This is a genomic window from Neobacillus sp., assembly GCF_031988165.1.
Lineage (GTDB): Bacteria > Bacillota > Bacilli > Bacillales > Cytobacillaceae > Neobacillus > Neobacillus rhizosphaerae.
In genome coordinates, this window is record NZ_DALZYO010000013.1 from 1 (window position 1) to 57,671 (window position 57,671).

Genomic DNA, 57,671 nt, shown 5'->3' on the forward strand with positions numbered 1-57,671 from the left:
AGAGAATGAAAATGGTTAGGAAGTGTCAATACTGATACTGACCTTAATCCAGTCACCCCTAATCCATATGCTTATTAATAATTTCATTTTTCTATTCTTGAAGAAACATATTTTCATGATAGTTGAAGTATATAGCAGTACAAACTATCACTAAATCATGTAATGCTTTCCATTAATAATGTTTGTAGCTTTTTTGCCATACAATACTTTCTTTGGATTGATAATGATGATTAAAACTGCTACTACTAAATAAAAAATTGCGTTATACATGATTAAATCGATTAAGATTCCGTTTATTAAGCCAATATAAAAATTAAAGAATTGATGGATGATGATTGGGATGATTAAATTCTGATTTAAATTATAAAATGCTGCCATGATAATCGTAGTAGATACGATTGAAATCATAAAGAATAGAATATATTTTATCAAATCCATGCCCATAAACCCTGTAGTAAACCATATGGGTAGATGCCACATACCCCACCAAAATCCTATGATTATCGAAGCTTTTAATGGCGAATGCTTCTTTTGAAGCTCAACTTGAGCAAAACCTCTCCAGCCTAATTCTTCACCTAGTGGCCCTGACAGAAGGTTTTTTAAGAAGTAATAGAACAGCATTCCCCATGAAGAAATAGTAAAAATAGAGTCTACTTCACTATTATTCAATACGAGAAACAAAATCAGCATAAATATGAAGGCTTGAATCGTACTTACAGAAAGGATCGCAGAAAATTTAAGTTTAGTCTTGAATTTATTTTTAACAAAATGTATAAAACTCTGCCCAGGATAGATTTTTTTAAATAGTATTGCAAAAGCAAAGGTTGAAGACCAAGCTGATATACAGCGCACGACATCAAAAACCCATGTAGGAAATCCCAACATCTTTATGGCCCCTACAAGACAAAAAAGTGGCAAAAAAATGATATTAGTTAGTAGAATAAAACTTGTTACTGGCTTTTTTAGCTTCTTTTCTCTACTCATACAGATCCCCCGCTTCAAACTAAATATTTCGTCAATATCATAACGCTCATATTTACGAATACCTTCAGCATAGACTTATGGGTTACTCACAGGTCAATACATGTCTGCATTATTTTCCCCGCATGAATGAGCAATAAGACCACCAGTTATAACAGTATGTGCAGGTTTTAGTTGTGTTCCTCTATCCTGTGGAAGATGAAGCACCCCCACTGATTAAATTTTCACTTTATAGGTACATAAATTTCTAAAAAAATACGTTCAAGTCCATCTTCATAAGTGGTAAGTAATAGATTTATATAAACAAGCCCCAAAAGTTCATACCCTTTTTCTTTTGCTACTTTTCTTAAACTAGCTTCCACTTTATGGTCAGTATTTTTTCCGCCCGTTGACCATCTTCCATCTTCAACAACTGTATAAATACATTTTGGATGAGATAGAATTTCACCTTCTATTGCTTTATCACAATCTTCTACTTTTCTTACAATGATAAATTTATCTTCAAGAATACCTTCTTTATTGAAACGTATGACTCTTCTTAAAGATGTGAGAATCACTGCTTTTTTTAAACTGTCTGTGCTTTCTTTTAGAGTGTCATATTCATCATATGCAGTAAAATGCTCTATTTCTCCTTTTATTTCTAAAGGCTTCATTTCTTTTACTGCGTATACACCTAGAAAATGTTTAATTTTTTCGCAATCTTCTTTTACGACCTGAAGCTTTTTTAACAGTAGTTTTTTATATTCTAATATATCTAAAACCTCTTGTTCTTTCTCTTCTAATAATGATTGTATTCCCTCTATACTCTTACCTTTTCTTAATTCTTGTATTTTTTTTATTTCAATATCTATTTCTCTATAGAAATTTACTGTTGTTATATCATATATATCAAAATGATTATATTTTCTATACCCATTCTCACTATTTTGCTTAGGCTTTACTAAATCCTTTTCCTCATAAAATTTTAAGGTATCTCTAGATACATTTAAAAATTTAGCTACTTGTCCAACTGTGTACATTATACTCTCCTTTATCATTACTACATATTCTTTATGATATTTCATATTTTCAGTACGTCGAAAATAATAATATAGGTTTTATTATAATAACCCTAAGTTAGGTATCACATCTTTTACATTCATACCTACATTCCTCCATCCTGTCCATTCTTTAAATTATCGAATACTGCAATATTCTTACAATTATTATTCCAAGAAATAATAGAAGGTGATACGAATTTCCAAATTTATATCATCTTCTTGAATGTTTTAATCAAACTTTATTACAAATTATCAATCTTTATATTAAATAATCGAACTTTGTTTTAAACAATCAATCTTTTCTATAAAGCTACAGTTGAAGTAATGCTACCTGTTAGATCAACTACAATTCTTCACATACGTCAAGCTAGTTCAAAACAATTGTCAATTGGTCTTATTTTTCTTTCTATAATTTATCTGTTCCTTGGTTGTTTTCATTACAAATTTCTTCAGCAATTTCTTGGATACGATTTAGATTAATACCATCTCTTTGTACAACGGCTAATGGATGGTCAGTTGGTTCGAGCTCAATATAAGGTTTGTATCCCACTTCTCTGGTATGAACCATTGTTTTATGATTTACTGTATCTGGATAACAAGGAAGTGAGGTAGATAACCAACCGAACATTGGCTCCAGCTTATTTTCTCTTCCTTCTGTTTCCCAATACTCAATTGTTTCTTCGAAGTTTGTTTCACTTAAAGAAACCCATACCTCCCAAATAAACGGTCCTTCACCATCTAAAACAGGAATTTCAATACATCCTTTAATAAAAAAGTGTTCATCATCAATCACACACAAGTCATCGTTCATTTCAACTCGATTTTCTCGTTCTTCTTCTGGCATATAGTAAAAATAAACAGGAGCGTCGCTCCCATAACTCATAGGAAGTTCTTCGTGAAATTCTCCACAACATCTACAAATATAACCTTTTTTATACTCCATAATTTTACTCCTAACCATCTGTTTACCAATTTAAAAATTGGTGTTTCGACCATTTTATCGTAAATAAATTATCATTGAACCTTTAGCCCGATAAAAAATAGGGCTGCCGCAAGAATCCTTGTTTAACGAAAGCCCCATATAGTTCAAGAAGATGTTTCCTCTGTGGCATACATTATTAGCCCCAACCAAAACCCAGTTTGCCTTCATTTAATTTACTTTCATTCCATTCTAAAATTCCTTCTCCTTCGTCAATCCCTTGTTCTTCAATTTCTATTTTATAAAAATCAATAATCCTATTACGCTTTTCCTGGTCTTGCGGTAAATCTACAATCAGAGACGTTGCATATGGTCCCCCTTCATCTTCTATTCGTTCTGGTTCATCTAGAATATCTATAACATTTACCTTTAGTGCACCCAGTTCATAGAGTTTTTCAACAAATTTGATTGAATTAGCAGTTTCACCAAACCTATCAGATGCTAATGCTGATGGATTGTTGTTACTTTTAAGCCATTCTAAGGCTTCAAATGTTTTCATTAAAATCACTCCTAAATTTCATTGTTGATATAGGTAAATACGGACTCCTTCATATCACCAAGTTATAACTTACAAAAAGCAATATTCTACACAGATTATGGAAAATCCTTCTTCTGCTAATCTGTCCTTTAGCACAATAAAAGCCGCCAAGAATGGCAGCTTAATCTTTATGTTCTTGCACTCCGTTAGAACAACTAAATGAAAAAATTTACTCCTTTTTAAGAAATAAAATTGTCAATAATGAATGATGGAATCACTTGAAGCACAAATAAACTGGATCGGTGTAATGATTGCTCATTCACAAGAAAGACCGCGCCTAGCAAATAACGAGCATAAAGAATTCTAAATGCACTTTTACAATCAGATATCCTTTTAGCGCAACATCTAATGGAAGAGCACATCGAAACAATTAAGCAAATGACATTGAAGAATTTTAGATAAAATATTTACTAATATATATAAACAATTCATAAATTTAAAAAGACCGAACATTCTTTCACATGTTCGGTCCAGCAATAGACGGTTCCCTTAAAGCGATTGACTTAGATGGAAATAATCCATCCGAGCCTCTAACTCATGGGGGGATTATTTTTTTGTTATGAACTGACAGAATTGCTATGATTAAACTAGCAAATGATATTGGAAATGCCACTAAAATTTCAATTATCCCACTTTATTCAGTTGCAAAACTCTTACCATTGTAATAATAATCTGATTCCCTAAATGTACTAAAGGCTACTTCTACCTCTGGAATCTCGCGGGAATGAACATGTTTCGTGACAATGTTAGCAAATTGATCTTGAACTTCCTGCCCCCGTTCAAACCATTTCACTTCAATAAACGGATATCCGGGTACCTCATTACGATCAAAAACAAAAGTAGAGTTAACAACTTCCAGTGTAAAATTGTCCGTTCCACATGCACAAAGATCAGCTAATTCTTGTACTAACGGCTTACTAATGGTTTTAACTTGCTCAACTGAAATTCCTCTTATAAATAAATGTGGCACTCAAATCGCCCCCAATTCTTTTAATCAAACTTGCGAGTAGAATACAGATCTTTCGGAATCAAAGCTTATGGATAAAGGTACTTATCCCTTAAACTCCTAGAGGGTCTTCGATTCCAGTCGAAATCCTTCGACGACGACCTCTTCATCTACCTCCAACAATAGGCACCGTTTTCCTTCGTACGTGATATATTTTAAATTTTTCAGGTCTTTCGGGTTGATGGTTACATTTGCCACCTTGGTACTAATTTTTATATTTTTAGGAATTAAACTACTTGCTTTGAATTCATGTTTTTCGTCCGCTACAACGCTTTTAAAGGCATGCTCCACTTTGGCAGTTTCAACATTTTCGACGCCACTGACCGTTAAGATACGTTCGATGTCGCGATGATCCAACGTAGGGGGTTCACTGTCTTCCTTTTCCTGATTCTCCTGGACAACTCGATCGATTTCCTCATAAACATTCGAAATGACCGCGGAGTCCACTTCTTCCCCTATTACTTCTTTTAAAATGAAGTCAAAGCAGTCCTTATCTTCCTGAGGAGTAATGATGTCTTCACAATCGAGAACCTTTTCAATAAAGGTGAAATCCGGTTGATTTACTTTCCCAGCACAATAGAGAATATGGTTTACATCTGCAGCATTGTCGTTAAAAGCCGGGAACAGAAAACCAGACATAGGAGAGTCTAAATTAATAATGGGATCAACGACATGATAGGACTTAAATTCTTTTTCGATATAATCAAACAACAAGGCTTTTTTCGGCAGATCGGTTTTATTGAGGCTGCAAAGGATAAACTCATTGGAATAAACCTCATCATCCCCGCCTTCTTCGGATTCTTGGCCCCTCTTCTTAGTCGGTTTTCGATATTCTCCTCGGATAAATGTCACCACTGTATCAAATTCATAAACAGCATGAGCAAATATTTTTCCGACGATGTCCAGCATGTTATCTTGCCAATCAGCCGAGTCCGCTCGTAATCCTTCGAAAAGGATCCCTTGTGTACTATAATCCACATCCCGCCTGAATTTCAGTTCAAACAGTTTGGCATCGAGATGGCCGGTCAACACCTTTTTAAAGTTGGCCAAAAATAATTCTTGTGCTTCGTGATCTAACAATGGAAACGGCTGACAGACTTGATGATAAATCTCGGCTGATTCCTTCTGCACATAAACATTGAAGATTTCTCGAATATTCATCAAATGATTGTCTAATTTAAATTGCTTACGGATATTAGCGATGTCTTTTTTGTTCATTTGTTTCAACTCCCATCCCTGATTATACTGTTTAGATGGGAAAATCTCTATTTTTAATTTTTTGATTTTCAGGAATGGGAGGATGAAAGTTTGCATGTCATCTTTTATAAAAATTCTTTTCTGAAAGATTGTTGCTTATGTTGATTCGAAAATATACGTGTCGGATTCACAAATAAAGTGTAATTGTTCCCCATAATGTAGGCTTTATTGAGGCGAATTTATCTAAAAAACAACAATGTTTACGAAAACAACCTTAATAAAATAAGTTGTGGCCAGATTTTACTATTAACCTATATGATGAATATTTTTTCAAAAAGAAAGTAGAAATTCGTACCTGCAAAGTATTATTATTTTCTAGTTCTATTTTTCGTACTTTATCCGAAGGGGTCTAACAAAATAAAAATCTAAAATGAAGCATAAAAATTTGTTTTATATAAGTACTTTCCTGCATATTGCAAATACTAGAAGTGTCGAATATACACTACGGTTCTTTCATGGGGAGCTATTAAAAGATAAGAACAGAGTAAACATCCTTCCGCTTATTGAATATATCAAGGAGGTATATCATTTGGAAAACGAAAATTTTGATCCTTTTCAAAATCAAACAAACGCAATCTTAAAGAACAAAGGAAATGAACAGGTGCTTGAAATCAGTTCTACTGGATATGGACTGGAATCAGTTTCTAACGACAATTCGAAAAAACCCCGATCCAATCAAAGTGAGAACCATTAGTTGAATGCTTGGCACTTTATTAATAATAGTTTCTAATTGTATCTCAGATATTGCAAATGAGACCGGAATTTGATGTCCGGCCTCTTCTAGATTCACTTTCGTATCTATAATATAGAAATAACAAGTAAACGGAAGCACTGACCACAATATAAATAGAACTGGAACACAAAGAGAAAGGGGTTCAAGCATGTCTTATACTTATACCTATAACTTATACAGTTCGGATCAATTGGGATTAACAAAATCCTATCATATTCAAACCGATTTGCCGCCGCATAAATTTAGGGCCATCATGATGGAATTTAGGCGTGGAGGAGAAAAAGATCCGAATGTCTTTGTGAAATACATGAGTGAACAATTCCAAGATAGCTTTCACTTATTTGAGTATGATGATGTTGTGCAATATGATGCCGACCAAGAAAATTCTGCGATCCTTGCCAACCTTTTAGATCAACATGATCAAACTATTTAAAAGAGAGGGAACAGGCTACTTTCTTTTTTGAATGAATCTAAATACTAAAATAATTTATCCAAAATAAGGATTTTACCTCTCCCCCTGATTTAATCCAATCTAGCTGCTAATCGGATAAAACACGATCACTAAACTTCAAAAAAGTAGTAAAAAGAAAAAAGGCACTATGAAATGATAGTACCTTGGCAATTTTATGAAAAATGACTGAGCAGATCAATCACCAACGAAAATACTATCTTTTCTTAGCATTCCTCTACGTTTTTTATTTATTACACGCAGTTGGGGTCTTAAATTCATTAAAAGATTTCTTTTATAAAAGTAAAATTCTTAAGAAGTTCATTTTCATTGATCGATATACTATTCGTTAGATCTTTCGTTCGCAATACAAACTCTTTAACCCCGATAAATTCTGATTCAACAATCAAGTAAAACTGTGTTCCTCTTTTATATCCATTAAACTGCCTTTTTAGTCTATATACCTTCATTGAATAACCTCTAGTAATGAATTAAAATGATTATTTGTTTGTGCAATTCTTTAAATAAGTCTTACAAACTCTAATAACTTTCTAACTCTTCGTCAGTAGCAGCAATAGCAATAGCTTTTTTTTTACCAAATGAAAACAGTTATTATCAGTAACTATATAGTTCCAATAGTAATTCAATCAGCTGTGAATATAAACATCTTGATGGTTTTACCACAATAATAGCATTTCCCGCTATAAAAGTAGGAAAAGAATTTGATAAAACTGATTAACCGATGACCGCTTCGAAACATTTTCAACTTTTAAGAACAGGTTCGTTGTGTCTCCGTTTTCATTAAACTTTTCTAGATTAAGCAAGATGGTAGTTCGTCAAATAATTAAACACCCGTTGGAACCGCTGCATAAAGGAAAAATAGGCTGGGTTTATTCATAGGAGCTCCTTACGGTTGTCACAATCCAAGCATTTTCATATTTCTTCATCCGTAGATTTCCCAATCAGGCTATTTCCCGCAACATTTCTTAAATTTTTTGGCCCTCGACCTGTCCGAATATAACCGGGATTCAGATAACACCGTTCGGAATTTCATGAACGGTGTTATCTGTGTTGTTTAATATCATAATACTTACTGATCGCTTCTATCAATTGATTAACAATAAAGTTGTTTACCACCATCAACCTTCATGATAAAGCATCTGACCGTTTGGTATCCTTATTTAATATTCCACCTTATAACAAGTCCTAAATGGGTAAGCCCTCCTCCAAAGCCATAGAGCAATAAAGTATCTCCATATTGAACTTTCTCTTCTTCTATTCCGAGATTTAGTGCTAATGGAATGGAAGCAGAAGAGGTATTCCCAAAATACTTCATACTAATTAGTGTTTTTTCTATGGAAAATCCTGATTTTTCACATATTGATTCAACCATCCTTAGATTTGCGCTATGTGGGATAAACCAGTTAATATCCTCAATGTTTAATTCTGTCTTGAGTAATAATTCTTGGATCCCTATTGGTAATGTACGGGATGCCCATTTGTATACTTCCCTGCCATTCTGAACAATCTTTCCAGTTGTATTTAAAGGTTTATCGTCTATAGTCGTTGCAAAGGTTGTTCTATATACATGCAGACCGCCTTCTCCATTCGTTCCCATATGGCTAGCCAAGAAACTAGGATTTTCCTTATCATATTCAACTAGTATTGCACCCGCACCATCTCCAAATAGAATACAGGTTGTTCTATCTTTATAATCAGTTACTTTTGATAAAGTCTCGGTTGCAACAACTAAAATCTTTTTATGTGCCTCGGAAGTAATTAAATTGTTTGCTAAGTGTAAAGCATATGTGAAACCTGCACAGGTAGCATTTAAGTCAAAAGCTGCTGTACAAGGGATATTAAAGTGATTCTGAATTTGACATGCCACACTAGGGAACGCATAGTCAGGAGTTGTTGTTGCTACTATAATGCAATCCACGTCCTGTAAATCTTTATGATATTTTTCAACTAGATTTGCTATAGCTTTAAAAGCTAAATGGGAAGCATATTCTTCTTCTCCTGCAATTCTCCTTTCTTTTATGCCAGTCCTCTGGACAATCCATTCATCATTTGTATCTACCATCTTTTCTAGATCTTCATTTAACAATCTCTTTTGAGGAACATAGGTACCAATAGCTGTAATACGTGCTTTAGATTTAATCATTAGATTACACCTCATTTTTTCTTTTTATTATATCACCTAGTATTAGCACCTAGTATAAATTATTTTGAAAAAATAAATGAATATGCCAGGTACCATCCAATCTTATGAATAGTACCTGGCACACAATTTGATGTAATATTCAGTTTCAACTTTTATTTAGTCGAATGTATAGTTGTTTTTGGAAAAAATAATTCGCCCAAATCGTTTATCGAGCGGTCTCACTTTTCTTTCATCCTAAACTGCTCTAAACAATTTTTACAAATACAAGTTTTTCTCAATTCATCAGGTGGTACAAGATCAAAAATTTCTTTTGGAAAGTCTTCTTCGCTACACCAGCATATTCCTAATGATTTATCTTGAGAATTACAACAATTATTGCTGCTATTACAGAGTGGACATCTCTCTGTTTCATTTATTCCTAGAGCCATAATCAATCACCTTTTTTATTTTCTAATTTTCCGCTATATTCCTAGTGGAAGGCACCGTTTTTTGATCTTATTTTTATTATGCAATAATCCAAATGTATAAGCACGGCTTTTATTAAAAAAAATATAGAATTCAAAAGGAGAAATATACATTAAAGGAGAAAATATTTATTAATGTTTTTGGAAGGAGATAATAAAATGAGTGAAAGATTATTAAGAGTAGGAACTACTTATATTCCAGTTTCAAATGTAGAACTTTCTTCTGAATGGTATGTAAATAAATTGGGAGAAGAGTTAGGATATAAAGACGAGGACAAAGCAATTCTTAATTTTGCAAACCAAAGTATTTTCCTTGTTAAATCTAAAGAAAATCAAAGCTCAAATTTTTATGATATTTATGGTGAGGAACGTTTTTCAATTACATTCGAAGTTAATGGATTAAATTCTTTAGAAGCGATACATAAAGATTTTATCGATAACCAGGTAAGAGTTGGAGAGATTGAAAACAGAGGACACTCTGGAAGGAACTTTGTTTTCTATGATTTAAACGGGAATAAATTTGATGTGTGGAGTGAATTAAGTCCCATTTTCAAAGAAAAGTACCATATCTCTCAATAGAACTTCTTTGACTAACTAGCACTATAACTTAATATCGAATAACTTTAATTAGCAGATAATAAACTAGTAATTATTCATAACTTGTTTATTTTTCGCTAGTTGCTAGGCAAAAAACATACGACCAAAAGGAACTTTGGATGGTGCCAACGAACAGACCTCTAACACTTGTATAAAAAAGAACGTTATTACGACTATATACTTTTTTTAACATCTTCTCTTATCGATTCAATTATTTCATCAGATAAATTTGCTGGAAAAGAGGTACCTTCCTCGAACACCCAGGAATTGATGATTTCAAGGTCGGCTTTTTTAAAAGTAATGCTATAGTTTTTATTTTTGTAAGTAAATTCCGCTGTCACATATTCGTCGACTGCAAAATCATCAATAATCATGTTTGTCATTTCATATGGCTTCACGGGGATGTCTCCTTTTTATCTGCCTTCATTATGTATAGCATTAACTTAAAATGATAGTTTATTCATTTTTATTAACCGGTTAAGACATTAACCCAAAGTTGAAGGACTCACTACTTTTCCCGTTAAAAAAATAACAGAGTGCGAAATATTAGTTTCCCGCACTCTAATCTTCGGCAGCCCAGAAAACCTTTTTCCTTTTAAAGAGAGCTACCGAATGGTTTCATCTTCTATTTCCACTAATAATTATTCATTTATAAATACTTCAATGTCTTCTACAGATCGGATAATATCTTTTGAAAGAACTTAAGGTGAACCAAAGGGGCGTACAAAAGAAATTTTGGGTCAACCAAGGATCAAACAGTATTCTCTTTAGTGTCAATACTTTGTTTTTTTTCCTCATTTCCCCCAATAATTTGGAAGAGCGTGAAAATAGCGTATCCTAATAAAATAATACCAGGACCAATAAGTAGGAGTGCGGAGCCATTTTTTGATTGGGCAAAATCGATGATGTATCCTACGTAAGGAATAGTATATCCAGAATATTTCGCAAGCACATCCTCTGATGGGACTGGAACTAAATCAGCTGTTTTGTTGTTATCACCTTTTGTTTCGTATAAAACATTTTTATCATTAGTAGTAACCCCAATTATGCGATGAGTAACTAATATTTTTTCATTTGTTTGAAATGTAATGATATCACCTTTTTTCAGTGTCCCGCTTTCATCGGAGTTTAGGGATTTTATCGCAATGACAGATCCGGTTAAAAAGGTCGGTTCCATTGATCCGGAGAGAACCGTTTTTAACTGGTATCCAAAAATCTGAGTTTCTCCTTTTGATAGTTTTGAGGATATGACCAGAAATGTCATTATGATTACATTAACAACTAATATTATCGTAATAATTCTTTCAATAATTTTTACTGTTTTCTTCAACCTTCTTCACCTTCCTGATCAATTCTCTTAATCCTGTTTATTCCATAATAAAACTTCCTAACTTGTTCCTCTTGACTAGTCTTCTAAAAAACCGTAACCTCTCTTCTATTTATTTCCAATTCTTTAAAAAAACAACATTCATAATTCCTACAACAATTTTTACTTTATTAAGTATAAAGTAGTTCTATATATAGAACACTTAATTAAATTATATAATAAATTAACCAAGAAGTATACGTTTGAAACCACATTTTTTAGTGATATTTATTCAATATTAGGACTCTATGTATCCTTTCGGTTCGTCGATTGGTTTTTACCTCGATTTCACTTTATTTTCAACAACCTTGAATTTTATAATTTTCCAAACCACTAAAAAAACGACAGCATATCTGCTGCCGTTTCCGAACTTATTATATTCGCTATTTTTTATTTTTCCCAATCACAACAAAGCTTGATAGGTCAGCTGTTTTGAAGTCGATGGATCCTGACAAATATGTGCTGTTTAATGCTTTTAATGAACCATTACCTTTATTAAACTCGTTAACTTCTACTTTCTTGAAGCCTTTCGCTGTAGAAGCATTAACAGGTAAACGGACATCTACCGCATCTTCAAGTGCTGTCACATAAGTCCAATTTCTTCCTTTTTCAGTTTTGAAAGCGAATTGATAAATATCTGTTATCGCTTCATCTGTAGAAGAAACTGGTACTACTGTACTGTTATCAAGACTAATTTCCAAGTATACCCTATCAGATGCAGTATTGCTTAATTGTGAGAGTACTTTTGTGGGAAGCATCATTTGAACGCCACCTGAAACAAAGGCCACTGATTTTTTAGATTGTATTAAATCTGTCAAAATCGATGGGGACAATTCTACTTTTACCTTATTTTTAGATTTTGAGAATGTTGGACTTGCAAGCACAACTACACTAGAAGTGTTTTTAATTTGTTGGGCAATATCTTGGTCAGTGACAACCATTTTAGCTACTTGCGGGTCTTCCTTCACTGTAACTGTTACTTCTTTAACAGCGGAGTTTTGTGCGATATCTGAAATATTAAACTTCAATTTGTATTCTCCAGCTTTTAATCCTGCAATTGGAATTGCAAATGAGCCATCTTGCGCTAAAGTAACTGGTTTCGTTTCTAATACTTTGCCATCTTTGTCTTTTAGTTCATACGTAGTCGTTAATTTGTCGTTAACATTATAATTTTCCCCAAATACCGATTCAACTACATCTTTGAAATCAATGAATTTATCCTTAATTGAGCCTTTAAACTCAAAAGCGGATTCTTCAATGATATCTCCTGTAGCTGGGAGGACAAATTCAGGAGCTTTCGTTTTAACATAAATTGGACCAAGCCAATCTGCTGCAACAACTGCTGTTTGAGCTGAGTTTAATGTTGTTAAATCAATGGTATATACACCATCAGGTACATTCACCTTTTTACTTGTTCCCCATTCAGTGATACTTCCATTAAACGCAACCGTTTTTGCTCCTGTTGTTGTTGAACTAGAAGCCACTAAATATCCTAAATATCCATCTCCATAGAACCCACCATCCTGATGGGCAGCATCCCAAAGTTCTATATAAGTTGTAAATTGACGATCATAAAACTCATAACGAACGGTTGTACTATCTAATTTCCCATCACCATTTGGAGAAATAACCTTGCTGTCAATGGAGTAGCTCTTAATCCCTGCTGGTGGAGTAAAGTTTGCTGCAAATGGTAATATTAACTTTGTTTTCCCATTGGTAAGGTGAATATAACCTAACATTTCATTACCCGTTGTCCCTGCACCTTTTGGAACATTTAACGTTACTCTTAAGGCTTTCTCACCTGAACCATCTAAAGTAAATGTTGACTGATCTACAGTAACAGTTGCTCCAGCCAATGCACCCGTAGCTGCTTTCGTTACTTGGACATTAACTGTGTAATCACTTGCGTTACCGGTTAGATTCTTTACTTTAATATCTCTAGTGACACTTGAAGCATTGTTAGCGTTCGTTGCAACATTGCCGAAAGTGACGGTCCCTTTAATATTGTCGTATGTTTTTGAAGAAAAAGTTGTCTTGTCAATCGCGTAGGCTAATGCCTCTGTTGTAACTGCTTGAACGGGTTGAACACGTCCTGCTCCTTGGGCAAATACATCATATTTTGATACATCTAATTGTTTTGAAGTATTGGAGAGTGCTACTTTAATATCAAATGGAGTCCAATCTGGATGCTCTGACTTAAGTAACGCTGCAATACCTGTGATGTGTGGAGTAGCCATACTTGTTCCAGTAAATCGCTCGTAGGCTTCAGTGTAATCTGCATTAGGGTAGTCCTTTTTATACGCTGGAATAGATGACATGATATCCGTTCCAGGTGCAGAAACGTCAGGTTTAAGATCGAAATTCGGGTTAGACGGTCCACGTGAACTTGAGCTATTAATTTCGTCCCCAGCAGTAAGTCCAGACGTGAAATTATTGAAAGTAACGGTTGCTTTTTTCGTTTGTAAGGCTGTTCTTAAGGCATTTCCATCTGTAGTCGACATATCAAATGTTGGGAGGAAGGAGAAGGAATCGCCTAAGAATACCCCTGTAGGTCCATTCCCGTTTGCCCCGCCGTTATTTTGAATGATCGTCGCAATCGCACCGGCTTTTTTAGCAGCAGCAATCTTATCGACAAATGCAATACCACCACCACGAGAAACGAATGCTACTTTTCCTTTTACATTTAATCCAGCATAATCAGCATCCACGCCAAAATTTGGTACAGAAACAACATCATAAGTACCTGTTAAAGTTGCAGCTGGGTCAACTCCAAACTTCCATCCCATTAAATTAAGATTATAAGATGCAGGAGATGAACCTTCTAGGGTTATATTCACTTGACCCTTCATCGTTGTTTCAGGAATGGTTGAGTTACCAACCGAAATAGCAAAAGCTGCTGTTGATGGACTTCCAATTGTCCCCCGGTTTGGACCATTGTTACCTGTTGCAACAACTGCTGTTACTCCTGCCAATGCTGCATTATTAATCGCAATAGCATCTGATAAAGTTGCGCTATTGCTTGCACTACCTAAGGATAAGTTAATAATATCCATATGTTCTTGAACTGCTTTTTCAATTCCTGCGATAATTCCAGAATTAGAGCCACTCCCATACGCTCCTAATACACGATAGGCATATAGTTCTACTTTCGGTGCAATTCCTTTAATTCCATAAGGATTTTTACCTTGAGCAGCAATGGTACCTGCTACGTGAGTACCGTGTTCAGTATAGAAGGGATTGCCAGTTGTTGGATCAACTTCTGGTTTATTTGCTGGTCGATCAACCGGTGTGGTTTCGTATGGATCATTATTTGCTCGATTGCGAGTATATTCGGTAGCTTTAGATTGATCGATAAAATTGTATCCGCCTTTATAAACACCTTCAAATTCTGGATGGTAATAGTCAATACCGGTGTCAAGTACGGCTACTTTTACATTTTTCCCTTCATAGCCCATTGACCAGACTTGTGGAATACCAAGGAATGGATTACTACTACCTATCGCTTGAGTTGCAGTAGCTTCTTTTGAAGGTTCACCTAAAGCATGAACCTCTGTATCTGGCTCAATACTTACAACACCTTCCACTTTCAAAAGTTTCTTTAATTCTTTTGCCGTTAACTTAAGTGACATCCCATTAAATACTTCACTATAAGTAAAGCCTTTTTTATGTTTAATGCCTTTATTTCCTAACTGCTTTTCAAATTTATCTTGCTGAGATTTTATGTTCTTTTTAACATTTTCCCTATCCGAAGCAGTGAATGATTTTCCCTGGACCTTTTTGATTCCTTTTTCAAGTGCAACAGGGTGTTCTGATAATTGGACAATAACGTCTACCTCTTTATCACCATCAATATTTTTTAAATCTGGTGATAATGTTGGCTCTTGATTTAATAATGACTCTTGCTGGGCGATCAGATTCTTCATTTGAAAAATGCTTTCATTGCTCGTTTGCGATCCTTTTGGATTCAATCCATTTTCAGCAGAAGCAAAAATAGGTGTTAATAATGAAAAAACAAGTGTAAAAATTAGTAAACTACTAAAAACCTTTCCAGACTTTTTTCTCTTCAATACAATTCACCTCTCCAGCCCTTTTTTCGTAATAAAAGCACCATTGGAACTTAATAACGAACAAAAATAGTCTTTTTCTCCCTTCTCTCAATTTCTAGACACTACAAAATGTCCAATTTTAATATTATCAAAAAAATTAAAATATTCAATAATCAAATTGATAATATTTTAGAAATGATTATTTTTAGTTAATAATCAACAATATCAGGATTCACTGACGATTTTCACAATAAAACAAAACTTTTAATAGACCCAAAACAAAATAATTAGAAATATACAGATTAAAAAAGTGGGTTAAGACCCACTCTTCTTTCTTTGATTTATTCTTTATCTTTCTTTTCCTGCTGGCTGAGTTGCTTCAAATGTCCATTTAAGGCTTAGAGAATCTCCTTGGAATTGATTTTGATCTTCTCCGTTATCAACAAATTGAAATTGAACGAAAAGCTTATCTTTGTCACCCTTTTTTAGGCCACCTATTTCTTCAAGATGTTCATGGAATATTCTGTTTTCAACTGCATCTGGTGTCATGGTTTGTAAGTCATGTAGCGTTGTCTGATACACTACTTGATCCTCAGGTAACCATGTGCCTAAAACGGCTTTATCTTGATTAAATAAGAAGTTAACGCGGATAAATTTCCCAAGGTCCTCGATATTAGGTGGTGCACCATCTTTATTAGTAACGGTATATTCAGTTTTTAAAAGCACCTTTGCTATATCTACAGTGCCATTATTCTTAAGTGTGAAAGATTTAGTGATAAAATCTCCAGGTATCAAATTTTTAATATTTACAATGCTTGATGGGTTTACACTAAGGTCTAGCGTACCCATTTCAAACGTACTGGTTGTTACTTCTTTGTCATTAAAAAAGGAATATGTACCTCCACTAATTAATGCCAATCCTAGTGCACCTGTTGCTGCTACTAACCCTAACTTCTTTTTAACTTTCATTTTCTTCCTCCTCATTTCCCCGATTTATTAAGGGGTAAAAATTTTTATATGAATTCCCTATTAGGAAATTCAACCAATTTCTTAAATCTAGTAGATGTAATTTAAGTTCAAATCGTTCAATATTAAGAACGATTTCTGTGAAAAAAATAAATAAATTTTTGAATTTTCGTTCTTTTTAAAGAATTAACTAAGTTGAGTATAGGACAAAATACCGATATTGAAAAATCCAAAAATTCGGCGCATTTCCCCAATTGAGAGCGTTTTCATTGCTTTTTGTCGTATATTCTCTTGTTTTCTTAATATTTCGTATTTTATAAAGAACTTTTCGTTCTTTATAATACCAATAATAAAACTAGATTTCTTTTTTCTCTATGGATCCAATGTCTAGCAATTTTAAAATCATCAATCTTAGTTTGCATAATATTATTATAGTATAGTTTGATTTATGGGAAATATTACACTATTAAGTGTCATTTTATTTTTAAGCAAAAGTAGTATGTTATAACTTTCCTATTTTACATCGCACTATATACTAGAAACTAAAAATACCTAATGTTATTAATCAGATAAACCACCATTTGATAGAAAACACGCAAATCGGTTAAGGGGGTGTATGAGGGGGGAAAAAAGGAAGATGAAACGATTGAAGCGAATAATAAAATCAAGGAGCAGTTTTATGGAAATGACAAAACAGACAATTCTCATCCTTTTCATGTAGACATAAACAATAAAAAGGAAAAAGGAGCCTATTTTGTATTCAATTGCATAAAATAGGCTCTACATTTTTAACGGTTTTATTTGAGTTTACGGATTCAAACTCACTATTTGTACATAAATTATTCACGTTATTACCGATTTGTTTCCTTGTTTGGCTTGTAATTTCAACTGTTCTATTAACTCTCAAATCATTTAGGCAATAGAAGAATGTTATGGAAGGATAACTATTCTCTTCTTTTTTTTAATATCTATTATTCATTCATAAATGCTTCAATTTCTTCAACAGATCGGATAATATCTTTTGAAAGAACTTCATGACCTTCTTCTGTAACTAAAATATCATCTTCAATCCGGATTCCGATTCCTTCTTCTTCGATATACAAACCTGGCTCAACCGTTAACACCATTCCAGGTTGTAGAATTAAATCCTTATAGCTACCAACATCATGTGTATCTAGACCAAGAAAGTGGCTGACTCCATGATAGTAATAATTTCCGATTTCACTTTCATCCTTAATCAATCCAACTTTGATGCACTCTCCGGATAGAACTTTCTTGGTATGCTCATTCAGTTTTGCATATGGAACACCCGGTTTTATCAGTGCTGTCGTTTCCCTTAATGCTTTTAAAACAATATTGTAATAGGTTTTTTGTTTCTCAGTAAATTTACCATTAACAGGAAATGTAAAGCTTATATCAGCATTGTAATAGTTATATTGTGCTCCTAAATCAAGAAGGACAAGGCTTCCCTCCTCAATGGCAGCATCATTTTTATCATAATGTAGAATCGTACCGTTTTTTCCACTTGCTACAATCGTAGGAAAAGCATAATCCTTTACACCTTCTGAGGTAAGAATAAAATCAAAATAGGCTTCAAGTTGATATTCTTTTTTTGCAGATTTCGCATGGCACATGATATTTTTTATACCTTTATAGGTTATATCAATAGCCTTTTTCATCTCTTCGATTTCTTCAGGTGTTTTAAAAACGCGTAGCTCACAAATGTCCGGATAAACATTTTTCAATTGCAGGAATGGATAATTCGCCTGGAGTTTACTTGCAAATTGTTGGGCTTTCGACGTTATTTGGTCTAACTCTCTTCTCTCTAGATCTAAATATACATTCGTAAACGAGGTGGTAAATAGAGTTCGAGACAACAAGGATTCAAATTGTTCGATAAATTGGATATTCCCTATTCCGGAGATTTCCTCAGCTTCTTCTTTTGAAACTGTCTTTCCGATCCACTTTTCTAATACAGGGTCTGATTTTTCGATAAAAAGTGATTCTTCTACCTTATTATTTATTTTATAGGCTAAAAAAATAATATTGGGTTCGTTCATACCTGTTAAATAATAAAAGTTACGATTTGGTACAAACGTGTAAGCCTCATCTGCAGATTTTTGTGGCGCTTTTCCTGCAAACAAAACAAGCAGTGAACGATCTTCTAACTTCTCATATAAACGATTACGATTATTTGTATAAAAATCCTTAAACATTTTCTTACCTCTCTTCTAAATGAATAAGTTACTAGATTAACTATACTATAATTTGAAAAAATTCAAACTAATTTAATCTTATACAAAAAAACAATCCCACTTTTTTCCTAGAAAAAGTTTGGTTAGACGAGAAAAAAGACAGTGATCGCAAATTATCACTGCCCTTTCAAGTTTATTCTTTTATAAGATTTAAAGAATGGGATTCCTTACTATTCATTTCTTTTTCTAACTGCGCTATCCGATCATCAATAGTGCTGCGGCAGAAAGTACTATTCACTTTTTGTTCCAAACGGTCAAGATAGCTCTCAATGTCCTTGAACTTTGAGTAAGAATGATTCGAGTAGGTGTCAGATTCCAACACTTTGTTCATACCGATGTTAGCTCGTGTAGCATTTTCCCGGCCCATTAATTCCATTCGGCGAAGATGCATATCCTTTAATTTTTGTTTCATTTCTTCATGTTTTCTTTCTAATTCACGTAATTGTTCGGTTACTTGTGCTAGTGAAGCATTTAGGCGCTGGGCACGCTCTGAATATTGTTGCTGCTCAGCTGCTGCAAATTGATAAAGCTCTGCTTCTCCTGCTTTGGAGGCGATTTCCGCCTGGTACTTTCTTTTTTCAGCTACCTCTTTTGCTTGACTATACTCTCTCGTGAATTCATCCTTCAAGTGGGATTGACGTTCCAAAAGCTTGCCAACCTTCTCCGTTTCCTGCTCACATTGGCGGAGATATTGATTAAGTAAACCAATCGGATTTTGTTTTTCCTTTTGATGAAGTGTTTCATTTAAATCAGCAATAATGACCTCTTTTATTCTGGTAAAAATGTTTGTCATGTTTATTTTCTCCTTTTATACTAGTATTTTTTTAAATCATTCCATTGTTTTTCAAAACTAACGAATGGATCCGATTCATTTTTTACTGCCGCCCGTTTGTTAATGTTCCAATTTTTATATACAAGGTAGAGTACATAAGCGGCACCTACTCCAATAAGAGCTGGTAAATGGTGAATGGATGCTGAAAGTACCATTAAGCCGATGATGATTAACCCGATCTTCCATCCTGTTGAGTCGGTCTTTAAAAACTGTTTAAAGATGAAGTATAGAATTACTAGACTAATCAGTAACCCTACCATTGGCCCAATCGTTTTGAGTAAGATGATGGCTGCAAGGCCTCCTGCTAAAAGCAACGCAAATTTTTTCATTTTATTTCCTCCCTTATTTCGCTAATCATTAATATTTCTTTATCTTGATATCATCTTACCTTTTTTCTAATTGTTTCATAATTGCGCTTGAGCTTGATTTTTCTATCGGACCTAAGACGTAGAGGTTGTCGGACTATCAAAGCAAGAGTGTTTTTTTGTCATTTTAACTAACTAAAAAAGCAGAGAAAAAGGAGGTGCCTGGCACGAATTGGATTTATGGATAAAATTCTTATTTGGCTAATACATATTAGAATAGAGAGGAGGATATTTTTTGAATCCAAGTAAACACGATTTTTTAGTAAAACCGCACCTGATTACCCGAGGGTTAAGGCCAGAAAATCAGGAAACACCTATTCATTTTCTGGAAGCTAATGAAACCCCAATTTCACTGACTTATCGAAGAAATCATTTTCCATATCCCCTACTTTCAATTCAGTCGTACTTTCTCACCATCAAAGGCTCTGTAAAAAACCCTGTTACCTTGCATTACAATCAAATTACTTCTATGCCCTCTCGATCCGTGACCACCTTAATGGAATGTTCAGGAAACAAGCGAGCCTATTTCGATCCAAAAGTATTTGGTGAACAATGGACTGAGGGGGCCATAAGTCAAGGAAATTGGAAAGGGGTATCACTCTCCACTCTCCTAACCATCACAGGAGTCAACAACGGAGCACGTGAAATTGTTTTTCAAGGGGAAGATTCAGGTGTTAAGAATGGAAAGCATGTTCAGTTTGAGAGAGGCCTTCCGATCGAAAAAGCCTTAGATCCGAATGTAATTGTCGCCTGGGAGCATAATCAGAAACCGATTAGTCCAAAACACGGTTTTCCGTTTCGATTAATCGTTCCAGGCTGGTATGGTATGGCCTCAGTAAAATGGCTAAAAACCATACATGTAATTAATCATCCTTTTTCCGGTCCTTTCCAGACAGATGATTATGTTTATTATCCTCATAAAGAGCAGAATGAAGGTTCATTTCCTGTGACCACTAACCATATAAATTCCGTCATTCAACAACCGCTTGATCGGCAAAAACTTACACCTGGACAGCATGAAATAACGGGTCTAGCTTGGACTGGCGAAGGTGTTATTACTTCTGTGGAAATTAGTTTAGATAACGGAGCAACTTGGAAAACTGCTATCCTTCAAGACACTCCTCAAAAATACCGATGGGTGAAGTGGTCTTATTCCCATGTTTTCGAAAAAAATCAAGACTACAACATCACGGTTCGTGCCTTCGATTCAATTAGCCAATCACAACCTGATGAAGCTTTTTGGAATAGGAATGGTTACGGCTATAATAAGATTTCACAGATAAACATACAAATTGAATAATAGCTTTCATACCTATGGAGATAGAACCTTTTTCTAGGGTTACTATGAATGAACACCGGTGACTGGTCCGGTGTTTTTTTCTAATTATTAAGGAGAAATTAATAAAATGGTTCATATACAGTAGAATGGAGAAAATACAAGCGTATTGGATAAGGAGGTGTATGAAGGTGAAAAAAGAAGAAAATGAAACAGTAGAGGCAAATCAAAAAATGGATGATTTATTTAATGACTCTGGGTCCAGGAACATGATTGGGGATTCCGAGAATGAAACTGCCAATCACAAAATCCAGGAGCAGTTTTATGGAAATAACAAAACAGTCAATTCTCTACCTTTTCATGTAGACATCAACAATCCACCAATAAAAAAGTAAAAAGGAGCCTTTTTTGTGCTCAATAGCATAAAAAAGGCTTATATCTTGACGATTTTTTTGAATTTCCCTAGGAGTGTTTTTAGGGCTACTACTTTTTCAACCAGTCCGTTAGAATTAAAACTGAAAAGATGTTCTATATATTTTCTACATTATTTCAATTAACCATTTAACAACATGATCAATTTCTTCCTTCGTGGTGTTTCTGCCTAAACTAAATCGAATGGCCCCCATCCCAACTTCTTCAGGAACATCCATCTCTTTTAGAACGGGAGATAATTCAATACTTCCAGCATGACAGGCAGATCCAGTTGAGGCAGCTAAATCAGGGATTGCAACTAACAATTCTTGGCCTATTTTTCTAACAAAACTTACATTCAATGTATTAGGCAACCGTTCCACAGGATGTCCATTCAATATAACCTGTTCTCCGAGCTCATCCTTTAATTGCCTCCAAAAATAGTCGGTCAAATTCTTTATTTTTTGATTTCCTACCTGTTTATGAGCGATTTCACATGCTTCTCCTAATCCTACAGCCAATAATGTATTTTCTGTCCCTGCACGAAGCCCAAACTCATGCCCAGCTCCATGAATGAGTGGTTCCAGTTGGATTCCATCTCTAATATACAATGCACCAATTCCTTTTGGAGCATAGAGTTTGTGCCCCGCGATCGTAAGCATATCTACCTTTAGATCATTCACATTGACAGGGACTTTTCCAAGGGATTGAGATGCATCTGTATGAAAGGCAATCCCATATCTATCAGCTATTTCACCAATCTCATTGATCGGTTGTAACGTACCTACTTCATTATTGGAGTGCATAATCGAAATCAGAATCGTTTCCCTTGTGATTGCCTTTTCTATTTCTTCAGGTGAAACTCTCCCATACCGATCAACGCCGACATAGGTTACCCTTGCCCCGACTTGTTCAAGGAATTTACAAGGATTTATTATAGCTGGATGTTCAATTTTTGAAGTAATGATATGTTTTCCTTTATTTCGATATTTAAAATAGAACCCTTTTAATCCGAGGTTATTTGCCTCACTTCCACCACTAGTAAAAATGATTTCTCTAGGGGAACACCCAATTAACTCGGCAACTTGTTCTCTAGCTTTATGTAATAATCCTTTAACCGGTTTCCCTGACCAATGTAGGGCTGAGGGATTTCCATAATAGTCATTTAATAGAGGTTTCATGACATCTACTACTTCAGGAGCCAAAGGTGTGCTAGCATTGTAATCAAGATAAATTTTTTCCATCACCCATTCATTCCTTTCCACATATTAACCAGAAGGCATTATCCGATTATTAATCATTCGAATTATCTACTATTCTCCTAATAATAGTCCTCTTTTTACCATTTTTTTCATTTTTAGACATATATAAGAATGGCTCTAATATATAATTCCCTTTTTCAAATCAGCAATTAATGCGTTTACCGCGTCTTCTTTTGTTGCCCATGAAGTGACTAGGCGAATAGCAGAGTGATCGGCATCGACCTTTTCCCAAATATGAAAAGAATACTTCCTTTGGAGTTCGGTAATGACCACATTCGATACAATCGGAAAGATTTGGTTTGATGGCGACTTGGTCAGAAACTTAATATTTAGTTTGCTTAATTCTACTCTAAGCATTTCTGCCATCTTATTGGCATGCATGGCCAAATCGAAGAACAGATTGTCCCGGAAAAGTTCAAGAAACTGGATGCCCAAAATTCTCCCTTTTGCAAGAAGAGCACCTCTTTGCTTCAAATGGTATCGAAAATCCTCCTTAAGCGAATCATGGCAAATAACTAAAGCCTCACCTATTAGTGCTCCATTCTTAGTTCCCCCAATATAAAAAGCATCGACCAGTTCTGGGAGATCGCTCAACTTAAGGTTATTTTCTCCCGAACAAAGAGCTGAGCCTAGTCTTGCACCATCCATGAACAAAATAAGATTGTTCTCGTGGCAGAAATCTCTTAATTGTTCCAGTTCGTTCTTCTTATAAATGGATCCTATTTCTGTTGAATTTGAAATGTAAACTAGCTTAGGCTTTACCATGTGCTCATCCGTATGAGCGTCGAGTACTGGAATTAAGAGTGAAGGGGTAAGTTTCCCATCTTCTGCTTCAATAGAGATGATTTTATGTCCTGTGGCTTCGATTGCACCCGTTTCATGCCCAAGAATATGGCCTGTACTAGCAGCCATGGCGGCCTCATGTGGTCTTAAGAAAGCGGCAAGAGCGGTAAGATTCGTTTGTGTTCCGCCTGATAACAAGTGAATATCAATGTCATTCTGCTCTATTCTTTCCTTTAACAGTTCTACCGCTTTTCTGGTATATCGATCTTCCCCATACCCCTCTTCCTGCTCGAAGTTGGATTCTATTAAAGCATTCAATATCCTAGGATGTGCACCTTCACTGTAATCGTTCTTAAAACTGTACATTTGTTTGCCCCCATATTATTTTTTAACATTGTATCATCAATTTCATCGTAACATATCAATTGTCGACTCAAAAAAACAAATTTACCATTTCGATTTTGAATTAATAAAGGGACCATTCAATTTGAGAATGGTGCCTAGCAGGTTTTTTCATGCAGGTGATAAACCTTTTGAGGAGAATCACTATCTAGGAAACAGAAGATGAGAGCCGATGGCTCTCTATTTCTATGTTATGAACCACTAATACTATTCTATTTTTCGTCTACATAGAAATAGAATCTAATAAGAGAAATCATGAGAGATCAACTAAGAGGAACAGAACGATGAAAAACAAATTACGTAACTAACAGGAGCATCACTCTTTTTTGCTCCTCCAACTTTTGCCTTTACCTTTAAAAAGTAGAGGAATCCTGACAAAAGTTTCAAAGGAAACCAATTCTAGTTTACAAGAGGTATCAAGACTTAACCAACAATCTAAAAATTAAAAATTTGGCAGCTACATTTAAAAGGATCAATAAAAAGGAGAAATACAAAAAGACTGCCTCATTGACAGCCCTCTCATTATTAAGATAGCACATCGCTGATTTTAACAATCAAGCTATACTCCGGAAGGGAAAACCTATTATTTTTCAAGCATTAATTTTAAAATAAGTTCATCTGTTTGCCGCGTTCCTTCATTTCCAAGCTTACAGAAGCTTTCAATACTTTTTTCAACATCATCATGAATAAAGCCATCAGTTGATTGAATTTCTTGATGGTTCAGCGCTAGCAAAGCCGATTGAACAGCAACATTTGAACAGGTTGAAACTTTCATGGCACAGCCTGCCTTGGCCCCGTCGCAAATCATTCCGGATACATTGCCGATTGTGTTTTGAATCGCTGCTTTAATTTGCTGTAGACCACCCTCTAGTAAATAAACTATGGCTCCACTCGCCCCCATTCCTGCAGCAGTTACACCGCATAATGCAGATAAGCGGCCAAATTTAGATTTAATATGAATCGTAATCAGATGGCTGAGTGCAACTGCGCGAATCATTTTTTCCTCTGAAACTTGCAATTTCTCCGCAACTGCAACAACAGGAAGTGTGACGGCAATCCCCTGGTTGCCACTCCCGGTATTCGCCATCACTGGAAGTGTAGAACCGGCCATTCTCGCATCTGAACCGGCAGCAGCCAAAGACATGGCTGCAGTGGCCAAATCATCAGATAGAAACCCTTTTTTAATATTGTCTTTAAGCGTTTTGCCAACATTTAGCCCGTAATCCCCGGATAGTCCTTCCAACCCAATGACTTGATTTAACTCAATGCTCTTTTTAATAAGCGATAAATCATTAAGATCCGCCTGCAAAACCCATTCATATATTTCATCAACCGTGAGTGCTTCTAATTGCTCTTCATCGGTTTGGATGCCGATGTTCTCACACCCGCCAAGATAGACCTCTTTGCCATCTACTTCAATGAGAGTGATATTACTATGATTATCAAATATAACCACTCGTGAAGTATGTTTTTCTGTTTGTACAATAACTTCAATATAAAGTCGTTTTGGAGTGTCTGCTTGACTAGCAGTTACTTTCCCCTCCTCAATCAGTTTTAACGCCCTTCGCTCATCTTGCATGGTGAGCCCATTTAATACCTCTAGCTGTTTATTAGGGTCTCCTGCTGTCGCCCCAAGTGCTGCCGCGAACTCAAGACCTTTTGCTGACATCCCCGGAATCCCGACTGATTTAGCATTTTTAATAATATTTCCGCTCACCATTACACTAATTGCTTTTATTCTCCCTAGTGCATAGCTTTTTGCAGTAGCTGCCGCGAGCACAATCGCTACTGGTTCCGTACAGCCAAGTGCAACAACTAATTCTCTTTCTAAAATAGTCAATATTTTATGCTTCGTCATATGTCCTCCACAAGCTTTACTGTAAAACACTTATCTTTGATTTTACCATGTTTGGATGAAAAATGGGGCAATTCACTGTCATTAAACATCACCCTCTTTCTGCTTAGAGAGTGCAGACCCCCTTTCCTAAATCTTATTTTATATATTATCATTTTCATTTTTTCTTCTTGAATCTCGTTATTTAAGTTGATGTTCACAACATCAGAAAGACTTTCTCCAATTTAGGTAAATCTTCCTTTGTGAATATTCCTTTTTCAGACCTTTCTTGGATGTAAAGAAGTATTTCTTCTCAGGTTTTTAGGTTTTTCCCAGCTAATTCTTATAAATCAATTCTTCCTTAAATCTTCCGAATTTAAGTTTGATATTGAGATGCCCCAGATTCTGAAATCTATGCCCAGATATTAAAAATGACTCCGACATAAACCGGAGTCATTTGTTTACATTATTTACTTGAGGCTTGTTAGTCATTCTTACTTTTCTCCTATTTTCCATCCACTACTTCCTTCAATATTTCATATGAACGTTTTTGTTTTTCTGAATCATAGATATAGGACACAGCCATGAGTTCATCTACATGATATTTTTCTTGAAAACTAATCAACTGTTGTCTGACTGTTTCTTTGCTCCCCAACAACGTCACACTTGACATCGTTGTTGCCATTTCTTCTTCCATTGGATTCCAAATCTCATCCATGTTCTCAACAGGTGGAAGTAACGGATTTTTCGAACCACGTACCACATTCAAGAAAAATTGCTGCATTGTGGTCGATAACCATTTAGCCTCTTCATCGGTTTCCGCTGCAATCACATTTAAACATACCATCATATACGGTTTGTCCAAGTATTCAGTTTGCTTGAAGTTGTCACGATAAATCGAAATCGCTTCTTCCATGTATCTTGGAGCAAAATGGGAAGCAAATACATATGGAAGACCTAAACTTGCCGCTAAATAAGCTGAATCTGTGGAAGAACCGAGGATATAAATCGGAATATTCGTGCCAACACCAGGATAGGCTTTTACATAACTTTGCTGATCTTCTGGGCCAAAATATCTAAGCAAGGCCTTAACATCATCAGGAAATGTAAAAACAGAATCACTTTTCGAGCGTCTTAAAGCATTTGCTGTCATCATATCTGTACCGGGAGCACGACCAAGCCCCAGTTCCACACGATTTGGATACATCGTGGCCATAGTTCCGAATTGTTCTGCCACTACTAAAGGGGAATGGTTAGGAAGCATAATCCCACCTGACCCCACGCGAATGGTATTGGTATGTTCTAATGTATGTTGAATTAAAATAGACGTCGCTGAGCTGACCAGTGTTGGAGTATTATGATGTTCCGCAATCCAATATCGTTGATAGCCCATTTTTTCGACCGCTTGCGCAAGATCAACCATGGCGTCTATCGCTTGTTTCGGACCCTGTCCCTGACGGATAGGTGCTAGATTTAAGACAGAGATAGGTATAGTAGTAGTTGCCATTATAAATTTGTCCTTTCATAATGAAATATACTCCTATAGTAACAATAGGCATGCAGGAATTAAATAATAATGCCTGTGGTGAAACATAATCAATCATCCATTCTTCCTTATATTCAATGAAAAAGAGGAGGCCAATTCCCCCTCTTACATAATTGATTTATTTTTTAAGAATAAAAATCGGTTTTCCTAATTCCTACCAAAAGGCTATTTTCTTTTATTACTAGTTGGCTGTTGAATTGCGACATGTTTTGGGCGTTCTGGATATGATCCTTTTTCAGAATCATCAGGACCAGTAAGGGTATTTCTTTGATCTAGAACCTTCCCTGTAAACTCAATAGGATTTTTCTCTGGCATAGTTTTCACCTCTGATTATTAGGATGATTAGCACCTTTTTTTCATTGTTGTTTACTCCTTGTTTGGTTGTTATCCCCATTTAGTATTGTTCATTTTTTTATTTTTATGTTTTACCTATAAGAATCGATATAATAAGAATATACAGTCAATCTTTGAGGGGGACAAAGTGGAGAAAGAATATAAAGATTTTAACCATGAACATCCGGATGAAGAAATGGATTGGGAAGCTTTTTTCAAAGGAGAAGATGCTCAAGAATGGGAAAAAGAAAAAGCGAAAAGAAGAACGCGAAAAAAATTTATCGGTAAAATCGTAGGTTCTCTGATAGTGTTTGCCTTATTAATAAGCGGATTAGGGATGTGGTTTGATGTATTTAATATCCCCGCCATCCAATTTGTTGAAGTGTCAAATAGACTTTCAAAGCAGTCAGAAGTAAGTCAATACAAGAAATCTGTTGTGATCCTTGAATGGGATGGTGTTAAAGGAACAGGCTTTAATGTCGCACCAGACGGATTAATAGTGACAAATGAACATGTTGTTGAAAATACAAACAGAGTGAATGTGCATTTTAGTTCAGGAGATTCTTTTGTAGGGAGGGTAATCGCAAAAAATCCGAAACTTGACCTTGCAATTGTTGATATAAAAGCAAAAGAGCTACCTGTTTTACCGCTCGCTATTGAAAAGGAGTGGGAAAAATGGGAAGACGAGAAAATTCTATTCATCGGGAACCCGTTAGCCTTTACCCAAATAGCAAACGAAGGAAAAATTGTAGGTAAAGTCTTGCTAAAAGATTGGGATGTTCCCGTTATGATGATTGAAGCCCCAATCTATAAAGGTAATAGTGGAAGTCCAGTTATTAATCAAAATGGAGAAGTAATAGGGATTATCTTCGCAACTTTGCAAAATCCTGCAATGGAATCAAAAGAAATTGTTGGTGCTGCTGTGCCTTCCTATTATATAAAGACCATTCTTGATGAGGTGAAAGATTAAGCTCTTAGGCTGTGAAAGCGACAATCGTACTTTTTGTGAAATACATTTATTAAAAATAGACACCAGCCAAAATTTAGAAGGTGTCTATTTTCAATCTAACTTGGGTGCTTTGTGAAAATAATTTGTCGATTTCACTCTGCGAAGTTTGAGTTATTAAGAACATATTAGTTTCTTTATTTCAAATTAAAGGAATAAGGTGAACCATGATAGATTAAATCTCACCATTTTTTTGTTGGCAATTCTTATATATCTTTTGATTTCTGTAGACTTTCTAATAAGGAAATTCCTATATTTTCATCATCATTTCTACCTAATCTATAATTGGCCAAAACTACGGAGGCAACTTTCTTTTCTTTATCAATCCCTAAAAATGAACTAAAGCATCCTGTTCCACCGCCATGCAAAATAACATTATTGTTTTTCTTTAAAACCAACCATCCAAGACCCATATCATACATCTTTTTTCCATTTCCATGTTTTTTATGACAAAGAGACAAATATGGTTTATCTTCGTAAATATTTATTTTTGCATATTTAAGTAAATCACCAGCAGTTGAACTTATTGCACCCGCAGGTGATATAAGATTTTCTTTGTTCCATTTCCAGTTGCCGCAATCATTATTTTTTCTGTCATAACCATGTAAATTATTATTTGATGTTCCTAAATATGTACCGCTTAGTCCAAGCTCATTATGAAGAAAGTCATTCATTGTGTCCCAATATCCCCTGCCTGATACAATCCCCAACCCATACCCAATAAGTGATATACCGAAATTTGAATATTTCCATGAATAATCCACTTCTTTCAATTTATTTTTTTCAATTAGCATTTTCATTTTGTTAAAATCCATATTTAACGGATTATTCTTATTCAAATCACCACCGCCAATAATCAAACCTAAAATTAGGTTAAAATATTCCCGTTTATTTAATGGCAGTCTTGCTGAATATCCAGAAGAGTGAGTAGCAAGACGAAGCAATGTAGGATAATACTCGTCTTCCTTAAGTTCTTCTATATATTTTTGTATTGAATCGTTTATTGACAACTTGTTTTCAAATACATATTTTGATAGCAAAGATACTGTAAAAGTCTTTGTAATAGACCCAATTTCATAATGATATTTTTTTGATGAATCAAGTTCACCGTTTTCATTATAAATTTTTATTACAGAATTATTGTCTGTTAAATAGCCAACAGTTAATTTTAAATGTTTTTTTCCTCTACAGGCCCTTTTAATTAATCGTAATGTTTCATCACTGATTTCAAACATAATGATTGCTCTCCCTTATCCTTCATTTTAAAAATATTTCAAAGGATTGATATATATTCTTCAAGATAAATTAGCCTATCCGATTTATTTTTCATATTTTATTTCCTCCATTAATTGCTTGAATTCTTCGTCTCTCAAACTCCTTCATCACTCTCAATTGTAATTCATTGTTATCTTCATCCATTTTTAAGGTACCCTCTTCTTCAAATCCGTCGTGTTCTTCACCGTCAAAACTATAAAGTTTCTTTAAAAGGTCCCACATTGTTTCCAATTCAACAGCTGATAACTTTTTAAAAAGTTCTTCCAAAAGGAAGATTCCTTTTTCTGCAACAACAAGCAATACCTGTTTTCCGGTTTTAGTAATTTTTACGTTAATCGCACGTTTATCTTTCCTACTAGGAACTATGTTAACATAACCCTTATTTTCTATAATTGTAATTAACTGTTTTACACTCTGTTTTGTGGTACCTAATTTTCTAGCAATATTATTCAAAGTCGTTTCATCTTCAGGTAAATGCGCAATTGCCACCATTGCCATATACTGTCTTGATGTTAAAAGTTCAAGGAACTTGTCACCTTTTACCTGAATTTTATTTGCAAGAGAAAATAAGGTAGCGTAGGTTTGCTGCATTAAAAAAAGTTCTCTGTAAATATCCATATCCAACCTCCAGTTTAGACATTATACTGTCTAAAATAAGAGTATCATATTTTTCATTTTAGTCAATATGCTGTCTATTTTATTTTTTTCTTGAAATAACTGCCCTTTAGTTCAATAAGAAAAAGACTGCCGTTTTTTTTGGCAGCCTATTTTAAGGTAAGCACCAGTTAATTGAAGTTCAAGGATATGTTTTTAAGTATTTATACCTTATTAGTTCGCCACTGGTTAGTTTGAGTGAAAGTTTTCACAATTAACAATTTTCTTTACACTTGTTATTCAACAATCTGGCCCTTTAATTGAACAATACACCTGGAGTTTTAGTATCAAAAGAAAAACCCTATTCATACAGGGTTTTTATCAAACTTTATTATAAATGATCAATCTTTTTTTAAAATTATTGTACTTTGTTATAAATTATCAAACTTTATTTCAAAGCCACATTTGCCACTCCCATAAAAGCTCCTGCAGACAGTGCAATTCTTTTGATACAAAAATTTCCGTTTTTTTCACTTTATAAACTGGAGTAAAAATCCACTCCCTCGGGGTTGGTTGAATACTGATTAGACTCAATGTTATTGGCATTATGCGAAAATAAAGATTGAGAGATAGCTGATACAATTCCTGGCTGGTCTCTAAAGAAAAGCGAACCTCAGCCAAATTCCACTGGAATCAACATCAACCGCTAGGAAGGGAGTCTGCTAGTATATTTCATTAAAGAAGTTTTTCCCCCACATACAATTGACAGAAAAAAATAAACATGTTATATTTATCTCGAAATAGAGATGTTTTAATTCAAGATAAAGTTTCTAGTAAAATTCTATAATTAATGAACTAGTTTGCGTCTTCTAATAAAAGTTTACGAATGATCCTCTCTCTTGAGTAGCGAAACTGTTTAAATGGAATCATATAGACGCACATATTGAGAATATTGGAGGGTATAAAATGAACGGATTAAAAGGTATTCACCATGTCACAGCTATTACGAGTAGTGCAGAAAAGAATTATGAATTTTTCACTTATGTGTTAGGGATGCGCTTAGTAAAGAAAACGGTTAATCAAGATGACATCCAAACTTATCATTTATTTTTTGCTGATGATACAGGCGGCCCTGGTACAGATATGACGTTCTTTGATTTCCCTGGCATTTCTAAAGGAGTACATGGGACAAATGAGATTTCAAAAACTTCTTTTCGCGTACCAAGTGATGCCGCTATTGAGTATTGGGTAAAACGATTTAATCGTTTAGAAGTTAGGCATACGGGAATCAAAGAACATTTTGGCAAAAAGACGCTATCTTTTGTGGATTTCGATGACCATCAATATCAATTGATATCAGATGAAAACAATGAAGGTGTTGCTAGCGGTACACCATGGCAAAAGGGTCCGATCCCATTAGAATATGCAATTTCTGGATTAGGCCCACTCTTTGTTCGAGTGGCGAACTTTGATTATTTTAAAGAAATGATGGAAAAAGTTCTACTATTTAATGAAATCGCTCAAGAAGGATCTTTTCATTTATTTGAAGTAGGTGAAGGCGGAAATGGAGCCCAAGTGGTTGTCGAATACAATGCGATTCTGCCACCATCCCAACAAGGTTTTGGTACCGTACACCATGCTGCCTTCCGTGTAGAAGACCGCACTGTTTTGGAAGAATGGATGAACCGAATAGAAGGCTTCGGATTTGGAACCTCTGGTTTTGTAGACCGCTTCTTTTTTGGGTCCTTATACGTTAGAGTTGCTCCACAAATCTTATTTGAATTTGCCACAGATGGCCCCGGTTTTATGGGAGATGAACCGTATGAAACACTTGGCGAAAAATTATCTTTACCTCCATTTTTAGAAGCAAAACGTAGTCAAATCGAAAAATTTGTTCGCCCTATTGATACAGTTAGAAGTACAAAAGAATTTGTGAAAGAAAATCATTAATTTTCAAAAGTAGCTAAAAAGCTTGTCATTTCAGGGAAAAACATGCAATATCATTACAAAAATCACAGAATCATTTCCTTTCATTCCCAGATAAAGAAAACCAGAGTTTTGCTCCGGTTTTCTTTATTTTTATTATGAATTACCAATTGGACGCTCTCTGGCACTCTAATAAGTTTACTTTTCAAGCTTTTTTCCTTACTAAATCGCACAAAATTCTTGTTTATCTTATATATGAGGTACCAAGTTCAGGATTTATCACCTTTTGTGGTAAAATTAAACTATTACTTTTAATAATAATATGTTTAAAAAGGATGATTAATCTTGAAAAAACGAATTGCTTTATCTTGGAGCGGTGGAAAAGATTGTTGTATAGCATTGGATACTTTAATTCAAAAAGGGTATGAGATTGTTTCCTTAATTACGACTGTACCCAAAGAACTTGGTCGGACATTTGGTCATGGAGAACGAACAGAAATGATTAAATTACAGGGAGAAGCACTCTCCATACCCGTTTATTTTATTGAATGCTCCTATGAAAACTATACAGATCAATTTGTCAAAGCAGTACAAACCTTGAAAAATCAAGATATGATTACAGGAATCGCCTTTGGAGACCTATATTTAGATGAACACCGGGAATGGGGTGAAAAAGTTGCTATCAGTGCAGAGGTTGAGGCAATCTATCCCCTTTGGACGAAAAAGGAGGCTTCCTTACAATTATTGGAAAATTTCGTCGACTCTGGTTATGAAGCAGTCGTTGTTCGTGTACGAGAAGATGTATTAGATGAATCTTGGCTCGGTAGAATCATAGATGAATCATTTTTACATGATGCAAAAAAGACTGCTATTTGTCCAATGGGAGAATCAGGTGAGTATCATACCTTTGTATATGATGGGCCGCTATTTTCAAAAAGGATTCAATTGGATCAGGGAGAATTAATTCAACTTGAAACAACAAAGAAACTAGAATTTAAGAGTTATCGTCTTGTAGCGAGTGGTAAGTAGCGTTTTCATTGTCGATCACTTACCTTTCAATTAGGTAGAAGAAATCTTTTCTCTACCTGATTTTTATTTTCATCCATTAACTCTTTGAATGTTGGTGATCAACACTGTAAATAAAGGCAAATACCTCCGCTACTGCATCGTACAGCTGTTCGGGGATTGCCTCATTTATTTGAAGTTGACTTAGTAACTCAACCAAAGAAGGATCTTCTTGAATGGGAACTTGATGTTTTTTTGCTTTTTCGATAATATTATTGGCTACATTGCCTTTTCCTTTAGCCACTACTTTGGGTGCCATCTGCTTACTTGTTTCATAAGAAAGTGCAACAGCTTGTATTTGTTTAGTCCTATTTTTTTTACTCATATTTTTATATCTACCTCCCGGTAACCATCCTTTAACAAAATAGAGGAATTCATTTGATCTTCGTCTAACTTGTCTTTTTCATAAGGGGGAATAACTTTTATAAAGGACAGATTGTAACCAAGTTCATCTAGTTTTTCTTTTAATGAAGGTTTTAGAGTAGCAATAATGGTTTCAATTTCCTTGGTATCGTTGATGACTGTAATATGAATCAGTTTATTTTGAATTTGCATATCAATCACAGTGTGTTGAATGCTCTGTAGCTCTAAATAAAATAAAATTCGGCAATAATTTGGATCAATTTGTCCGTTACTAGTTTTACGACCGCTCCATTGAAGGGTAACATCAGATTTTTTTTCCCCCAATAGGATTGGTAACTGCATCAATATTTGTAGCATGGGACCATTTGTCTCTTGAGAGATTAATTGCATTCCTGTTAATCTATTTAAAATTGGCTCTAGCTCCCTTCCACTGTTTCCTAGCTCGCTCATCGCCTTTAATAACAGAGGCTTTAGGGAATCTAGTGACTCAAATGATTCCTGTTTAACTTTTGACCATACCTCCACTTCTTTATCATATTCAAGACCTAAAGAGTGAATCATGGATTCTAGCATTTTTTTCACTTCTGTACCAGAGGGTAGCTGTTCGTCAATTGATGAGAAAATTTGATTTATTGAACTATTCTCCAATATATTAGCAATCATTTGTTTTAATGGTTGTGCCGACTTTAATGATTGAAATTTCGGGTCTTCTAAAAACTTACCTAATTGTTCTAATTGACTAGTAAAGGATTTGGATTCCTGAACAGCTACTAGAGATTGAAAGATTTGCTTTGTAAACGGTAAATCCTTTTTTATCATATATTCAATAGCCGTTGTGGCTTTGGGGAAATCCGTTTTCTTATTTATCCAGTTTTGGGTTTCAACGAGATGTTCTTTCGTAATGGGAAGATCTTTTGATAGTAAAAACTGTACGAATTGTAGATTGATTTTCGTTTCAGGAAGTTGAAAGTGTTTTAATAATGAATGTATGGATTGCTGGCTTGTATTTTGTCCAATTCCTTCTACTACTTTTAAGTGAATTTCAGCACCGTCATTAGACTGGACTTCAAACCAATAACTATTTCCAGCCGAAAGTGCTGCCTTTAATTGTGCATATAATTTTACATTTCCTAACTGGATTAATGCCGTATTATTTTGAAAGAATTTCTGCACTTTACCATAAATCAATTGGCCTTGTCTTAAAGAAAACAAAGAATCTTTTGGAAGATTTTCAACATTAAGCAAGGATTGTATCATATGTACTGGATTCATTTTTCTAGCTCCTTAAACTAACTGCCACATTTTTTTATGAATGATATTGAGGATCTATGGTAGAGAAATATGCCTAGCAAGGTGATTTCCTCAAAATGTTGTTTTGTCCCAAACCGCAGATGCAAGGTCTGTTTCCTCTTAATATATATCGGTTTCCTTCAAAATAGCTTTAATCAATAATTACATTTTTTTCTTTCATAAGAATGGACAATAATCTCCTAATAAAAGGATTAGTGATTCCTATGAATATGTGCTATACTTTGTCTACCATTTACTTTACGTTTTTATTAGCTCGCCCTACTCGTTTGCTGAGTGGGGCTCTTTTATATTAATTTTGACAAAAAAAAAGACTCTGCAAGAGAGTCTTTTTATCTATTTTGGTTTTTATTATGCTTTACGAACGTTAGTAGCTTGAGGTCCGCGTTGGCCTTGTTCTACTTCAAAAGTAACTGCTTGACCTTCGTCTAGAGATTTGAAACCTTCGCTTTGGATAGCTGAGAAGTGTACGAATACATCGTCTCCTGCTTCGCGTTCGATGAATCCGAATCCTTTTTCTGCATTAAACCATTTTACTTTACCTTGTTCCATTGTTGTTTCCTCCTCGTGTGCTTTGCACACATTGTGTTACTATCCTTGCTTAGTTCTTCCAGACAAAAAGTTTAACACTTCATAATCCTACCGACAAACAAAAATAATTCTTACTAACTATAACAGAGAATCTCTAGTAATGCAAATAGGTATTTTGGAAAACTCGGCAATTTTCAAAAATAGGGTGGAATTTTCTTTTCCTACTCTCTCGTTGCTTTGATGAATTTACCATAGATTTGTGGGTTCAACCCTTCCCATCCCTAACAAAAGTTAATCTCCACCGAAAGCTCAAATGTTGCCTGACACTTACTATATATTTGAGATACCCCGTATTTTCTCATCAAGTAGATGAAAGACGTTCTTTACCTCTTCCTTTGGAGTTTGAGCATACATTTCCTCGATACTTAATTCAAAATAGCAAGTGGTTTTACTTAGTCCCTTAATGTTGCTTGTTAAGCCAATGCCGGTTTCCTGATAGATTTCTGATAAAATCACTTCCATCTCCTCTTTTGGTGCAGAGAAATGGACATGAAACATATTGGAGACTGGTTCCGAAGGCTGGGTTGAAACACCGTGACATTGATTAAATAATCCGGCAAGTTCTTTCGCTTCTTCATAATACTTCTTCATCTTCCCCACCCTCTGATCGAAATAATAATCAGCACTGAGGATATATGGATAAAGGCTGATTAAATCCCCACCATGACGCCTTTTCCATACCTTTGATTCCTCTGTAAAGGATTGATTACCTGCCAAAATAGCCCCTGCAATCCCACCAATTCCTTTGTAAAAGGAAACATACACGCTATCAAATAAATCACAGATTTCAGCCGCAGATTTTTCATAATAGGGGAGAATTTCAAAAAGTCTCGCTCCGTCTAAATGTAATATAATCCCTTTTTCATGACAATAAGTTGAAATATCTTCAAGTGTTTTGTAGTCGGGTAGTTGTCCGCCTATCTCACGTTGAGGTAATTCCAGCAATAAACAGGCAATATTCTCCTCCATCCCCACAACATCTTCCAGTTGTATTAAACTGTTTTTATCTGCCAATAAGATTGGTTCGATCTGATGTAATTCTTTTAACCCATCTTCTTCATGAATTTCTAAATGACACAATGGATGATACGCTACTTTTTTTAAGCCCTTTTTATCACACCAAATTCGTAAAGCAATTTGCTGGGCCATCGTCCCGCTTGGAAAAAATACGGCAGCTTCTTTCCCTAAATACTTAGCCATCTTCTCTTGGAAATCTTCGATAATTTTACCCCTACCATAAACATCACTTTCCTGTTGTCCATCTACATCCTTCAAAACTTCTTTTAGGATTTGAATGTCTCTCGTGCCAGGGCCCGCTACCTTATACTTTGTTTTTTTAAATGCTTCTACTAAACTATTATTATCGTTCAATTTATGCCGCTCCCTACTTTGCGTGAATTTAATTTACTATTGCAACAATTCTTATTTCTAATATATCACAGTTGGATGCTTAAAAATCTCTTTCCATAAAAAAATCTGATATAGTAGTCATATGAAAGAATGAAAGGAATTAGGACAAAAAATGAAATGTATTTCAATCGATTTAGATGGTACCTTATTAAACTCTCAACATGAAATTTCCGAAGAAAATGTGAAAGCCCTAAACAAATTACAAGAGCAAGGTCATTGTCTTATTTTAAACACAGGCCGGGCATATGCTGATGTGATAAAATTAAAGGCCGTACAAAATATGGAGGTTCCTATTTTTTGTATCAATGGTTCTGTTCTATACTCAAAATCAAGAGAAATAATCTATGAAGCAACGTTAACCGTTTCAGCCTATCAAGAAATCTTCACACTGCTAAAAGAATTAGGTGTAGGAATTTTAGTATATACAAATTATGGCGGCTATCCTTCCACCTTGCCTCCATTACATGATAAAAGTAAAGAAGAGCTCGATGTCCTTTTTCAAGAATACAATTATGATGAAATTCTCGAAAAAGACAATCTAAAAATCTATAAGCTAATTGCTCTAGTACACTATGACCAATTAGAAAAAATTGAAGAAGTGAAAGCCTCCTTAGCTGGTAAATTTGATATTTCAATGGCTTCTTCCTTCGCTAATAATGTGGAAATTACTTCAAGCGAAGCACATAAAGGAAAGGCATTATTACGTTTCCAGCTGATGATGGATCTATCCTTTGATGAAATTATTGCATTTGGTGACGGTGGCAACGATCTCGCCCAATTTGAAGTAGCCACTACTTCAGTCGCGATGGGAAATGCCCCTCTCCATGTTCAACAAAAAGCTGATATTATCACAAAGACAAATGATGAAGATGGTTTTGCCTATGCTGTTCATCATCTGTTACACTTACTTGATTCCGATGAGAAAATATCAGTTATTTAATGGGAAAGATTGCTTACCTCAAATAAGGGGTAGCCAGAAAACAGTAAAAAGTCAGGAGTTCATGTGCATTTAAATTTACCATTTTCCCACATCAGGTGTCAGGCATTACATCGAAAAAAGATCCTCCGATTCGGAAGATCTTTTATCTTTTTTACCCTATATCTTGACCAGTAACCACAATATAACCGATTAAAAAGATATTCAATAAAACAATTACAACCGTACATATCCATGCCAATATTTTTACTGGTAATTTGTTAGCAAATTCCCCCATTTTCCTTTTATCACTTGTAAATAATACTAAAGGGATGACTGCAAATGGGAGTGCCAGGCTTAAAACAACCTGACTCCACAACAGTAGTTCACCAGTTCCTCTAGATCCCCCAATCCAAGTCACAATAAAGGCAGGAATAACTGCTAATAATCGGGTAATTAAGCGGCGAAGCCAAGGTGAAATTCGTAAATGTATGAATCCTTCCATAACGATTTGACCGCTTATCGTTCCAGTAATCGTAGCATTTTGCCCCGAGGCAAGTAAGGCAACTGCAAATAGAGTACTTGCAATCCCTACCCCTAAAGTTGGACTTAATAATGCATAGGCCGCTTCAATTTCAGACACATTTAAATTTGTTCCATAAAAGGCTGCCGCTCCGAGAATTAAGATAGCTGAATTGATGAGGAAAGCACCTGTTAATGAAGATGTAGAATCAATTAATGAAAATTTTATTGCCTCTCTTTTTCCTTCAATTGTTCTTTTGTATTGTCTTGATTGAACAATGGAAGAATGCAAATATAAATTATGCGGCATGACTGTTGCCCCTAAAATCCCTAGAGAGATAAAGAGCATGCTTGGATTAGTGACAATTTCCATTTTCGGAACAAACCCACCAAACAACGCCGAAATTTCCGGTTTTGATATGATTACTTCAAAGGCAAATACAATGAAAATAGTAACCATTAACACTATGACAATAGATTCAATTATACGGAAGCTTTTCTTTTGCAAGTAAAGTAGGAGCAACACATCCAGGGTAGTAATCGCAATACCTAATAATAAAGGAATACCGAATAATAAATTTAACGCAATCGCTGAACCGATAACCTCTGCTAAATCGGTTGCAATTATGGCCAGTTCCGTTAATATCCAGAGAAAAAAACCTGTTTTCTTTCCAGTTGCATCCCTTGTTGCTTGTGCAAGGTCCATTCCCGTTACGATACCAAGCTTGGATGCCAACGCTTGAAGCAGCATAGCAATTAAATTAGAAAGGAGAATGACAATTAACAGTGTGTACCCGAATCGTGCACCACCTGCAATGGATGTCGCCCAGTTACCTGGATCGACATATCCAACCGCCACTAATGATCCAGGACCGGCAAACGCCAAAAGTTTTCGCCAAAAACCGCCTTTTGTTGGAACCCTCACTGTGTTATTTACCTCTTCTAAACTCACATTAGAGCTCTGTTTTAACCACCCTTGCTCTTCCGTCACATGTTTTGTTTGAGCTTGAATACTCATTAATCATCCCCCCTTAAACTGGCGCATAGTTAATTTATTTTCCTTAGTACAACTTTTTAAGTAATAAAGTTCTTTTATTTATTTATTTATTAATTTATTTATTAATTTATTTATTTATATGTAAGAATATTAACATGGTTTCTTGTACTTGTAAATATTTTTTGCTCACGCGCAACTTTTTGTTGTAAAAGAAACATTAGAAATAAAAAAGTGTCAGGCACCATCCGGATTTTTGGACGGTACCTGACACTTTCTTTATTTCACTTTTTCAACGAATGTATTCGTATAAGTTTTGCTTAAGTCGATGTTAGCATCTTTTATCTTTGGATTAAATGTAGTTAATATTTCATACACTTTGTCAGGGCCATCAGATGGCATTTTTCCATCTGGAGAAAACATGGACAAGCTGGCTTCTAACGCCTTTAAGTATAAATCTTTGTCACCTGCATAATATTCCTTTGGCAGTTGATCGGCAATTTCTTCTTCCGTGTGTGTGTTGATATATTTCAACGTTTTTACAAAGGCGTTCGCTAACCGCTGAGCTACCTCTGGATTCTTTTTTACATAATCGCTGCTCATGTACAAACTTGAAGCTGGATACGTGCCACCCAACGTCTCCTTCGTTCCATCAAGACTTTCCATATCCTTAAAAGAAGTTGCAAGACCTTTTGCTTCTAGCAAAGCAATCGTAGGTTGCGACGTTACCGCTAGTTGAATCGTCCCTTGTTCCATCGCTGCAATCAACGGGCTGCCCGACCCTACAGGAACCGGGACGTAGTCTTGCGGACTATTCCCGCCTTTTGTCACCAAATAACTGGCTAAAAAGTTTGTTGATGCACCTAGACCGGTTACACCAATATTTTTCCCTTTAAGATCGGCTAAGGACTTAATTTTATCCTTAATTTTATTCGAAACCATTAATCTTTGACCAGGAACCAGTCCAAATTGGACAACGGTCTGAATATATTTTCCTTGTGCTTGAATATCAATCGTGTGATCATAATATCCTATCACACCCTGAACCTCGCCTGCGATTAATGCTTGTTCCGCATTAACTCCAGAGGCTGTACTCGATAGCTCAACGTCAATTCCTTCTTCTTTAAAATAACCCAAATTCTCAGTTAATTTCGCCGGCATGTAGATGATTTTTTCCATGCCTCCCACCATTATTTTCACTTTTGGAAGCTTTTCTGAAGAAGTATCTGTATTTTTAGAACTAGCCGGCTTATCAGTATTACTACACCCAGCCATAAATAGACTAAGGATTAGAACAAAACAAATACATAGTAGTTTAATATTTTTCATCATCATTTTACAATCCCCCTTTAAAAAAATAACTAAGTATTTTCAAGCACGACCTTTAGGAAATTCCCATTATTGGCGCACAAATCGCCAAGCAACAAACCGTTTCTCTAATTTGCCGACTGCCCATGTAGCCAGTAATGATGTAATCGATAATATGACCATTCCAGCAAAAACTCCAGTTGTATTAAAGGCACCTTGAGCTTGGGCAATGAGAAATCCTAACCCTTTTGTCGATCCAATGAATTCCCCTACCACAACACCTACAAGAGCAAAGCCAAAACTAGCATGGAGACTAGATAATATCCATGTCAAGGCGGAAGGAATAATAACATGTTTGGCCAACTGCTTTTTGTCCGCTCCCAGTAAACGAGCATTATTTAGCAAATTGCGATCGACCTCGCGGACACCTTGAAAGGCATTAAAAAATACAATAAAAAACGTAAGAGTTACACCAAGTGCAATTTTCGAAGGCATTCCTAAACCAAACCAAATGATAAAAATCGGTGCTAAAACGACCCTTGGCAAAGCGTTTAACATTTGAATATATGGGCCAAAGATAACAGCAAGAATGTCATTGCTTCCTAATGCATAACCGGCAAGTATACCTAAAACAACACCGATAATAAAGGAAAGAATCGTCTCTTCAAAGGTTACGATGAAATGAATATATAATGGACCCTGACTAGTTCCTTCCACAATCCAATCCTTAATCTGATTAACAATTGCGCTAGGACTGGAAAAAAAGAATGGATCAATCCATAGTTTTGAGGCTAAAAACTCCCAAGATCCAAAAATGATCACTGCTACAGCAATTTGCAATCCTAGATTACGGATCATGATTTTTGCTGCTTTCATTTGTAATTCTTTCTTACGCAACAAAACTTCATCTTGTTCATTTTCAAGCATTGTTTGCATGTGCATAGCTAATGAACACCTCATCTCGTAAATCGTTCCAAATTTGCTCATGTAGTTTCATAAACTGTGGGTCAAAACGAATTTCTGATACATTTCGCGGCCTATCAAGATCAATATGATAATCCCCTTTTATCGTTGCTGCCGGGCCTGCTGTCAACACAATCACTCGATCGCTCAGGGCAATTGCTTCTTCCAAATCGTGGGTGATAAAGATGACTGATGCCGAGGTTTCTTCCCAGATAGAAAGCAGTTCATTTTCCATCAGTGCCCTGGTATGAACATCTAGAGCAGAGAATGACTCGTCCATCAAAAGGATTTCTGGTTGGGTGATTAAACATTGTGCTAAGGCAACCCTTTTCCTCATTCCTCCTGATAGCTGGTGGGGATAGTGGCCTTCGAAACCTTTTAGCCCCACCTTCTCTATCCATTTCCTTGCTTCCCTGTAGGAATCTTCTTTTTTAATTCCATTTAATCTTAAACCGAGAGAAACATTGTCAATAACCGTTTTCCAAGGAAAAGCATTCTCCGTTTGGAAGACGCATGCCGCATGTTTGTTGATTCCTTGTAGTTGTTTTCCTTGAATTTGAACCGTTCCTTTTGAAGGTTGTTCAAAACCTGCTATTAAATTTAATGTTGTTGATTTCCCGCATCCAGTTGGTCCAACAATGGAACAAAACTCCCCTTTTACTACCTTTAGATTAATATTTTGTAAGACCGTATGGATTTCTCCAGAAGGCTTGATAAATTCCTTGTTAGCCCCTATTAATTCAATCATTTACTCCTCTTACCCCCTTTTTGATAGCGCTTACGAAAATATTATAAGAATTTTCAGAAACTGAATATATTATGGCTAAAAGTTCAATAAGAACGATTTTTACAGTTTTGGCGATATTGGCAGCGAAAAAGACTTTTTGTGTTTATGATTTATTGCTAAACTGTTTGTATATTCTTTTTTTTCTAACAATTGCACAAGGGGTATAGCATGCAGCATATAAAAAAAATGACGCTGAGAAGTAAAATTAATTGGCTTGTTTCTTTCAATATTCTTTTCGTCCTTATCTTAGTGATTTCTTCCTTTTCCTATATGTTTGTTTCTAATAAATTTTCAGAAACCGGCGAGCGGGCACTTACAGTAGCCAAAACAGTAGCCAGTCTGCCGCAAATTATAACGGCATTTGATGAACAAAACCCTTCTAAAGTAATTCAACCAATCGTAGAGACAATTCGATTGAAAACTGGAGCAGAATTTATTGTTGTCGGAAACATGGATACTCTTCGTTATAGCCATCCGAATCAAGCAAGAATAGGCGAATATATGGTTGGCGAGGACAACTACATTGTCCTAAAAGGCGGGGAAAGTATCACAAAAGCCAAAGGTACGCTCGGTTATTCAGTACGGGGAAAAGCACCGATCTTTGACCAAAATCATCACCAAATTGGGATTGTATCAGTGGGTTTTCTTGATAAAAATATTTGGCATCAATTACACCCATTTTTAGTAAAATTCATCGGAGTTGGGCTGATTACACTTCTTTTTGGTTTGACAGGTGCCTATATTTTATCTGGCCATGTCAAAAAACAAATTTTTAATTTGGAACCATATGAAATTGCCTTTGAAACGAAAAAGCAATCTGCTATATTCGAGTCCATCCGTGAAGGAGTCATCGCTGTAAACAGTCAGGGGAAAATTCTTACTTGTAATCGTGAAGCAAAAAAAATGCTAGGTATGGACGATACTGAACTAATTGGCACAGAACTCTCAACTATTTTACCGATGAGCAGTTTGCCTGATGTTCTCCAAAAAGGAATTCCCCAAAATGATCAGCCGATGATTGTAGGCAATACGCTCGTGATTTCTAATTGGGTACCTGTCATTATGTCGGATAAAGTGATCGGAGCAGTCAGCACTTTTCGGGACAAGCTTCAACTTGAAAAAATTGACCAGCATTTAAATGATATTGGAAATTACGTTGATACATTACGGAGCCAAAGACATGAGTACATGAACAAATTACACTTAATCTCTGGGCTCATCCAGATGTCTGAATATGATATGGCTGAATCGGTTATTAAACAGGAAAATGAAAACTATCAACATACAATCCAGTATTATTTGACAAAAGTCCGAGACCCAGCGATTGCTGGAATCTTGGTTGGAAAAGCACATCGGGCAAAAGAGCTTGGAATTCAATTAACTATAGAGGACGATTCCTTGGTTTCAGAGAACTGCCCCTTTCGTGAAATTGTCATTACAGCATTAGGAAACCTTGTAGAAAACGCTTTCGAGGCTATTCAAACTTCCGTTTTCCAGCGTGAGATCCCGGTTGTAGCCATTTTGATTAAAGAAGAAGAAAATATACTAGTAATAAATGTTGAGGATAACGGACCTGGAATAGATCCAGCAATCAAAGAATCACTTTTCAAAGATGGAATCACGACAAAAGGGAAAGGAAGAGGATTTGGATTAGCGTTTATAACTCGTTTAATTTCTAATCATAATGGATTTATTACAAGTAATAGTAGTAGTAACGGTACGAAAATAGTTGTAACTTTGCCCGTAAGGAGGATTTGAGATGAGGAGTATACAGCAACGTGTTTTAGTCATTGACGATGATTTCATGATCGCCAATCTTCATGGCAAATATATTGAACGACAGGAAGGGTATAAGCTTGTTGGGGTTGCCAAAAATTTTGAAGAAACCATTTCCCTTTCAAGCGAGCTCAATCCCGATTTACTCCTGCTTGATGTATATTTACCTGATCGTTCAGGTCTTGAAGTTTTACGGGATATTCGCTCAAGAAACCTTCCTTGCGATGTCATTTTGATTACAGCAGCTACAGAGATTCATATTATTGAAGAGGCATTTAGATTAGGTATTTTTGATTATTTAATTAAACCTTTTAAACTAGATGCATTGAAAGAGACGTTAAAAAAATATAGCCAATATAAATCCCACTTGCTTTCTACAAGCCAATTAGATCAAAATTTTGTGGAAGGTTTAAAAAAATATCGGGCACCAAAATCTCACGCAGAGGAACAAATGCCCAAAGGCCTTGACTTACGTACCTTAGAAAGAGTGAAACAATCATTAGTACAGGATCAGCAGCTCCGCAGTGCAGCACAAATTGCACAATTAGCGGGAGTTAGCCGCTCCACAGCTCGGGCTTATTTGGATTACCTCATCGAACAAGAAATTGCAGAGGAATTTCTTCAATACGGAACAGTAGGCCGACCACAACGGCATTTCCGTCTGAAATAGCGGTCTTATCAGGCTCACCGGTCATAACCAACAAAAAGTGCCTAACACCATCCGTTTTTATGGGAGGTGTCAGGTACTTTTTGTTTGCGCCAGTGATTGGTCTATTTTTTATTTAATTAATCCTTCTTTTTGTAAAAATTGTTTGGCAACATCTTTGGCGCTTTTACCATTTACATTTACCTGATAATTCATCTCGAGCATTTGGTCGTCCGTTATTTTTCCAGCAAGCTTATTTAAAGCGGCCTTGATTTCCGGATATTTTTGAATGGTTCCCTTCCTTAATAATGGAGCACCTTGATAGGGAGGAAAAAGATGCTTATCATCCTCTAAAACATACAGATTGTATTGCCTTAATTCACTATCTGTTGAATACGCATCAACTAAGTCAATATCCCCTGATTTAATCGCATTGTAACGGAGCTTAGGTTCCATAGTTTTGATATTAGCAAATGTGATTCCATAAAGTTTTTGAATCCCGCGATAACCATCCTCACGATCGGCAAACTCTAAGGTAAAACCAGCCTTTATGCTGCCGCTCATTTGTTGCAAATCAGAAATCGTCGTTAAAGCCTCCCTTTCAGCCAAAGGCTTTGGAACAGCCAATGCATACGTGTTGTTGTAGCTCATTGGTTCCAACATTTCCATGTCATATTTATTTAACATACCAGACCGTGCTTGGTCATACACCTGCCTTCTGTCCGTACTTACAGCCGTTTCTTTTAAAAATTCCGAAATGGCCGTTCCGGTAAATTCAGGATACACATCAATACTACCTGACTTTAAAGCATTGAAAACAAACGAAGTTTTTCCAAGGCCCGGCTTAAGTTCAACATTTAAGTTTGTCTCTTCCTCAATTAGTATTTTATACATATTGATCAATATTTCTGGCTCTGAACCAAGTTTTCCGCCAATGACAATTTTTTTCTGTTCATTGTTTGTAATGGACGGAATAGCGATAATTAAGATTGCTGCAGCTCCCATTACGACAAAAGTAATTAAGGTCTTTTTGAAAGATATTCGTTCAAATTGTCGCAAGAAAATATCAATAAGAATGGCAAGAGCAGCTGCTGGAATAGCCCCAAGAATAATAAGTGCTGAATTGTTTCTGTCAATCCCAAGAAGGATAATGTCTCCTAATCCTCCAGCACCAATGAGAGCCGCCAACGTAGCTGTCCCGACAATTAAAACCATAGCCGTTCGTATTCCGGCCATGATAACAGGAGTGGCGAGGGGCAGTTCTACCTTTAATAATCTTTGTCTTCTATTCATCCCCATCGCTCTTGCAGCTTCAATAAGTGATGGATCTACCTCTTTGATACCGGTATATGTATTTCTAAGGATTGGAAGCAATGCATAAATTACTAAGGCAATAACGGCAGGTACTTTTCCGATGCCGAATAAAGGAATTAAAAGACCCAAAAGTGCTAAGGACGGAATCGTTTGCAGGATGGCGGTAATGCCGATAATCCCTTCAGCAATCTTTTGCTTCTTTGTCAAATAAATACCGAGGGGAATAGCAATAAGTATGGCAAAGAATAAGGCAATCAGGGAGAGTTCAATATGCTCGAGCAAGGCGCTCCACAATTGCGATTGCCTTTCTTTAAAAACATCTGCAAAATTATCCATTGCCGTCACCTCTTTCCTCCAAACCTTCCGCCATAAATTGTAATGCGGTTTGCCTTGTTATGATACCGATGATTTGACCATCTTTTTCCACGGACAATTGTTCATACTCCGTTAACAACAATAGCCCTTCTCTTAATGTGGCCGATGCCGGAATTGTTACGGAAGAAGGTGATGTGCTATGGCTGGCTATAAATTGATTGATGATGTGTTCTAAACGGATATTCTCCTTAACTGTAACTGATTGTGCCCCGACAAAATCCCGAACAAATTCATTAACCGGACTTTCAACAATCTCTTTAGGTGACCCCACTTGAACAATTTCTCCATCCTTCATGAGACAAATTCGATCTCCAAGCTTGATCGCTTCCTGCATATCATGAGTAACGAAAACAATCGTTTTATTAATTTTTCGCTGCACTTCAAGGATGTCATCCTGTAGCTTTTCCCTGCTAATTGGGTCAAGCGCACTGAATGGTTCGTCCATTAACATAATCCCTGGATCTGAGGCTAGTGCCCGTATCACGCCTACCCTCTGCTGTTCGCCTCCAGAAAGTTCTTTTGGTTTCCGGCCTCGATATTTTTCAGGAGACATCCCTACCATTTCCAACAATTTATCGGTTCGCTGCCGAATCTTCTCATTGCTCCATTTTTTCAACTCAGGGACAATCGCAATATTTTCTTCTATCGTCATATGGGGAAATAGTGCAATTTGCTGGAGAACATATCCCATGTTCCAGCGGAGCTCGTGGATGTCGTAATCACTAATTTTTTTACCATAGACAAATATGGTACCGTCAGATAATTCGATTAGTCGGTTCATCATTTTGAGCAGCGTTGTTTTCCCGCAGCCGCTGGGACCAATAATAACAAAAAACTCCCCTTCGTTAATTTCCAAATCAATGGACTTGATTGCAGTGGTACCATCTTGGTATTGCTTTGTTACCTTTTCAAAGCGGATCATTCTCTCACTCCTTATTCTCTTATTTAACTGGAACCAATCACCCCTTAACAGGAATATTATTCCTTCTATTAAGATAACAGGGAATTAGTCGTTGAGTAAAAGAAAACGCATTTGAAAATTAAATAGGTGGCTATTACCGAAGTTTTTAGATTCACAAGATTGTTTCACACACTCGTAGTTTGAACAAATATATTCAATACTTAAATAGAAAGCTTTTCGGTTTTTTAAATGAAACAAAGCTATCGGAAACCCCGATAGCTTTGTTTATTAATTTTATTTCAATGCACTAACTGCATTTATTAAACCCTTACCAGACTTTTCATCATTTCCTGGTTTGAATACATCTTCAGCAGAGTTCAAAATGATGTGTTTTACCTGGGCAGGATTAAGTTTATCTTTACCGTGTTGAGCAATAATGACGCCGGCAAGTGCGGCAACTTTTGGAGCTGCCATGGAAGTACCTGCTTTATAGCCCCACCCGCCAGGTACTGTAGCCAAGCAAAGGTAAGAGTTATCTCTTCCCTCTTTTGTTTCAGGATTATAGTTAGGGCCCAAATCTCCACCTGGAGCCATTACATCAATTTTTCCTACTCCATAGTTTGAGTAGTATGCCAGATTCTTCAATTTTCCACCTGCTGAAACCCTAATCAAGTTCTGACTGCTCGGGCTTCTGTGTGTCGCACCATTATTATCACCAGAAAGTTTTCCTGGACTGCTTATATCAACAGCGTTATTCCCAGCTGATCCAACAACTGTAACTCCTTTTTTGATTGCATAATTTATGGCTCGATTAAACATTTGCACATCTGCAACAACATCCTTGGTCGCAAGTTCCGGGTCTTGGTACCAATCGTAGCCTCCTAATGACATATTCACTACATCGACATTATCATCAGCAGCTGTCATTAATGCTTCAGCGATATTAGCAGTTGATGCATCTCCTGTAGGACCAAACACACGATAGGAAGCAACTTTTAGATCAGGTCCAACCCCCATTGTTCTTCCTTTTGCCGCGATTGAACCTGCTACATGTGTGCCATGACCATTTTCGTCCTTAGGATCCGAATGGCCCGGAACAAATGATTTCCCATATGCATAATTTGCTTTTAAATCTGGATGGGTATAGTCAATACCTGTATCGATAACAGCAACGACAATATTTTCCCCTGATACTGGCTTTCCTGTACCCCCGGGAAGTGTCCATGATTCCCCATTATTGGTTACTTGTTTAATATCCCATTGATGCTGTTCGTATAAATCTGACTTAACAGAAGCGGCATCCTCATAGGAGAACGTTGCTTCCACAGATGGTGCCTCAGCATAAATTTTGTTTTCTGCTCCAGCTTCTGACACAATCGAAGAGTTTTTAACTTCCTTTAGGAAATTTGGATTGTTGGATGATACTTCAACAGCACCTAGTTTTTCCAGCCTATTTTGAATCTGGCCGCCAGCTTTTTTAAGTAAATCCTCATAACCTGATGGCAGTTTACCCTCATCCTTAAAAACCACTATGTATTTCTTTTCAACTGATTGAGCATGTCCAATACCTGCTCCACTAGCAAAAATTGTAGATGCACATAACGTTAGGCTAAGTGCACCAGCTAAAAAACCTTTTTTAATTGTCATATATAGACCTCCTTTTTATTTTCCAATTTTCATTATATTGCAAATTGTTAAACATAACATGATCATTTTTCGACAATAGAAAACGAAGGAAAAATGCATATACTACTTTTGAAAGATGAGAAATGCTTTATATTCCACTAATTAATGAAAAAATAGGAATTCTTAATTATACTTTTACTAAAAAAGAGAGGAAACTACTGCAAATTTTGTCGATATTATCCTTCTTTTTCCTCAATTAATTTGCTCAATATCAGAATATTAATTAAATGAACAACGCTAATCGCATGGTACAGGTCACCATTTAGTAGTAAAAATGCCCACAGTTTGTTCCTATTTTGTTTTTTCTCATGGTATTCTTGCTCCGTTTTGACATGGTTAAAAAACAAATAAAGGGATGAAAATAGCACCGTCCAAAAGCAAATAGGAGCGTCATTATTGAAGCCGCTCCTTTTCATCCACTCTATTTTATATTTAATCAGATCATGAATAGTACTGTACCAAAAATAGCCGAAATTTATTTTCGTGAAGATAGCACCCCTATCTACTATTTCTGAACTTCATTAATAAAAAAGTGATTACTACATAAACTAACTTTACTTGTTATTGCGGAGGAGTGTATTATTCGTGAAAAAAATATTATTATTTCCCCTCCTTTTATCCATCACTTTTTGTTACAATCAAATGCCTGTATCCGCTTCGACAAAAAGTCGTGCCATGTATGAAAAAACAGGACATGTCATATGGGATATAAATACAAAAGAAAAAATGGTTGCCATCACATTTGATGATGGACCTCACCCCGTTTTCACCCCTCAAATACTCAATATATTGGCTAAATATAATGCAAAAGCCACTTTTTTTGTAGCAGGTAATAAAGTAAAAAGATTTCCTGAAATTTTACGAAGAGAAGTAAAAGAAGGACATGAAATTGCTAATCATACATATAATCATATTTATGATAGGAATATTACTGCCGCAACTTTAACAGCTGAATTAGAGGAAACAGATAAACTTATACAGTCAATCATAGGATATAAACCTACTCTCTACCGCCCTGTAGGAGGTCTATACAATGATTTAATTATTAATACAGCAGTTAAAAACGGCAAACTAGTTATTCTCTGGTCATGGAATAAGGATCCAAAAGATTGGCAAAATCCTGCAGCCAGCCGGATTTGTAGAGATATTACAGAAGAAGTTAGACCAGGGAATATCATTCTACTCCACGATTGGCATGGAAGCGAATTTTCTCAGGCTTGTCAAACAGTTCTTGCGTTAGATACCGTTTTGGATTTTTTGTCCAAGAACGGTTATAAATGTGTAACTGTATCGGAAATGCTTTATCGTTCAAACACTCAATTTCCAGAGCCATTTGATCCATTTCATTAATTAAAAATTCCTGTAACGACCTGTAATGGGTTGTTTTTCGTAGCGTCAGAAGAAATGATAAAAATCCTAGGCATGTCCATGCCATTCGACTCTTTTATAAGGACAGGCATCTGTAGTTAAAAAAAATGATGAATATTCATCAGGGGTGGAATCAAAAGCGCTCCCCAGAGTAAGGTAATCCATGCAGCGAAAATCATCGCCAAAGAGGAAAAGGTCGCTTCCTGTTCCCCAAATTCCAATGCTTTATTGGTGCCGGCACCGTGTGCACCCATACCAAGTGCGAGTCCTTTGGCGATCGGCGTTTGAATAGAAAGTGATTTGATGACTATTGGACCGACAACACCACCAATCACTCCTGTTAAAATAACGAAAACTGTCGTTAACGTAGGTAGGCCGCCAATTTCTTTTGAAACCTCTACCGCAATCGGGGTCGTAATCGACCTTGGGAGGATTGAAGTGATAAAATCATATTTCAAATGGAATAATTTCGACAAGCCAAAAGTTGAAAAAATGGCCACCAGAGTTCCTGAAGTGATACTGATAATAATCGTACCGAGATATTTTTTGACAATCGGTAAGTTTTTGTAAATGGGTACTGCAAAAGCAACCGTAGCTGGTCCTAACATATGTGTAAGCCATTTGGAATCCGCAAGGTATTGGTTTGCAGACACATGTACGAGTAGTATTAGGGCAATTAACAGGATGGGTGCAAGCAATAGAGGATGAAAAAACGGCATCGACCATTTTGCATATGCCTTTTTGGCAAATCGATAAATAAAATAGGTGATAACTGTAACCAAAATCATCATCAATGCTGCTCACTCCTTTTCCTGACAGTTATTTTTTCTGCTATCAGGGCAGTTATCCCCATCACAACAACGGTACTGATTCCAATCAATACAATGATTTCTGCACCTTGGAGACTGATGATTTCATCATAATTAATAATACCTACAGCCGATGGGATAAAGAAAAGTAACAGCTCCGCCATTAGCCAAACGGCACCTTTTTCCACCCACTCCAGTTTGATGATTTTCAAGTAGAGTGCTAGAAACAGAAGGCATAATCCGAACATGGAGGCAGGGATTGGGAGTGGTATTACTGCTTTTATTGCTGCACCAAGAAATAGAAATACATGGATGAATAAGACTTGTATGATAATTACCCAAACTTTCATTGTGAAAAATCCTTCCTAAATGTGAAAAAGGAGCTCTTATACTCCCTTTTCGTTTTCTAATTATATGATATATAATACGACTGTTTTATCCATTCGTAAAATACATATTCGGAATGATTTCAATAACTAAAAGTTATAATGGTTCTTTTAGAATAAAATCTATAAAGGTTTTCCCAGCAATGGAAAGATAGCGGTCTTTCTTAGTGAGGACTGCCAAACGCCACATGATGGCAGGCCTCAGATCAATAATTTTAATGTCCTTGGTGAAGACACGATTACAAATGGACTGGGGTAGAATCGTAATTCCCAGATTGGCTGCCACCATCTCCGACATCAAGTCCCACTGGGAGCTTTTAAATAAAATTTTCGGCTCGAAACCAGCAGCAATGAAATGATCCCTCATCATTTGATTTAAAGCAAATTCATCATGATAAAAAATAAATTCTTCATCTGTTAGATCTTCTATTTCCACTTCATTACGAGAAGCCAAGCGATGGTTCTTATAAACAAGCAGCTTCATCTCTTCTTCCACGATGGGATAGATATTAAATTGCAGTTCATCAAGCGGCAGCACAGCAACACCTAGCTCGAATTCCCCTTCCTCGACACTCTTTACCACTCTTGCGCCGCCATACTCTGTAATATTCAATTCGATATTCGGATATGCGTGATGAAATTTAGCCATTACCCTTGGGAAAAATAAGCTACCGATGAATGGTGGTAGCCCAATGTTGATCTGACCTCTTGTCAGGTTAGTCATATCATTTAACGTGGTTTTCATTTCATCTTGCAAGGCATTCATTTTCTGGGCATATTCGAGGACAACCTTCCCTGTATCTGTCAGATCACTTGTCTTATTGGTACGAATAATCAAGGTCATCCCGAGCTCTTCTTCTAGCGCGATGATTGATTTACTCAAGGCTGGCTGTGAAAGATGCATATTCTCAGCTGCTTTTGTAATACTTTTTTGCTTAGCCACTTCCATAAATAGTCTTAATTGACGTAATTCCAAAGCATACACCTCTCTAATTAGATTGACTACCGAAATCGGATAAAAAATGTGAAAACAGTCGTCAATCGAGGATATTGACGATTGTAAGCAATTTGTTAAAGCGACATTGGTAGCTAACCTTCTTTAATCCTCTGCCTTTAACACCTCTAAAATTTGATAAAGCTCTTCCAAATGCTGAATTTCATATGTAGGAATCACTTCGTTACACTCTTTCTGGTTACGGTTTATCCAAACCGATTTGATTCCAGCACGAATAGCACCAAGAATATCTGTCATTAAATTGTCTCCGACCATAATAACTTCCTCTTTTTTCAATGACATGAGGGACAATGCATGTTCGAAAATCGCAGGATCCGGTTTCCCGCTACCAAAGTCACCTGAAATGACAATTTGGTCAAAATATGGGACCAGCTCGGGTGAAATGCCTAGTTTCGTTTTTTGTAAGTCTGGTGATCCATTTGTTAAAAGAAGAAGTTGATAATTTTCTTTTAGTGTATCCAATGTTATATAAGATTCCTCGTACACAAACGGCAGGTTCCTTCGTTCTTGTGGAAACCGTTCCGCTAATTCGTAGCCCAAGTTTGGATCATCTACGCCCATCATCTTTAGTCCCTCTGTCCAAGCTTCTTTTCGATAGACGGGAACGATTTCTTTCATTTTCTTAAATTCATCATGGTCATCAAAGAAATTACCCCACAATCCTTCAAACGGATTAATTCCAATCATTTGCGTAAAGGCGTAAGTTTCATAGGAGGAGTATAGGTTTCTTGCTGCATCTTTAACAGCTTCTTCCAGTTGAACAGGGTCTACTCCACACCGATCTTCTGCAAATTTACATGTTGCCGCGAAGGCTTCCTTAATGCTTTTTTGATCCCAAAGGAGTGTATCATCTAAATCAAAAAAAATGGCTTTTATCATTATGAGCCCCTCTTTAATAATGATTTTTTTAATAGTTTACCATTTTATAATTTAAAACAGAAAATTTTATTTCCTTACCTTATAATTGAAATTGATTAAGTTAACATAATTTTATTATAGTGAATTTATTTTTATCAACAAAGAACGGAAAGATACACCTACCACTTTTAAAATTGCCCCTAATATTGGGGCAATTATTAATAATCATGAAGGTTTTACTGCTTTACTAAAGTAACTATTCTGTATCTAATGGAGAATTTACATGATCCTCAAACAGGTCAATAAACAATGAGCCAGATGACGAAATAACTGCATATTGTATATCTTTCATTTGCAAATTTCTAACCATTAATTCATGATGAAGCCATGTTTTTGAATATTTCGAGTTTAAATTCTTATCAACTGCCCTTCCGTCCATAATTAGTTCAATTGGCAGCTGGATTTTTGATTGTAAATTGGTTGGATAAATATCCTTTTTGACCACATTTTGATATTTTGTTTTTTTTAGAACCGATAATTTTCCACTTACTTCTAATAAAGCATATTCCACCTCAATTAGATCAAAAATACCATGCTCTCGAAGCTGCTGATTTAAGTCATCTAATGAATACCTAATTTTTTTCATATTTCCGTCTAAAATCTTCCCATTCTCTATAATAACCGTCGGTTCTCCCGATATCCACAATCGGAAACGTCTGCTATTTGTTGCAATAATGGAAGAAAGAAAGTACATAGAAATAAGGGCAAGGAAAGCGGCCAACATTGGGATAAATTTCAGATATGTGTCAAAGCCCATGTTGGCAATAAAAGAACCAATCGTAACAGCCATAGCAAAATTATAATGATTGTTATGGGAGTTTACTTGTTTCCCAATCCATAACGACACAATCATTAAGATGAAGAAAGAAATACAAGTGCGAAATATAGGAATTAAAATATGTTCCAACTTATTCATCCTTTAGTCTAAATTGCTTACATCATGTAATATGAACCAAACTAGAAATGAATATGAGGAAATATTTTTTAGATAACACATAATTCCTTTCCAATCGTAAGCTTTTTTATATGTTAGGGAGGTTTTTTTTAAAAGAAATGGCTGTGAAAAATCATGATACAACCAATTGGATTGCCATTTCGGCATAAAAATAAGCAAGACAATCGAAAATCTTGAATTAATTATCGCTAATGAGGATTCAGCCGATAAACTGAAAATCAATATATGAGATTCCTTTTTTTCTACTTGAAACCCTAGCCTATTTAAGTGATGGGTCCATTATCGAATATTCACGAACAATCTATCGCGGGGATATCACGCATTTTGTTATTGAGAGGAATTACTAACCAATAACGTGGAAATCTAAAACGCTACTGAAATTTATGGTTTCTCTTTATAATCAAACTTTCAAATATGGGTAGAGATCCCATCCATTTCTTTGAATATTCCTACTAAGGAAGAAAAAATTTAAGGCACCTGCTAACCTTCTAGCAGGTGCCAATTCTAAATGACGACTTAAAACCATTGGAGAAATCTTTGAATCTATTTTTTTTCATCCATTCTATTGAACGGTATCCGATTTATGAAAGCTTTCCATATAATACCGGTAACTTTACATGGCTTGGGTGTTTTTGGTCATGATAAATACTCTGTGTAACAACCATTGGCTCCATTTCATCATATGGGTTACCGCCCGTATTTGTATTAGGAAAGGCAATATATTTGCTTGATGACGTAATTGAAAAGCGAACCCGATGACCCTTGCTAAATCTATGTGCAATATTTTGCATAAAGATGGAATATGGTTCAATTTTTCCTGGAGTAAGTAACTCTGGTGCATCGTAGCCTTTTCGATATTTCGCTCTTACGATGTAGTTGGATAGAAGAATCGAATTCCCTACTTCATCCACATCACTTAACGTGACAACCCAATCTGTATCAAATCCAGTAGTTGCTGCATATATTTCAGCAGAAAGCTCTCCAGCGATTGCAAAATCTTCTTGTAGTTCCTCACTGGTAAATACGAGAATATCGTTCCTTAGTTCATACTTTCGGAGATTCTCAGGGTCTCTTTCACCACTGTAATCGAAAGGTTCATTTGGATGATAAATAAAGGTATCATGTGGCGAAACCTCAAGTAGCGAAGGAAGCAAAACGCCATCCCCATTACTTGAGTTTGCTCCCCCGGCACTAGCTAAATAAAAGTTCATCACCGTCGCCTCTTCAGGTGTCCAATCATCAGAGGTTTTCCATTCATTTTCACCAACAAGGTAATAAGTGGCCCGTGGCTCCTTTTCAATTCCATTCGGAATTTCTTTCAGGAAGCGGTCAAACCATTTTAATATTTTCACATCATAATCATATACGACAGCATCATTGCTAAAACTTACCCCTTGGTAATCCCTGGCCCGATTCGGATTATGCTCCCATGGTCCTATCCAAAGTTTGCGGTTTGGCACATCGTGATGGGTTAACATCCTCCATGTTTCTGATACACCAGGGCTATCGCCATCATACCATCCCGAAATCACAAACATCGGAACTTTGACTTGGTCACCTCGTTCTGAAAAAGTGCAGTTCCTCCAGAATTCATCATATTCCGGATGTTCACTCCAGAGCGTCCATGGTTCTGATGGCTTTCCAATTATTTGCTGCGGTATATCCTTAATTGGTCTGGCATTGACAGCCTCTTCCACACTTACTGTTAGACCTGCAAAGATATCGAAATCCGTTCTCGTTCCAACCGATTGAGCAAGTGTCCAACTTAGTAATGGCCATGAGCAAACCGTTCCTCCTCTTCTGACTGTATCTACAAAAGGAGAACCAACATTAACCTCATCAACGACAGCCTTTAAATTAGGATGTCCACTAGTAGCGGCTGCAACCACAACATACCCTAAATAAGAAGCACCCCACATCCCGACATTTCCATCGGACCATTCTTGAGAAATAATCCAATCAATCGTGTCATGTCCATCCTCTCTTTCATAATAGAACGGAACTAACTCACCTTCAGAATCGGCACGCCCCCTCACATCCTGGGAGACCACGGCATAGCCTTTATTTGCCCACCTCATTAGGGATTCTTTTTTTCGATTCCGATCGTAGCATGTTCGAATTAATATTGTCGGAACTCTCTTTCCCTTCTCTAATCCCTCAGGGAGGTACACATCGGTCGCTAATTTCACCCCATCCCGCATTGGTACTAAAAAGGTTCCTAAATCATTGATCCCATAATCGGGTGTTGAAAGGAGAGGATCATCGTATACAACAAGTGGCGTCAGTTTTTCATATCCACTTTTGACGATGACTTCCATTCCATTTCGATTCGGGCAAACAAAAGCAATAATTTCCCCATCCAATGTTACCACATCTAAAGCCGTATCATTCCGGTACGCCCATACCTGTGAGTGAATACGCTGGCCATTAGCAACACCATTATAGGTCACATACCTTTGATAACAATATCCATTTGAAAGACGAACTTCTTCTCCTGTCCATTCCGCATTAGCATATCCGGAAAGATTGGCAAATATTTTTTGAAAGGGTAGATTTGTATTTATATCGGCTGAAAGAATATTTTCTTGCATCTGCGTTCTTTGACGCCGA

At 36.0% G+C, this 57,671-nt stretch carries 52 protein-coding genes and 1 pseudogene (1 of these 53 running past the window's edge); 12 read left to right on the forward strand and 41 right to left on the reverse strand.

The genetic code is table 11. The features are described 5' to 3' along the window. Nucleotides 1–150: 150 nt before the first annotated feature. From RTR43_RS09375 to RTR43_RS09400, 6 genes are all read right to left on the reverse strand, one after another. Nucleotides 151–984, reverse strand: coding sequence for a CPBP family intramembrane glutamic endopeptidase (locus RTR43_RS09375; RefSeq protein ID WP_312471345.1), 834 nt, complete (start codon nucleotides 982–984; stop codon nucleotides 151–153). A 221-nt stretch (nucleotides 985–1,205) separates the two neighbouring features. After that, nucleotides 1,206–2,000, reverse strand: a complete 795-nt coding sequence (locus tag RTR43_RS09380) for a MerR family transcriptional regulator (RefSeq protein WP_312471346.1) — start codon at nucleotides 1,998–2,000, stop codon at nucleotides 1,206–1,208. Nucleotides 2,001–2,427: 427 nt separating this feature from the next. Beyond that, nucleotides 2,428–2,964, reverse strand: a complete 537-nt coding sequence (locus RTR43_RS09385) for a DUF2199 domain-containing protein (RefSeq protein WP_312471347.1) — start codon at nucleotides 2,962–2,964, stop codon at nucleotides 2,428–2,430. 175 nt (nucleotides 2,965–3,139) lie between these two features. Continuing rightward, entirely contained in the window at nucleotides 3,140–3,499 is a 360-nt protein-coding gene (locus tag RTR43_RS09390; protein ID WP_312471348.1) for a hypothetical protein, read from the reverse strand. A gap of 673 nt (nucleotides 3,500–4,172) precedes the next feature. Further along, the gene (locus tag RTR43_RS09395) at nucleotides 4,173–4,508 is read right to left on the reverse strand and encodes a DUF1904 family protein (protein ID WP_312471349.1); all 336 of its coding nucleotides are present in this window, start codon (nucleotides 4,506–4,508) and stop codon (nucleotides 4,173–4,175) included. A gap of 96 nt (nucleotides 4,509–4,604) precedes the next feature. After that, a complete protein-coding gene (locus tag RTR43_RS09400) occupies nucleotides 4,605–5,762 on the reverse strand; it encodes a DUF4317 domain-containing protein (RefSeq protein WP_312471350.1) in 1,158 nt (385 codons plus the stop codon). Between the two features lie 568 nt (nucleotides 5,763–6,330). On the opposite strand from RTR43_RS09400, the gene RTR43_RS09405 reads away from it, so the two are divergent. Together RTR43_RS09405 and RTR43_RS09410 are read left to right on the forward strand one after the other, a co-directional pair. Then, nucleotides 6,331–6,495 carry a hypothetical protein gene (locus RTR43_RS09405; RefSeq protein ID WP_312471352.1) on the forward strand — a complete coding sequence of 55 codons (165 nt, stop codon included), beginning with the start codon at nucleotides 6,331–6,333 and terminating at the stop codon, nucleotides 6,493–6,495. 187 nt (nucleotides 6,496–6,682) lie between these two features. Then, nucleotides 6,683–6,967 carry a hypothetical protein gene (locus RTR43_RS09410; RefSeq protein WP_312471354.1) on the forward strand — a complete coding sequence of 95 codons (285 nt, stop codon included), beginning with the start codon at nucleotides 6,683–6,685 and terminating at the stop codon, nucleotides 6,965–6,967. 296 nt (nucleotides 6,968–7,263) lie between these two features. On the opposite strand, the gene RTR43_RS09415 is transcribed toward RTR43_RS09410, so the two are convergent. The 3 genes from RTR43_RS09415 to RTR43_RS09425 all read right to left on the reverse strand — a co-directional run bounded on the left by RTR43_RS09415 (nucleotide 7,264) and on the right by RTR43_RS09425 (nucleotide 9,574). Further along, nucleotides 7,264–7,452, reverse strand: a complete 189-nt coding sequence (locus RTR43_RS09415) for a hypothetical protein (RefSeq protein ID WP_312471355.1) — start codon at nucleotides 7,450–7,452, stop codon at nucleotides 7,264–7,266. A 707-nt stretch (nucleotides 7,453–8,159) separates the two neighbouring features. Continuing rightward, nucleotides 8,160–9,143, reverse strand: coding sequence for a ketoacyl-ACP synthase III (locus RTR43_RS09420; RefSeq protein WP_312471523.1), 984 nt, complete (start codon nucleotides 9,141–9,143; stop codon nucleotides 8,160–8,162). 221 nt (nucleotides 9,144–9,364) lie between these two features. Beyond that, nucleotides 9,365–9,574 (reverse strand): cysteine-rich CWC family protein, encoded by a 210-nt coding sequence (locus RTR43_RS09425; RefSeq protein ID WP_312471356.1) that lies wholly within the window; start codon nucleotides 9,572–9,574, stop codon nucleotides 9,365–9,367. A 195-nt stretch (nucleotides 9,575–9,769) separates the two neighbouring features. Between RTR43_RS09425 and RTR43_RS09430 the strand changes: the two genes are divergently transcribed. After that, the gene (locus RTR43_RS09430; RefSeq protein WP_312471358.1) at nucleotides 9,770–10,189 is read left to right on the forward strand and encodes a VOC family protein; all 420 of its coding nucleotides are present in this window, start codon (nucleotides 9,770–9,772) and stop codon (nucleotides 10,187–10,189) included. A 191-nt stretch (nucleotides 10,190–10,380) separates the two neighbouring features. Here the strand turns inward: RTR43_RS09430 and RTR43_RS09435 are convergent, their stop codons facing one another. The 7 genes from RTR43_RS09435 to RTR43_RS09465 all read right to left on the reverse strand — a co-directional run bounded on the left by RTR43_RS09435 (nucleotide 10,381) and on the right by RTR43_RS09465 (nucleotide 20,001). Continuing rightward, the gene (locus tag RTR43_RS09435; protein ID WP_312471359.1) at nucleotides 10,381–10,605 is read right to left on the reverse strand and encodes a hypothetical protein; all 225 of its coding nucleotides are present in this window, start codon (nucleotides 10,603–10,605) and stop codon (nucleotides 10,381–10,383) included. Nucleotides 10,606–10,958: 353 nt separating this feature from the next. Beyond that, nucleotides 10,959–11,537, reverse strand: coding sequence for a signal peptidase I SipW (sipW, locus tag RTR43_RS09440; RefSeq protein WP_312471360.1), 579 nt, complete (start codon nucleotides 11,535–11,537; stop codon nucleotides 10,959–10,961). Nucleotides 11,538–11,956: 419 nt separating this feature from the next. Then, entirely contained in the window at nucleotides 11,957–15,640 is a 3,684-nt protein-coding gene (locus RTR43_RS09445; RefSeq protein ID WP_312471361.1) for a S8 family serine peptidase, read from the reverse strand. A gap of 327 nt (nucleotides 15,641–15,967) precedes the next feature. After that, nucleotides 15,968–16,588 carry a TasA family protein gene (locus tag RTR43_RS09450; RefSeq protein WP_312471362.1) on the reverse strand — a complete coding sequence of 207 codons (621 nt, stop codon included), beginning with the start codon at nucleotides 16,586–16,588 and terminating at the stop codon, nucleotides 15,968–15,970. 968 nt (nucleotides 16,589–17,556) lie between these two features. Beyond that, a complete protein-coding gene (locus RTR43_RS09455; RefSeq protein WP_312471365.1) occupies nucleotides 17,557–18,801 on the reverse strand; it encodes an aminopeptidase P family protein in 1,245 nt (414 codons plus the stop codon). Nucleotides 18,802–18,973: 172 nt separating this feature from the next. Then, the gene (locus tag RTR43_RS09460; protein WP_312471366.1) at nucleotides 18,974–19,633 is read right to left on the reverse strand and encodes a PspA/IM30 family protein; all 660 of its coding nucleotides are present in this window, start codon (nucleotides 19,631–19,633) and stop codon (nucleotides 18,974–18,976) included. A 20-nt stretch (nucleotides 19,634–19,653) separates the two neighbouring features. Then, nucleotides 19,654–20,001 (reverse strand): lmo0954 family membrane protein, encoded by a 348-nt coding sequence (locus RTR43_RS09465; protein ID WP_312471367.1) that lies wholly within the window; start codon nucleotides 19,999–20,001, stop codon nucleotides 19,654–19,656. A 271-nt stretch (nucleotides 20,002–20,272) separates the two neighbouring features. Between RTR43_RS09465 and RTR43_RS09470 the strand changes: the two genes are divergently transcribed. Both RTR43_RS09470 and RTR43_RS09475 read left to right on the forward strand, forming a co-directional pair. Continuing rightward, the gene (locus RTR43_RS09470) at nucleotides 20,273–21,337 is read left to right on the forward strand and encodes a sulfite oxidase (RefSeq protein ID WP_312471369.1); all 1,065 of its coding nucleotides are present in this window, start codon (nucleotides 20,273–20,275) and stop codon (nucleotides 21,335–21,337) included. Between the two features lie 167 nt (nucleotides 21,338–21,504). Then, the gene (locus RTR43_RS09475) at nucleotides 21,505–21,708 is read left to right on the forward strand and encodes a hypothetical protein (protein WP_312471371.1); all 204 of its coding nucleotides are present in this window, start codon (nucleotides 21,505–21,507) and stop codon (nucleotides 21,706–21,708) included. Nucleotides 21,709–21,852: 144 nt separating this feature from the next. Here the strand turns inward: RTR43_RS09475 and RTR43_RS09480 are convergent, their stop codons facing one another. The 5 genes from RTR43_RS09480 to RTR43_RS09500 form a co-directional block, all read right to left on the reverse strand. Then, on the reverse strand, nucleotides 21,853–22,968 hold the full coding sequence (locus RTR43_RS09480; RefSeq protein WP_312471373.1) for a cysteine desulfurase family protein: 1,116 nt from the start codon (nucleotides 22,966–22,968) through the stop codon (nucleotides 21,853–21,855). Between the two features lie 135 nt (nucleotides 22,969–23,103). Then, nucleotides 23,104–24,135: a threonine aldolase family protein gene (locus RTR43_RS09485; protein ID WP_312471375.1), complete on the reverse strand. Its 1,032-nt coding sequence runs from the start codon at nucleotides 24,133–24,135 to the stop codon at nucleotides 23,104–23,106. Between the two features lie 619 nt (nucleotides 24,136–24,754). Next, a complete protein-coding gene (locus RTR43_RS09490) occupies nucleotides 24,755–26,029 on the reverse strand; it encodes an L-cysteine desulfidase family protein (protein ID WP_312471376.1) in 1,275 nt (424 codons plus the stop codon). 481 nt (nucleotides 26,030–26,510) lie between these two features. Continuing rightward, complete coding sequence (locus RTR43_RS09495; RefSeq protein ID WP_312471378.1) at nucleotides 26,511–27,512, reverse strand: LLM class flavin-dependent oxidoreductase; 1,002 nt, start codon at nucleotides 27,510–27,512, stop codon at nucleotides 26,511–26,513. Between the two features lie 204 nt (nucleotides 27,513–27,716). Continuing rightward, nucleotides 27,717–27,866, reverse strand: coding sequence for a hypothetical protein (locus tag RTR43_RS09500; RefSeq protein WP_312471379.1), 150 nt, complete (start codon nucleotides 27,864–27,866; stop codon nucleotides 27,717–27,719). Between the two features lie 166 nt (nucleotides 27,867–28,032). On the opposite strand from RTR43_RS09500, the gene RTR43_RS09505 reads away from it, so the two are divergent. After that, complete coding sequence (locus RTR43_RS09505) at nucleotides 28,033–28,854, forward strand: S1C family serine protease (protein ID WP_312471380.1); 822 nt, start codon at nucleotides 28,033–28,035, stop codon at nucleotides 28,852–28,854. 242 nt (nucleotides 28,855–29,096) lie between these two features. Here the strand turns inward: RTR43_RS09505 and RTR43_RS09510 are convergent, their stop codons facing one another. The 3 genes and pseudogenes from RTR43_RS09510 to RTR43_RS09520 all read right to left on the reverse strand — a co-directional run. Then, complete coding sequence (locus tag RTR43_RS09510; protein WP_312471382.1) at nucleotides 29,097–30,125, reverse strand: serine hydrolase domain-containing protein; 1,029 nt, start codon at nucleotides 30,123–30,125, stop codon at nucleotides 29,097–29,099. 91 nt (nucleotides 30,126–30,216) lie between these two features. Then, on the reverse strand, nucleotides 30,217–30,783 hold the full coding sequence (locus RTR43_RS09515) for a MarR family winged helix-turn-helix transcriptional regulator (protein WP_312471384.1): 567 nt from the start codon (nucleotides 30,781–30,783) through the stop codon (nucleotides 30,217–30,219). Between the two features lie 441 nt (nucleotides 30,784–31,224). Beyond that, nucleotides 31,225–31,402: pseudogene (locus tag RTR43_RS09520) on the reverse strand (formyltetrahydrofolate deformylase); the annotation flags it as partial. A 323-nt stretch (nucleotides 31,403–31,725) separates the two neighbouring features. Between RTR43_RS09520 and RTR43_RS09525 the strand changes: the two are divergent. Beyond that, entirely contained in the window at nucleotides 31,726–32,709 is a 984-nt protein-coding gene (locus RTR43_RS09525; protein WP_312471385.1) for a ring-cleaving dioxygenase, read from the forward strand. 321 nt (nucleotides 32,710–33,030) lie between these two features. Next, on the forward strand, nucleotides 33,031–33,714 hold the full coding sequence (locus RTR43_RS09530) for a Dph6-related ATP pyrophosphatase (protein ID WP_312471386.1): 684 nt from the start codon (nucleotides 33,031–33,033) through the stop codon (nucleotides 33,712–33,714). A 76-nt stretch (nucleotides 33,715–33,790) separates the two neighbouring features. Here the strand turns inward: RTR43_RS09530 and RTR43_RS09535 are convergent, their stop codons facing one another. From RTR43_RS09535 to RTR43_RS09550, 4 genes are all read right to left on the reverse strand, one after another. Continuing rightward, nucleotides 33,791–34,075, reverse strand: coding sequence for a FlhB-like flagellar biosynthesis protein (locus tag RTR43_RS09535; protein ID WP_312471388.1), 285 nt, complete (start codon nucleotides 34,073–34,075; stop codon nucleotides 33,791–33,793). Continuing rightward, nucleotides 34,072–35,385 carry a hypothetical protein gene (locus RTR43_RS09540; RefSeq protein WP_312471390.1) on the reverse strand — a complete coding sequence of 438 codons (1,314 nt, stop codon included), beginning with the start codon at nucleotides 35,383–35,385 and terminating at the stop codon, nucleotides 34,072–34,074. The genes RTR43_RS09535 and RTR43_RS09540 overlap by 4 nt, the downstream gene beginning before the upstream one ends. A 387-nt stretch (nucleotides 35,386–35,772) precedes the next feature. After that, the gene (locus RTR43_RS09545) at nucleotides 35,773–35,973 is read right to left on the reverse strand and encodes a cold-shock protein (protein ID WP_007083691.1); all 201 of its coding nucleotides are present in this window, start codon (nucleotides 35,971–35,973) and stop codon (nucleotides 35,773–35,775) included. Between the two features lie 309 nt (nucleotides 35,974–36,282). Further along, entirely contained in the window at nucleotides 36,283–37,383 is a 1,101-nt protein-coding gene (locus RTR43_RS09550; protein ID WP_312471407.1) for a threonine aldolase family protein, read from the reverse strand. Between the two features lie 151 nt (nucleotides 37,384–37,534). On the opposite strand from RTR43_RS09550, the gene RTR43_RS09555 reads away from it, so the two are divergent. Beyond that, the gene (locus RTR43_RS09555) at nucleotides 37,535–38,362 is read left to right on the forward strand and encodes an HAD family hydrolase (protein ID WP_312471408.1); all 828 of its coding nucleotides are present in this window, start codon (nucleotides 37,535–37,537) and stop codon (nucleotides 38,360–38,362) included. 151 nt (nucleotides 38,363–38,513) lie between these two features. Here RTR43_RS09555 and RTR43_RS09560 read toward each other — a convergent pair whose 3' ends face one another. From RTR43_RS09560 to RTR43_RS09575, 4 genes are all read right to left on the reverse strand, one after another. Continuing rightward, nucleotides 38,514–39,878 (reverse strand): Nramp family divalent metal transporter, encoded by a 1,365-nt coding sequence (locus tag RTR43_RS09560; protein WP_312471410.1) that lies wholly within the window; start codon nucleotides 39,876–39,878, stop codon nucleotides 38,514–38,516. Between the two features lie 255 nt (nucleotides 39,879–40,133). Continuing rightward, complete coding sequence (locus tag RTR43_RS09565) at nucleotides 40,134–41,189, reverse strand: ABC transporter substrate-binding protein (protein ID WP_312471411.1); 1,056 nt, start codon at nucleotides 41,187–41,189, stop codon at nucleotides 40,134–40,136. A 63-nt stretch (nucleotides 41,190–41,252) separates the two neighbouring features. Beyond that, a complete protein-coding gene (locus RTR43_RS09570; RefSeq protein WP_312471412.1) occupies nucleotides 41,253–42,104 on the reverse strand; it encodes an ABC transporter permease in 852 nt (283 codons plus the stop codon). Next, nucleotides 42,082–42,873, reverse strand: a complete 792-nt coding sequence (locus RTR43_RS09575) for an ABC transporter ATP-binding protein (protein ID WP_312471415.1) — start codon at nucleotides 42,871–42,873, stop codon at nucleotides 42,082–42,084. The genes RTR43_RS09570 and RTR43_RS09575 overlap by 23 nt, the downstream gene beginning before the upstream one ends. A 207-nt stretch (nucleotides 42,874–43,080) precedes the next feature. On the opposite strand from RTR43_RS09575, the gene RTR43_RS09580 reads away from it, so the two are divergent. Together RTR43_RS09580 and RTR43_RS09585 are read left to right on the forward strand one after the other, a co-directional pair. Then, on the forward strand, nucleotides 43,081–44,670 hold the full coding sequence (locus RTR43_RS09580; RefSeq protein ID WP_312471417.1) for an ATP-binding protein: 1,590 nt from the start codon (nucleotides 43,081–43,083) through the stop codon (nucleotides 44,668–44,670). 1 nt (nucleotide 44,671) lies between these two features. After that, nucleotides 44,672–45,358 carry a response regulator gene (locus tag RTR43_RS09585; RefSeq protein ID WP_312471418.1) on the forward strand — a complete coding sequence of 229 codons (687 nt, stop codon included), beginning with the start codon at nucleotides 44,672–44,674 and terminating at the stop codon, nucleotides 45,356–45,358. A gap of 108 nt (nucleotides 45,359–45,466) precedes the next feature. On the opposite strand, the gene opuFB is transcribed toward RTR43_RS09585, so the two are convergent. The 3 genes from opuFB to RTR43_RS09600 form a co-directional block, all read right to left on the reverse strand. Beyond that, complete coding sequence (opuFB, locus tag RTR43_RS09590) at nucleotides 45,467–46,984, reverse strand: osmoprotectant update ABC transporter permease/substrate-binding subunit OpuFB (protein ID WP_312471419.1); 1,518 nt, start codon at nucleotides 46,982–46,984, stop codon at nucleotides 45,467–45,469. After that, nucleotides 46,977–47,945 (reverse strand): ABC transporter ATP-binding protein, encoded by a 969-nt coding sequence (locus RTR43_RS09595; protein ID WP_312471420.1) that lies wholly within the window; start codon nucleotides 47,943–47,945, stop codon nucleotides 46,977–46,979. Before RTR43_RS09595 ends, opuFB begins: the two co-directional genes overlap by 8 nt. Before the next feature lie 273 nt (nucleotides 47,946–48,218). Then, the gene (locus RTR43_RS09600) at nucleotides 48,219–49,571 is read right to left on the reverse strand and encodes a S8 family peptidase (protein ID WP_312471422.1); all 1,353 of its coding nucleotides are present in this window, start codon (nucleotides 49,569–49,571) and stop codon (nucleotides 48,219–48,221) included. Nucleotides 49,572–50,252: 681 nt separating this feature from the next. Here RTR43_RS09600 and RTR43_RS09605 point away from each other — a divergent pair. Next, entirely contained in the window at nucleotides 50,253–50,960 is a 708-nt protein-coding gene (locus RTR43_RS09605) for a polysaccharide deacetylase family protein (protein ID WP_396954557.1), read from the forward strand. A 116-nt stretch (nucleotides 50,961–51,076) separates the two neighbouring features. On the opposite strand, the gene RTR43_RS09610 is transcribed toward RTR43_RS09605, so the two are convergent. From RTR43_RS09610 to RTR43_RS09635, 6 genes are all read right to left on the reverse strand, one after another. Beyond that, complete coding sequence (locus RTR43_RS09610; RefSeq protein ID WP_312471525.1) at nucleotides 51,077–51,769, reverse strand: LrgB family protein; 693 nt, start codon at nucleotides 51,767–51,769, stop codon at nucleotides 51,077–51,079. Further along, nucleotides 51,769–52,137: a CidA/LrgA family holin-like protein gene (locus RTR43_RS09615; protein ID WP_248737268.1), complete on the reverse strand. Its 369-nt coding sequence runs from the start codon at nucleotides 52,135–52,137 to the stop codon at nucleotides 51,769–51,771. Before RTR43_RS09615 ends, RTR43_RS09610 begins: the two co-directional genes overlap by 1 nt. A gap of 133 nt (nucleotides 52,138–52,270) precedes the next feature. Next, nucleotides 52,271–53,149, reverse strand: coding sequence for a LysR family transcriptional regulator (locus tag RTR43_RS09620; protein ID WP_396954556.1), 879 nt, complete (start codon nucleotides 53,147–53,149; stop codon nucleotides 52,271–52,273). A gap of 123 nt (nucleotides 53,150–53,272) precedes the next feature. Then, nucleotides 53,273–54,067, reverse strand: coding sequence for an HAD family hydrolase (locus RTR43_RS09625; RefSeq protein ID WP_312471425.1), 795 nt, complete (start codon nucleotides 54,065–54,067; stop codon nucleotides 53,273–53,275). Nucleotides 54,068–54,302: 235 nt separating this feature from the next. Next, nucleotides 54,303–55,013, reverse strand: a complete 711-nt coding sequence (locus tag RTR43_RS09630; protein ID WP_312471426.1) for a DUF421 domain-containing protein — start codon at nucleotides 55,011–55,013, stop codon at nucleotides 54,303–54,305. A 629-nt stretch (nucleotides 55,014–55,642) separates the two neighbouring features. Then, a protein-coding gene (locus RTR43_RS09635; protein WP_312471427.1) for a CocE/NonD family hydrolase crosses the window boundary here: on the reverse strand, nucleotides 55,643–57,671 show its 3' portion. Its footprint extends 104 nt past the window's final position; only the last 2,029 of its 2,133 coding nucleotides appear in the window; the start codon falls outside the window, past its right edge; the stop codon is at nucleotides 55,643–55,645.

Coding starts and splice junctions, on each gene's coding strand:
- RTR43_RS09535 (WP_312471388.1), bottom strand. CDS start 34,075: ATGAGTAAAAAAAATAGGACTAAACAAATACAAGCTGTTGCACTTTCT.
- RTR43_RS09430 (WP_312471358.1), top strand. CDS start 9,770: ATGAGTGAAAGATTATTAAGAGTAGGAACTACTTATATTCCAGTTTCA.
- RTR43_RS09555 (WP_312471408.1), top strand. CDS start 37,535: ATGAAATGTATTTCAATCGATTTAGATGGTACCTTATTAAACTCTCAA.
- RTR43_RS09380 (WP_312471346.1), bottom strand. CDS start 2,000: ATGTACACAGTTGGACAAGTAGCTAAATTTTTAAATGTATCTAGAGAT.
- RTR43_RS09390 (WP_312471348.1), bottom strand. CDS start 3,499: ATGAAAACATTTGAAGCCTTAGAATGGCTTAAAAGTAACAACAATCCA.
- RTR43_RS09585 (WP_312471418.1), top strand. CDS start 44,672: ATGAGGAGTATACAGCAACGTGTTTTAGTCATTGACGATGATTTCATG.
- RTR43_RS09560 (WP_312471410.1), bottom strand. CDS start 39,878: ATGAGTATTCAAGCTCAAACAAAACATGTGACGGAAGAGCAAGGGTGG.
- RTR43_RS09425 (WP_312471356.1), bottom strand. CDS start 9,574: ATGGCTCTAGGAATAAATGAAACAGAGAGATGTCCACTCTGTAATAGC.
- RTR43_RS09490 (WP_312471376.1), bottom strand. CDS start 26,029: ATGACGAAGCATAAAATATTGACTATTTTAGAAAGAGAATTAGTTGTT.
- opuFB (WP_312471419.1), bottom strand. CDS start 46,984: ATGGATAATTTTGCAGATGTTTTTAAAGAAAGGCAATCGCAATTGTGG.
- RTR43_RS09465 (WP_312471367.1), bottom strand. CDS start 20,001: ATGAAAAAATTTGCGTTGCTTTTAGCAGGAGGCCTTGCAGCCATCATC.
- RTR43_RS09565 (WP_312471411.1), bottom strand. CDS start 41,189: ATGATGATGAAAAATATTAAACTACTATGTATTTGTTTTGTTCTAATC.
- RTR43_RS09615 (WP_248737268.1), bottom strand. CDS start 52,137: ATGAAAGTTTGGGTAATTATCATACAAGTCTTATTCATCCATGTATTT.
- RTR43_RS09545 (WP_007083691.1), bottom strand. CDS start 35,973: ATGGAACAAGGTAAAGTAAAATGGTTTAATGCAGAAAAAGGATTCGGA.
- RTR43_RS09600 (WP_312471422.1), bottom strand. CDS start 49,571: ATGACAATTAAAAAAGGTTTTTTAGCTGGTGCACTTAGCCTAACGTTA.
- RTR43_RS09455 (WP_312471365.1), bottom strand. CDS start 18,801: ATGTTTAAGGATTTTTATACAAATAATCGTAATCGTTTATATGAGAAG.
- RTR43_RS09450 (WP_312471362.1), bottom strand. CDS start 16,588: ATGAAAGTTAAAAAGAAGTTAGGGTTAGTAGCAGCAACAGGTGCACTA.
- RTR43_RS09515 (WP_312471384.1), bottom strand. CDS start 30,783: ATGGATATTTACAGAGAACTTTTTTTAATGCAGCAAACCTACGCTACC.
- RTR43_RS09495 (WP_312471378.1), bottom strand. CDS start 27,512: ATGGCAACTACTACTATACCTATCTCTGTCTTAAATCTAGCACCTATC.
- RTR43_RS09510 (WP_312471382.1), bottom strand. CDS start 30,125: ATGTTTGAAATCAGTGATGAAACATTACGATTAATTAAAAGGGCCTGT.
- RTR43_RS09580 (WP_312471417.1), top strand. CDS start 43,081: ATGCAGCATATAAAAAAAATGACGCTGAGAAGTAAAATTAATTGGCTT.
- RTR43_RS09500 (WP_312471379.1), bottom strand. CDS start 27,866: ATGCCAGAGAAAAATCCTATTGAGTTTACAGGGAAGGTTCTAGATCAA.
- RTR43_RS09625 (WP_312471425.1), bottom strand. CDS start 54,067: ATGATAAAAGCCATTTTTTTTGATTTAGATGATACACTCCTTTGGGAT.
- RTR43_RS09485 (WP_312471375.1), bottom strand. CDS start 24,135: ATGTACAGTTTTAAGAACGATTACAGTGAAGGTGCACATCCTAGGATA.
- RTR43_RS09575 (WP_312471415.1), bottom strand. CDS start 42,873: ATGATTGAATTAATAGGGGCTAACAAGGAATTTATCAAGCCTTCTGGA.
- RTR43_RS09410 (WP_312471354.1), top strand. CDS start 6,683: ATGTCTTATACTTATACCTATAACTTATACAGTTCGGATCAATTGGGA.
- RTR43_RS09595 (WP_312471420.1), bottom strand. CDS start 47,945: ATGATCCGCTTTGAAAAGGTAACAAAGCAATACCAAGATGGTACCACT.
- RTR43_RS09385 (WP_312471347.1), bottom strand. CDS start 2,964: ATGGAGTATAAAAAAGGTTATATTTGTAGATGTTGTGGAGAATTTCAC.
- RTR43_RS09400 (WP_312471350.1), bottom strand. CDS start 5,762: ATGAACAAAAAAGACATCGCTAATATCCGTAAGCAATTTAAATTAGAC.
- RTR43_RS09415 (WP_312471355.1), bottom strand. CDS start 7,452: ATGAAGGTATATAGACTAAAAAGGCAGTTTAATGGATATAAAAGAGGA.
- RTR43_RS09605 (WP_396954557.1), top strand. CDS start 50,253: ATGCCTGTATCCGCTTCGACAAAAAGTCGTGCCATGTATGAAAAAACA.
- RTR43_RS09480 (WP_312471373.1), bottom strand. CDS start 22,968: ATGGAAAAAATTTATCTTGATTACAATGCTAGCACACCTTTGGCTCCT.
- RTR43_RS09525 (WP_312471385.1), top strand. CDS start 31,726: ATGAACGGATTAAAAGGTATTCACCATGTCACAGCTATTACGAGTAGT.
- RTR43_RS09610 (WP_312471525.1), bottom strand. CDS start 51,769: ATGATGATTTTGGTTACAGTTATCACCTATTTTATTTATCGATTTGCC.
- RTR43_RS09375 (WP_312471345.1), bottom strand. CDS start 984: ATGAGTAGAGAAAAGAAGCTAAAAAAGCCAGTAACAAGTTTTATTCTA.
- RTR43_RS09460 (WP_312471366.1), bottom strand. CDS start 19,633: ATGACAAACATTTTTACCAGAATAAAAGAGGTCATTATTGCTGATTTA.
- RTR43_RS09540 (WP_312471390.1), bottom strand. CDS start 35,385: ATGAATCCAGTACATATGATACAATCCTTGCTTAATGTTGAAAATCTT.
- RTR43_RS09570 (WP_312471412.1), bottom strand. CDS start 42,104: ATGCACATGCAAACAATGCTTGAAAATGAACAAGATGAAGTTTTGTTG.